Below are 57,671 nucleotides of genomic sequence, written 5' to 3'. Positions count from 1 at the left end.
GAATAGCCGCCGCGATACCCGACAACCCCTGCTGGATGCGACGGAAATAAATGGATTCCAAAAACAGCATCCAGTTCATCCAAAGCCCCTGATTCCATCATGCTTTTTGCTCCGCCTGGGGGTGTCTCTTCTGCATGTTGATGGATTATTTTAATCGTACCTGATAGGGAATCTTTCAGCTCATTGATGCAGTCTGCCAGTACCAATAAATAAGCGGTATGCCCATCGTGTCCGCAGGCATGCATGACACCTTCATTTTTTGAACGGAACGGGACCTCCGCTTCTTCTGTAATCGGCAATGCATCGAAATCGGCACGGAGACCTATCGTTTTCCCAGGTTTTCCGCCTTCGATCGTTACGATGATCCCTAAACCATTTCCTACATTCGTTTGTATCGACACATCTTTCCCCTTATAAAAATCAATGATATATTGTGCCGTTTTCTCTTCTTTGAAGGATAGTTCCGGATTTTCGTGTAAATGACGGCGGATTTGAACGATTTCCCCTTTACGGGCTTCCAGCATGTTCATTAATTTGCTTTTCACGTTCACGATTATTCTTCCCCTTGGTCAGGTTTGCCTTTCGTGGACATTTATACATCATGCCCCGTTGAATAACAGCGTAATTCCTTACTCTATATTGGACGATAAAACGGACAAAGGGTTTAGCTCCAAAGGATATTTTTGGAACTCGCTCTCCTTGGCGCCTCAATCTTGTTCTATTTTTTATCCATATTTTCAAAATATTACAATTATATTATCACCGATTAAAAAATAAATATCAACTACAAGAGAGTTATAAACTCTATCAAACTTAAAAGGACCGCTGCCAAATGCTGACACGGTCCTTTTGTGATTCTCTATATTATTGTTCACGCTTTTTGTTTTTACCCATAATGAAGATGGGCTCCAACTCATTTTCTTCGTAAAGGAATGATAGAGCCGTAATCGGAACATGACCGCTGGCAAAGAAGCTCATCGCCATTTGCGCCAGGATATCATAGCCCGTATCATTCTTTACATCGGCAATGATGATGACATCCTGATGGGGAATGGCCACAGCCATGGTTCCCTCGATCTTGTCCTTCATTTCCCGAAGCCATGATTCATTCAGGATCCTGCTGGCATCATATCCATCATTCGTGTTCAAAAAATAAAATGCATTACCTGCAACGATATCCGACTTCATTTCAGTGGAGAGGGAACGGGCATTAAAAAGGGCTATTTCACGGATCCTGTCACCCTGCCAATTTTCCCGTTGAATCATCTTTTCATCTATAAGACGGTAGGTTTTACCTAAATCAAGGGCATAAAAAATCCGGGTTTCAGCTGTATGCTCATCGAATAAAAACGGATTTCCGTCTTCCGATTCCATTGGAAAGGAGGTCGAGCGGATGACTGGGAAAATGAATTTCTCCTTGCCTTCCATGCTGTGTTCTTCCCCCATTACATTCAGGGCCTCTTCCACGTAATAAATAATTTCATCGATGGCCTTTTCCTGTACGTTTTCATAGTTAGCAAGTACAGGAGGCAACTCGATGGTGATCCCTTTCCCGGTCTTCACATTTTCCACCCGTAACGTATCTTGCTTGCTATCGAATTTGAATGTCCGGCCCTCATCCTTTAAACGTTCCTTCAAAATATTTTTCAGCTTCGTGCTGTCCATTTTCATGACTGACCCTCCTCTTCATTGAAAAATCCCCAGCGAGAAGGGGATTTTGATTATAGTGATTGAATGAATTCCTCAATTTGTTCTTGCGTTTTGCGATCCTTGCTTACGAATCTGCCTAGCTCTTTACCATTATCATAGGCGATGAAACTTGGTATACCGAATACATCATTAGCCGCACACACATCGATGAATTCATCACGGTCCACATAAATGAATGTAAAGTCAGGAAATTTCGTTTCTATCTCCGGCATTATCGGTTCGATTACACGGCAATCTCCACACCATGTAGCGGAAAAAAGAAAGATATGTTTGCCTTCATTTTTCAATGCATCATATTGCTCGACGGTTTGTAATTTTTCCATTTGAATATTCCTCCTGCTCTAAATGACACCTTAGTTTTTATAATCCCATCATACCAGACTCTCCGCGAATCAACCATTAATACGGATCGGTCGAAAGGCAGGGGTCAGCTTATTTCTGGGGCACGGATGAAACGATTTCCATCATTTGTTTTGCATCGGTTTTTAATTGGTCTTTATCCGTTTCCGTTGTCAGCTTCACCCCGCCGATCCCCACTGCAAGCTCATACTTTTCTTTCGGTATTTCTTTAATTGAAATAAAGCCGAATTTATCATCAGTTTGAAAAGAATGCAGCACTTCAAATTGATCCTCTTGTTCCTTAATCGCTAAATATAACACGGAGCTGTCTTCTTTTTCATTTGGATTGACAAATAATATATAAATCTGATCACCTTTTTGTAAAATCAAGTTATTATCATGTTCTTCCACTACTTTAAAATCCTTGGGCAGATGGACCTGAATTAGCCCTGCCTCTTGATTGGGCTGTTTTTCATCGTCACGAAAAGCCACTTCAGCAGCCTTCATTGCCTTTTCGGTTTGTCTCTCGATCCCTGAGCAGCCTGCGATCAAACTGCTTATCAACAGGATAACAAGGAAATTCTTATTCGATAAAGCCATCGTCATTCCTCCAGCCGTCTCTTTTATTATCTTATGGATAATATTATCCTTATTTATGGAATTCATCCATTTTCTAAAAAACATGGTACAATGAAAGCAATTTTAATATCGAGGAGGAAAACAATGAAGTTAACCGTTTATCTTGCTGGGGAAATCCATTCAAATTGGAGAAGTGAGTTGAGAGATAAGGCCGCTGCACTGAAGCTTCCATTAGAATTCGTCGGCCCGATGGAAAATCATGAACGCTCCGATAATATTGGTGAAGATGTCCTCGGGGAACAGCCGAATCCTATCCTGAAGGATGCAGCCGCTTCCCAAATCAATAATTTGCGGACAGGTCTTTTGATGAAAAAAGCCGATCTTGTCGTCGCTCTGTTTGGCGAGAAATATAAGCAGTGGAATACTGCCATGGACGCAAGCACCGCCATTTCCCTGGGAAAACCGCTTATTTTGATTCGCCCGGAATCCCATCACCATGCCTTAAAGGAATTATCGGAAAAGGCGAGTGTCACGGTCGAATCCGTGAACCAAGCCATGAAGGTGCTTTCCTATATTTTTGAAGACGGGCTGTAAATCTCCCTGCCCTTAACCAGCACAAAAATGAAGGGCTGATCATTTCATATTTACAAATAAATAAGCTTGCAGGGGCAAATTAGATGCCTAACCCCCTGCAAGCGAATAACGAATGATTTTGATGGTTGAATACTATCCCTTTTTAATCGGAATCCAAATTTCGGAGTAATAGTCAGGGTTTGAAGCATCCGCATTGTCGTATACTTCCAATTCAGGAGTTCCGGCATGTTCATGACCGCTCGTAGGGAACCATTCGGAAAAAATCCGCTTCCAAGCTTGTTGCATGCTATCAGGCATAGGTCCGTGAACTTCGAATACAACCCACTTGGAAGCCGGTATCGTAAGGGACGAAAACTCTTCAGGCACTTTCCCGGCATACTCTGCACCTATCCAATAATCCATCGTTTCAGTGTTTTCCACAGCCCGCTTATCGACACATACACCAAGCAAGCCATCTATTTGGCCATTGTTCAACTTCGCTAACCTATCTCCTGTTCCATTCGAATTGACTTTCTCCCACAACTTTGGAATCCCAATCAAATTCTCTTCATTAACCAAGGAAAACTCTTGCTTGATTCCAATCAATTGAAAGGAATCCCTTTCAAGGATATTGTATTTCATCGGTTTTGCCCCTTTCAGAATGACCTGTATCATCAGGCGTTCATAGAATTTCAGCTTCCCCATATACTTTCGCGCTTCGCTTGGAGAAACCCCATGCTGCCTTCGAAAAGCTTTTGAGAATGCCTCGGGGGTGTCATAGCCGTACTTGTAGGCTAAATCAATGACCTTGCCATTTGCGGATGATATCTCCTGGGCCGCTAAAGTCAGTCTTCGACGCCGGATATATTCACCAATGGAAATATCCGTTAAAATGGTGAAGGTCCGTTGAAAATGAAAAGCCGAAGCATTCGCCTGCCTGGAAATGCTCTCGATCGTAAGGTCCTCCAATAAGTGCTCTTCGATATAATCGATGGCCTTTTGGATTGACTCTACCCACCCCATATCCGCTCACCCCCTGTCACTATAGTACCAAGACCGCTCAATAAAACCCTGTCTTATTCTGCTCAGTTTTGGCAGTGTTCGTTTCCATTCGAAGAACGCCTTACCATGACAGTGATTCATAAATCGTGCTTTCTCATTTTCAGCTTATATTCGTGTTGACCGGCTAGCATCCTCATGATATGAAGGAACATTTCTCCCCTCGTGATTCGCTCATTTGTAAATACGCCGATCGCCCCTTCCTTTTTGCTAATATTCTCTTGCTTTGTGAAGGCGTCCATCACCGGGCCCAACTCTTCACCCTCCAGCAGCTTCCCGGCAACGATTCCCGGAACCGGGATTCTCGCTCCGGCAGCTACAAAGACCTCACCGTCCCTCGTGGCCATTGCGCCCCAATTACACAGAAACAGGGCTTGTCCCATTTTCACGACACCGCCTTCAAGTCCGATGCCCATATCGGCATCACTGTGAATCAAGCAATTCCGGGCACGTGTCATGGCCCCCTCCATCGTTTCCTCGTCTGAAAAAGGCTGTTCCGGAACCCCGCTCCCCACTTGAAGCGAAATGATTTCAGCATCTTCATATACACCAAGCACGGCACTTACTTTCGCCGGATTCTTACTTCCTACTGCTATTTTCAATATAATTACCTTCCTTCTATGTAAAAAAAAGCTGATGGAAAAGGATTATGACAGCATCCCTTTCCATTTCAGCTTCCTCCATCAACCGTTTTTTATCAAGGTCTCGAATGTCGTTTTATCACAGGAACGAACCAATTTCCCTATCAGTTCACGGGCAGCGGCATAATCATCAATATGAATCATGGATGCATGTGTATGAATATAGCGGGAACAAATGCCAATCACCCCGCTTGGAATGCCTTCGTTTGCAATATGGACTTGCCCTGCATCCGTGCCGCCCTGGGAAACGAAATATTGATACGGAATCTCATTCGACTCGGCCGTATCAAGGATGAATTCCCTCATGCCGCGATGGGTAACCATCGAACGATCAAAAATGCGGAGCAGTGCCCCTTTTCCCAACTGGCCAAATTCACTTTTACTGCCGGACATATCGTTCGCCGGACTTGCATCCAAAGCAAAGAAAAGATCCGGTTTGATCATATGAGCTGCAGTTTGCGCACCCCGTAATCCCACTTCCTCCTGGACGGTTGCCCCGGAATATAAGACATTCGGCAGCGTTTCACCTTTTAAATCCTTTAACAATTCAATCGCAAGTCCGCAGCCATAACGATTATCCCACGCTTTTGCGAGGATTTTCTTCTCATTGGCCATCGGCGTGAATGGACAAATCGGTACAATCTGCTGACCGGGCTTAATACCGATTCTCTTCACATCTTCTTTATCATCCGCCCCAATATCAATCAGCATATTTTTGATATCCATTGGTTTTGAGCGTTGCGATTCATCAAGCAAATGGGGCGGAATCGAACCGATGACACCAATGACCGGACCGTTATCGGTTATGATCTCGACTCTTTGGGCCAAAAGCACTTGGCTCCACCAGCCTCCTAGGGTCTGAAAGCGAATCATTCCATTTTCAGTTACGGATGTGACCATGAATCCCACTTCATCCATGTGCCCGGCAACCAGGACGGTAGGCCCATCCTCATTGCCTCTTTTTACGCCAAATATTCCGCCAAGGCGATCTTGGACGATTTCATCCGAATACTTTTCCAACTCACTCTTCATGAAACTCCGAACTGCATGTTCATTTCCCGAGGCTCCCGGTAATTCCGTCAATGTTTTAAAAAGCTCCAAAGTCTCATGATTCATTTTTCTACCCCTAACTATGTATTGTTTCTTTCTATTTTACAAAACTTAGCATCATGTTACACTAGAAAGTTCTAATTTATCAGTTTATGGGTAAAATTTCAAATTATTAGTCAAATAAAGTGTTCTTCTGTATACTAGAAGAAGTGATTTTATAAAATGCAATGGAGGAGAAATCAATGAATTGGAAAACGTTTTTACTAGGTACTGCAGCCGGGTTTGCTGCTGGCTATGCAACAAAACAATTATTGGATCAATCAAGTAAACCTTCTCCCGATAAAGTCTTGGCCCAAGTGAAGGAAACAGTCAAAAAGGACGGAAATATATATGGCTCATGGATCTTGATGAAGCCGGAGAACTATACAAAAAACGATTTGGACTATGAAGTGTACAAAGGCGGGATCACCAGAAATACAGAGGGTAAACGCGAGCAATTCGAATTTGTTGCAGATGCCTCGACAGGAACGATATTGGAGCTTAATGCACAAAATGATTGAAACAAAAAAAGGAGGGCCGTCAAGATGACGTCCTCCTTTTGCTTTCCTTCTTAACGCTTCCGTTTCAATTCGGCTAGTATCTCCTTACCCGTTGCATCCCATTTGATGGCACAGTATTGGGCATCATGGTAAAAGCTATACCAGGACCCATTTTCCAGTCCGGATTTCATCCACTTTTCCTTCGCCTCGATGGAAGTCATGGGATAATCATCATAAGCGAGGACCCAGAGGACATTCGCATGCGCGTGCGTCGGCATGATATCTGCCATGTGGATCAATCTATCCCCGCCATCTTCCATGATGATGATCGCATGTCCATCACTATGCCCCCCGGTATGGATCATTTTAATGCCAGCCGTAATTTCCTGTTCCCCTTCAAAAGGACGTACAAGAGAAGCGACAGCCTCCCAGTTTTCTGCCCAATATGTACTTTTTGAACGAATATTCGGGTTTTTCATTTCCGCCCATTCCGTTTTGGTCGTGATGATTTCTGCACGCTCGAAAACAGGCACCCAAGTTTCACCTTCACGTTTCGTCAACCCGCAGGCATGATCGAAATGTAGATGGGTCATTAAAATGTAATCGATATCATTTGGCTGAATCCCAAGTCTGCCCAGATCTTCGACAAGATTGGATTCCTCCGTCACCCCAAAATTCCGTTTCTGCTTGTCATTCATCTTTCCATTGCCAATACCGGAATCTATAAGCATATTCAATCCATTGGCCTGCACCAAAATCGGATCCGTACGTAACTCGATTTGGTTATTTTCGTTAACGGGATACTTCTTGGACCAAAGCGGTTTCGGTACAACACCGAACATCGCACCGCCATCCAAGTGTGTCACACCGCCATTCAACCATGTTAATTTTATTTCCCCTATTTGCATCGTTTCCATTTTACCCCTCCTCTGCCTTTAGTTTAACACCCGCTTCCATATATTGAAATTGATAACAATCAAGTCATCCCGTAAATCATAAACAAAAAAACCAGATGCTGTGCACCTGGTTTCTGATCGTTGATTATTGGAACATTGCTTCCAATCGGTATATCCGATTGCCTTTACTCGAGAACTTTTCTTCATATTCAGTCATGATGTTGCCTTCAAAACTGCTGTTATGCAAATCAAGGCTTACAAATTTCAAGAGCATGCCGTATTCGGAAATACTTTTCAAGGAAGATTCGAATAACCCTTGATTATCCGTCTTGAAGTGAATCTCGCCTTTGTCCGGCAGGATGCCTTCATATACTTCGAGGAATGTCTTATATGTTAATCGACGTTTTGCATGACGTGATTTCGGCCATGGATCAGAGAAATTCAAGTAGACGCGATCCACGTCACCTTTTGCAAAATAGTCCCCTAAGTTCGCTGCGTCAACATTCAACAGCTTTAAATTTGGAACATCCGCTTCAATCAGCAAGTCCAATGCTGCGACAATGACGCTTCCATATACTTCAATTCCAATGAAATTCACATCAGGATGGGCCTTTGCCATTTCTGTGATGAAACGGCCTTTTCCCGTACCCACTTCAATATATAACGGATTATCGTTTCCGAAAACTTCATGCCATTTACCTTTATGGCTCACTGGCTGCTGAATTACATATTGTGGAAAATCATTCAAACGGTCTTCAGCCCAAGGTTTATTTCTTAAACGCATGATGACACCCCTATTTATAATATAATCGTTCAAACCATAACACGAGTGTATGGATTCCTGCAAGTTGATTTTTTCAGGAAACACCCACTGATCAAATAAAAAAACTGCCGGCCATCCAGGCGACAGTCACTGTAGTTTTCATGTATAAAACTTTCAGCAAAACACACCATAAATAAGTGAAGGGCAGGCGGGTACCACCTGGGAATCCCTTGAATCCATGTTTAAGAAAGGAGAGGTATTATATGCCGCTTTCCCATGAACACCAAATGTCACTATTGAAAGATATATTGACCAACCATCAAACAGACTGCTGCGGATCCGTTTCTGAATGTGAACAGGTTGAAAGGCTCGTCAAATCCTTAATGATCAATATGGAAATTGACAGCAATGTGAAAACGATACTGACGGAGATTTACGAATACAGTCAGACGGGCATCGGTACCGCCGATTTAGATGCACATATTTCAACCCACCAGAACGACCTGTCCCAGTGGGTGGATGATATAGATCAATTCTGATCAGCTGAACATCAATAACGCTTCCAGTTTTTGCAGTAATTCATTTCTTTCCTCGTACCGCTTCCTGCGATGATGCCATTGGATGGAAAGCACAAGTTGTGAAACCGTGTGCCATTTCATCCTCATCTCCAGGCCTGCGTCAAGCTTCTTGCCGTAACGGGCAAGCCATTGATTCCATTCTTCCCTTGGGACATATGAATACAGGAGTATGCCGAGGTCAATGGCCGGATCGCCTATGACCGCTCCGTCCCAATCAATCAGGAACAAACCGTCCGTTTCTGTCATGAGCCAATTATTGTGGTTCACATCACAATGACAGACGACTTTTTCGTCGCATTCAATCAACAGGAGATTGTTCTGTAAAAAATGGATGGCCTGTTTGATAATCGGAATGTCCGTAACATCCGAAGATAACCCGGTTTCTATGTCTGTAAGTATACTTTCAGGTCGTAAAGGGGATTTCCCAAGCCTTTTGAGCATGCTTAACAAAGGATCGGATTGATGAATTTTTTGAAGCAGCTTTGCGACTCTTATATTGTTCATTTCCTGCTGAGATAGCTCCCTGCCTTCCATCCAATGCTGGGCCGTAATTACATCCCCATTTTCCAGGCGTTTTGTCCACATTAACTTTGGAACAATGCCCTCAGCTGAAAGAACAGCTAAAAATGGCGATGAATTTCGTTTAAGGAAAAGCTTCTGCCCCTCTTTCTCGGCAATAAAGGCTTCTCCCGTAGCTCCTCCAGCAGGGGATATATCCCACTCCTGACCTAATAAATGTTCCAACTGGTTCACCTTCGATTTCCTCGCTTAATCATACAAATGTGGGTACGTTCACCTAGTGTATGTATTACCACTACTTTGAGTCCATGTTTTATAAAAAATCCGCCTGCTGGCGAAGCTGCATATATACTTGCATCGGGATGATACCCGCAATTAAAAACATCCTCATTTTAGAGAAATAAAAAAATAGCTATTGAGCAATTAAACAATAGCCATAAATTAAATTTTAGTTGAAAAACGGTTTCTTCGTCAAGTACTATAAAACGATTATACGCATAAAACAAAAACAAATAAATCATTTCATATTTTTGTGTCGGTTATCAGCCTGTAACATGACGCGCAATTTCTCTTTCAGAACCACTGCAGCTACTTCGTTCCTACCAACAATTTCCCCATCAGACTGGATTTTCACTGACCCTTCATTCTTCATTTTTATCATTTTACCGGAAAAAGAATCAACATTTTTAATGTTCAGGTGACCGCCCCATAAAACGGTGATGAAGACGGTCAATAATTTCAACAAAGGAATATCATGGACCGCAATCACGTTCAACCTGCCATCATCCAGCTTCGACATCGGTGAAATTTTCATCCCACCGCCAAAATAGGACTGGTTCGCAATAACGATGAACCAAACCTTTTTCAAAAGATGCCGGTCTCCATCAATGATCAATTCCATGCAGCCGGGCTTGTAAGTCACTATCTTTTTTATAAAAATGAACAGATAAATTAATTTACCCGCTCTGACAAAATTAAACCATTTTTTCAGAGGGGAACGCTCCGCTTCATCGGAAATTTCAGCATCAATGCCCATTCCCAGGCTGTTCACGAAATACCCCATCTTGCCATTCGTCTCGAACTGTCCGATATCAATGGCACTAAAGGCATTATCCTGAAATAAAGAAAGAGCTTCTTCCACACTCTCGGTTTTTTGAATGCCCCTTACATAATCATTACCGGATCCAGCCGCAAGGGAGCCGATGATAGCGTGGGGGAAACCTATGGCGCCATTTATCATTTCATTGATCGTGCCATCTCCCCCGACAGCGATCATCCGGGTATCCTGCTTAGTCCCTGATAGGATCTCCTTCGTCAATCTTAGCGCATGCCCCTTTTCCCGTGTAAAAAACACCTCATGGGGAACAGCTTTTGATTGCAGTATTTTCTCGGCTTTTTTCCAAACCTTCAAACTCTCTCCATTTCCTGCCATTGGATTGACAATGAAATACACCGTTTCTTTAAGGTGCGGCATGCTGATTTCCATCCGTTTGGTTATACTCCGCTTCCCATTCAGGTCGCAGGCTGGATGTAGTTTGGCAATATTCAAGCAGAGCCTGTGCCCCTTTTAACTGCTGTGCCTTGAGCGGAGACGATATGGCCCGCATCCTTTCGAACCATTCTGGGAAGGTCCGTTTATCCAATATCGTAATATCATAAGGGGCTTCGGGATAATCGACATATCCATTCCGGGATAAAATCACCTTTTTAATCGGCATGTTCACTCCATATAGCTCAAATAACTGGGAGACGATGTTCGTCATCCGATTTGCACCAAGCAAAGGATTGAGCACTTTTTTGTCAGGATGCTTATGATGCCTGCGGACCCAGAATCGTTCACTTGACCCGATGAAAGCAGCGTCTTCTTCCGCTTCCAGAAACGTGATGCACCAAGCATCAACCGGGGTCAATAAAATGACTTCGACTTCAACAGGCGCATTTTTCAAAAGAAAGATAGGTTTATATAATACAAGAAACGTATCCGGAAAACGCTGCAGAAAAAAGCGGAGCCTCTCATCCAAAAAGAATGATTGGTCCACAAATGACTTTTCACGAAGCGTCGAACTCCCCCATTTCATTTGAAAACGAAGCAATTGATTTAAAAAATTTTGCTTTAATTCATCGAGACTGGCTGGCCGGAACGGAAATCTTAATGAAAAAACATTAGGATCTTCAATCTGTTTCGGCATTGGCAGTTCTTCCGCCTCTGACTCCTGTTTACCTGTCCGGCGGAATATGTCTTTCACCTTTTTAAACAGGCGCTTCGAATCTTCCTGAGGCGGATCAAGTTTGACCTGTGTTTTACTTTCAGTATGTTCGCTATACAACCGATCTAGCTCACCCGCATTATAAGCAGCCTTCAATCTATCCCATTGCTGTTTTTTCAACCGTGCAAATTGTGTAGGATAACGATAAATATCCTGCTCATACCGGGAAATATAATCTTGCATCTTTATGAGCTGTGCCATTCGACCACCACCCATCTCTCTATTTTTGGAGGTTTATCGTGAAAATCTTCTCGTATGAAGGGGAAGCTCCAAGATGTGTTTGATATAACGCAACTTGATCTGCTTCAAAATGCATATCCTGCACATTCGCCATCTGGCGAACGCCCTCCAGCGAAAAGGGATTATCCCCCTCGAATTTTCTTGCCAGTGTAATATGAGGCTTAAACGGCTTCTTATCAAGTTCAAAACCCGCTTCGATACAGGAATTATAGACTTTCCTTTGAATGGCAAAAAGCCTTTCTTGCTGCTTGACGCCTGCCCATAGAATCCTTGGACTGTCACTCTTGCCGAAACCGCCAATATCGCCGAGTTCCAAGCCGAATGAAGCCTCATTGGCAAGCACGCTTCCCACACGCCCCACAGCATCCTCTTTCAATGTATCGGGAGCATTCCCCAAAAATGCCATCGTAATATGATAATCGGCTGGATGCAGCCATTTCTTAAATGGAAAGCCTGGCTTTAGTTGTTCCGTAACAGCATTTAAATAGGCCTTAATATCATCAGGCAATACTAAAGCAAAGAAAAAATGAGTATTCATGTTCATTTCCATTCCTTCCTGTTTTCCCTTTAATTTTACCATAATTCCCATTGCCTATACCCTTTCTTGGGCCTCCTAATCCCCACAGGAATATTCCCCAATCTACCATACTATGAAAAAAGCCCATGACGGATCATACGCAGTTCCTGGATGTATTTTTTTCAGCTGTGGGTCGATTATAGAAAAATACAGCAAAAAAGGACCAAAAATCGGTCCTCCCCTGCCATTTCCATGTTAGCTGAACAGTGTTTCGTAAAGCAGGAACAAGTTCAGTCCAATGATAAGTACAGCTATAAGCCAAGCGGCGCCCGAGGTGATTTTATGGTTGACCAGGCTGCCCATGATTTTTTTATTACTTGTAAACATGATCAATGGCACTAAGGCAAACGCGATGCCAAACGAGAGGACAACTTGGCTCATCACAAGCGCTTTGGATGGATTCACTCCCCATAATATTATGAGCAGGGGCGGGACGGTAGTAATGACCCTTCTTAAATAAATCGGAATATGTCTTTTAATGAATCCTTGCATGACAACATCACCTGTCATTACACCAACGGATGAGCTCGATAAACCGGCAAATAATAATCCTATTCCAAAGAACATCGCGACTGATGGTCCAAGCATGGCCCCGAATTGTTGATAGGCAACATCCAAGTCCTCCACTAGTGCTCCATTCTTATGAAATAGGGCAGCTGAAACGATGACCATGGCGGCATTGATCGCACCTGCAATCAGCATGGCGATGACAATGTCAATTAGCTCAAAACGATAAATCCTTTTTCTTTCCAAATCATTTACTCCGACTATCCTTCTTTGAGTCAAAGAGGAATGAAGGTATATCGCATGTGGCATAACGGTGGCTCCAAGCATACCGGCCGATAGTAAAATGCTGTCCACTCCGTCGAATTTCGGAGTGAAGAGTCCTAAAACAACGGCTGAAGTGTCAGGTTTTGCATAAAAAACTTGAGCGCCAAAAGCTATCACAACGACAAATATCATGACCGTGATCAGGGCTTCGAATGTCCGGTAACCCCTGCGCTGGATTTCCAGAATGGCAAAGGAACCAATCGCTGCAATGATTGCCGATGTGATTAACGGTAAGTCAAATAGTAAATAAATCCCTAGTGCGGCTCCTATGAATTCAGCTAGGTCGGTTGCCATTATAACGGCTTCAGCCTGAATCCATAATAAGAAAGATGTTTTTTTCGAAAATTTTTCCCTGCATAGCTCCGGAAGGTTCTTTCCAGTGGCAATCCCCAATTTAGCTGATAGTGATTGGATTAGCACAGCCATTAAATTGGATGCGAAGATAACCCATAATAGCGTATAGCCATATTTTGATCCGGCTGTAATATTGGTCGCATAATTCCCTGGATCAATATAGGCCACAGCTGCTATGAAGGCAGGCCCTAGATAGGGAAGCAGTTTTTTTATTCCTCTCGAAGAAGATTGATGCAACACGTCGGACATATCTATTTCTACTCCTTTTTACACGCAACTCAAATTGTTGCAATAGGTAAACTTTTTAGGTTATTAGCAAGTATATTCCTGGTTTTTTAAAATGTCAAAAGAGAGGATTGCATATCGATGTAATTAACGTGATCGGGAATTCGGGGAAGGCCATCTCGCTTCCGGCTACACAGATAAAAAAACCCCCTTGCCATTAGTGGCAAAGGGGCATTCCTCTATTTAACGGAACCGCATTGCTTCTCGATTTCCTCGGAAAACAGTTTCTGCAGTCTTTGAGTTATCGGACCGGGTTCCCCGGCTGCAATCGATTGGCCATCGATATTAATGATGGGTGTCACTTCGACGCTAGTGCTTGTATAAAGAACTTCATCGGCTGCCATCATGTCCTCGACCGTGAAGGCTTCTTCGACATAGGGAATCCCATGATCAGCGCAAAGCTTCAGCATCACCTGACGGGTAATTCCATTCAGGATCAAGTTTGTGGCCGGATGCGTTTTAAGTTGACCATCCACCACGATTGAGACATTTGATGAACTTCCCTCCGTCACCGTACCATCACGATGCTGGATCGCTTCATCACAGCCGGCTTCCACAGCTTGCTGTTTAGCCATTATATTTCCCAGTAGATTTAAACTCTTGATATTACAGCGCAGCCAGCGTATATCGTCGGTGGTAACAGCATTGACCCCTGGCTTCATTTTGCCTGTATAAGGCATTTCCTTTGTATAGGCGACAAAGACCGGTTCCACCTCTGCAGTTGGAAAAGAGTGTGTACGCGCAGATACTCCTCTTGTCAGCTGCATATAGACGATACCGTCCTTCAGTTGATTTTCAGCGATCAGCTCTTTCATGCGGGTTTTGATTTCCGCTATGGTAAAGGGAACTTTCATCTGAATCAACTTCGCACTGTCGATCAGCCGGTTCAGATGCATATCCTCCGTAAATAATTCGCCATTATAAACCCGAATGACTTCATAGACGCCATCACCGAATTGATATCCCCGGTCTTCAATATCTACCTTTACTTCGGACCTGCTTTTAAGGTCGCCGTTAAAAATGATTTTTCCCATGTCTTTCTCCCTCTTTGCCTCTTATTTAGCCAATTCATGAATGGCACGTGCATAAATGGACGTAGCCTTAAGCATATCCTCAATATCAATATATTCATCTTTCTGATGCGCAATGTCTTCGCTGCCTGGGAAAAGCGGTCCAAATGCAACGCCTTCTTTCAATGAACGGGCATATGTGCCGCCGCCAATCGAAAGAAGCTCGGCTTTATCACCTGTCTCCGCTTCATACACTTCCTGCAACGTCTTGATCAAGAAGCTTTCACTGTCCACATAATGCGGAGTTGAATGCGAATTGGTCTTCACTTTCAAATTATATGCCGCAAGCCTTTCTTCCAGCGCCGCCTTTTGCTGTTCCCACTCAAACGTGACCGGATAACGCATGCTGAAACCGATCGAGCTGTCGCCTTGTTTAGAATAATTGAAAACGCCGGCATTGATCGTCAATTCTCCTGTTTGCTCATCCGAATACGCCACACCTAAATTATTTCCGCGGGAATCTTCGAACAAACGATCCTTGATGAAAGTGAAGTAGGCTTTCGCATGCGGATCAAGAGTGAGATCAGCTAAAAATACGGCTAAATGCAGACCTGCATTTCTTCCGTTGTTCGGCTCCATCGCGTGTGCCGAAACACCATTCATTTCAAGCAGCACTTGATTTTTTTGCGGAACGGCTTGCCCCTCCAATGAGTACTTTTGCAAATAATCCTGATAGTTTGCAGCCACTTCAGCAGTGTTGTCCGTTTCCACAATAGCCGTCGCAAAATCCGGTACCATATTCGTCCTTCGACCTGAAGAAAACTCGATGACATTCACGTCTGAGTTCGTGCCATTTCCTGCATCGGCAGGATGGATAACCGAGAAATCCCAGATTCCTTTTTCCGCACTGATGATCGGGAAGTCAGCATCTGGTGCGAAGCCGATCGAAGGCATTTCCTCCACTTCAAAGTACCGGTCAACGCAGCGCCAATTCGATTCTTCATCGGTTCCAATGATCATCCTTACACGTTTGTTCAAAGGTTCTCCTAGCTCCCGGACCAGCTTCATCGCATGATAGGCAGCCATAGTCGGCCCTTTATCATCGATTGCCCCACGGGCATATATGCGGCCATTGCGGATTTCAGCTCCAAACGGATCCGAACTCCAGCCATCTCCCTCTGGTACCACGTCGACATGGCATAAAATCCCGATTAACTCCTCGCCTTCCCCCATTTCGATATGACCAGCGACATTATCGACATTTTTCACAGTAAAACCGTCTTTTTCGCCTAATTGAAGCATGAAATCAAGCGCTTCCTTCACCCCTTTACCGAGTGGGGCCTCCTCTGTCGGGTGTTCTTCATCAAGTACACTTTTTATTTTCAATAAGTTTTGTGTGTCCAGTAATAAGTCCATTTTCCGTTTTTCAACTTCTTCTCGCCAATTCAATTCACTCAAAATATGACAACTCCTCTTTTATATATATTTTTCATTTTATCACTTTTACTACCACATTCGCCAAGCCTTGCTACCTATTCTTCGTATTCCCGAATTATTACTAACATCAAACTACCGATAAAATTCCTTACAAAAATAAAAAAACACCCTCTTTTATTAAAAAGAGGATGATTTCATTAGACTATCGTCATTCATTAACACTGTTACTTTTCTGTTCAGTCTTGGAATATATAATGCTAAAAACAAAGAACGTCCTAAACTGAAAGCCAGGAATGCAAGCCATAAACCATGATTGCCATGATTGCTGACTGCTGCGTATTGGACTATTAAAAAAGCCATCAGAGCCAGAAGCATAGAGTTCCTTACTGGAACGGCTTCAGTCGCACCGGTAAACACTCCATAAAAAATGAGTCCGATAAAGGCACTGAATGGGAATAGGACTATCCAAAGTCCATATTCATGGGCCAATTCGATGACGCCGGGAATATCCGTGAATAAGAGAATGACCTCATCGCTGAAAAGATAGTAAGATGCGGCAAGTATGAACGAGGCATACAAGCCCCACCGCGCCGATAGTGAGAGTGTTTTTTTATAAAGGTTTATATCTCTCGAACCAATCGCCTTCCCGACCAGAAGACTTGACGCGTTCGCGAAGCCATCAAAGCAATAGGCCATCAGGTAATGGATTTGAATGAGTACGGCATTGGCCGCCAGGGTCTCTGTCCCGAAAGTCGCTCCCTTGGCCGTAAAAAGATTGAAAACCGTGATCAGGCAAATGGTCCTGATGAATAAATCCCTGTTGACCACCATCATTTTTTTCAGGGAAGCCCGATCGAACCCCTCCCGGATTGAAAAAGAATCCGGTACGTTAACCGCTTTCCGGATGACCCACAAGCCCAGTAAAAAAGCGGAAATCTCTGATATCAGTGTAGCGGCAGCAACCCCTGATACAGACCATGAAAAGCCATTAACGAAAACGAGGCATAAGATTATATTCATCACGTTCATGAAAACTTGAATGAACAAAGACGTTTTTATCCTCGATTTCCCCATTAACCAGCCTAAGATGACATAATTCAATAGAGCAAATGGTGCGCCCCATATCCTGATGCCGAAATAATCTGCGGCAAAGGCGGAAACATCCGATTCCGGACCGATTGCGCCTAACGATACATTCAAAATGGGCTTTTGGATCACGATAAAAAGCAGACCGATGATCGCTGCAATGAAAAAAGGCCGAATCAAGGCCATCAGGGTTTGCTTTTCATCCCTTGCCCCTTCCGCTTGTGCAGCGAAAGCAGATGTACTGACCCGAAGAAAACCAAAAAGCCAATACATCGTATTAAAAATTATGGTTCCGACAGCCACACCGCCAATATAAGCGGGATCACTCAACTTTCCAACCACAGCCGTATCGACCGCACCGAGCAAGGGCGTACTCATCGTCGAAATCGTAAGCGGGATGGCCAAGGAAAGATATACTCTGTTATTCATAAAATGATGACCTCCTATGTACATAAAAGTTCTGAAAAGTTAGAATTGGAATGTCGTTATAAAAATTTGTATTCAAAGTACAAAAATATTGCAGTATTTAATTTTAATCACTAGAATTGTACATATGGTGCTCCCCAACATGCAAGAGATGCCTCTACCAGATTACTTGTGGAACGTTTCAAATAGAACGGGTAAAAGCCATTTTAAATCTGGATCATTTACGTATCAAAATTTGAAGATTGAAAGATTGGTATCGCTTTCAACCCGCGGGGGTTATGGGAAGTACATTTTTATCCAGCAAGAAAAAGGCATTTCCCAAGCCGGAAAATAAAATGCTTGACGGATTCCTGAAGGAGTTATAGTATTGCTCGTTGATAATATACCTTTTGAACTATGCTTGAATATATATTCATCGTTATAACAAATAATTAGGAGTGATCATGATGGGAAGATTGACTGATAAAGTAGCCATTATCACTGGCGGAGCATCTGGTATGGGCAGGGAAATGGTAGACCTATTCACAAAAGAAGGAGCACAAGTCATTGCTGCCGATATCAATGAAAAAGCTGTAGCTGCCGTGAATGAACTCGATAACGTCCATGGTACTGTACTTGATGTATCTTCAGACGAAAGCTGGAAAATGGTGACGGATGAAGTTATCGCTAAATTTGGCAAAATCGACATTTTGGTAAACAATGCCGGTATCTTAACGGAAAAAGGCATTAACGATACGACATTGGCCGATTGGCAGCTAATGTTAGGCATCAATGGATTTGGACCATTCCTTGGAATGAAACACGTTGTTCCTCACATGGCTAAAGAAGGGAAAGGCGCAGTTGTAAACATTTCTTCCTTTACAGCTCAAATCGGAATGGGCTTAAACTCTTATTCAGCTTCAAAAGGTGCCGTCCGTGCTATTTCCAAGGCTGCCGCAACGCAATATGGCCGCATGGGCGTCCGTGTCAATGCCGTATTCCCTGGTATCATCGAAACACCGATGACTCAAAAATTAGAAGAATCAAAAGAGTTAGTGAACCAAATGATCAAGGCCACTCCATTACAACGTTTGGGTCAGCCGGCGGATATTGCAAATGCCGTGCTTTATCTAGCATCCGATGAAGCATCATATGTAACTGGTGCCGAGCTTGTCATCGACGGCGGATACTCCGCTCAATAATTAAAGCAGAAATGGAAAATCCCGTTTCTAATACTCAGAAACGGGATTTTCTGATTCAATAAAGAAATTTTGTAAGTTGTAATGAGTTAAGTTAACACACCGATGAAATAGCCAAAAGTCGTAAATACCAAACACCAGCTGAATGCCCCTGCTCCTGCAAAGATAAAGTACTTTCGTTTCCCCATTCCATTCATACCGGAAATGTAACTTGCGAAGTGACGGACTCCTGGAATGAAATAGGCGATGATAATCGTCCATGGACCGTATTTATTGAACCATTTCTCCAATTTTTCCAACCTCGCGGGGGTCATTTTGATCCACTTACCATGCTTCCTCAAAAAAGGCTTCCCCACCTTTTTCCCGATGAAATAACTGACAAGCATCCCGGATATCGAGCCCAGGAAACTGACAAGGAATGCTCCCTGGACATTCAAAACGGAAATGGATGACAAATAGCCGACAAAAGTCATCATGAACTCATCAGGTACCGGCAAGCCAATAATCCCAATCGCCAACAATCCATATATCGCAAAATAACCATAGTTTGATATTAAATCTTTTACTATATCCATCTAAAGTACTCCATCTCAGCACCCTTTATTAAAGTAATCCATTTTCTTTTCTTATGCGGGCCTGGGTAACGTGATTACTTCTTTTTAATAGGATAACCTAATTTAACCCAAATGAGTTGATTTTCAAAAAAAAAAATAGAAAAAAAAGAAGAATGAACACGTTTTTTGTTGAAATACCTGTATGGCAGTTTCCTCATTAAGGATGAAAATCGGCAACAATAAAAGCGGACTCGATACCCGAGTCCGCTTCTTCTTATTTCACAATCTTTATTTCATTGATCGGCCAATACACTAGATTCGCCTTGCCCACGATTTCATCGACGGATATCGTGCCAATTTCACGGCTATCCAAACTATTTTGGCGATTGTCCCCCATAAGGAACAACTGGCCTTCCGGCACTGTCATGCTGCCTGTAATATCTTCGAGCTTGAAGGATTCAGTCAGCGGCACTCCTGATGCCATCTGATTCTTATATTTGTCCAAGTATGGTTCTTCATAAGCTTTCCCATTAATATAAAGCGTATCATCTTTATATTCAATATGGTCACCTGGCAGACCGATAACCCTTTTTATATAATCTTTATCTACCGTTGCATGAAAAACGACAATATCAAACCGGTCTATATTATCGATATTCGTTCCAAACTTGGTAAGAACAATTCTTTCGTGGTCTTGCAGAGTCGGCATCATTGACTCACCGTCCACGACAATCGGTGCAAAAATATACGTTCGAATTAAAAAAGCTAGAATGACTGCAATCAATATCGCTTTTATCCATGAAAAAACTTCTTTTCTTTTTTCCACTCGAAGTCCCTCTCTCTGTTTTTTATTCATGCCATTATAACATAATCCTTTCATGATCACTTCATACAAATACCCACATTTTACACATTATCATTTACTTCCATTTTTCATACTGGATTTCGATGCTTTCCAACTCTATTTCCCTACGCTGCATTTGGGTTGGACAAATCGCATTATATGTACGGACTTTCTCATTAATTTCATCCATTCGTTTCATTAATTCAGATTCAGTTCCATTCATTTTTTTCAATCGAACCAATTCGGCTAGCTCTTCCCGAATTTCTTTTTGCCATTTTATCCAAAGCGGAAGGAAGCCGGCATCCTTGGCCTTCGTCAAGAAGTTGTCATATATATTTCCCGACAGCGCCGACTCCGGAAGCGGTTTACCAAAGCCAGGATTATTCTTCAGCCCGCCTTCTCTTTCATATTCCTTAAAAATTTGATCCATCCAGTTCACATGCCCGTGTTCTTTGCCCATAAACAATCCCCCTTCAGATCACTTGTCATTACATGTTTTTACAATTATAACATTTTTATCAATACCTGCTCCACCCTTGAGGACACTTTCTACTATTATATATGCCTATCTTGCAGCCAAACACATTCAGACATCAAAAAAGGATTCCCCTATTCAGGGAATCCTTGCAGACTGTAGACAAACTCGATGAAAATCGATTTTGTCTACATTTTTTTATGGCTTGTACAATTTGGTCGTTAATTTCCACTCCAGGCACTCGCTTTCCGCGGGCGGTCCGGGAGCCTCCTCGGCTTTCGCCTGCGGGGTCTACCTCGACTCGCTTTTCCCGCAGGAGTCTCGTACCTTCCGTTCCAATCAACTTTGTTTTAATTTTAGATAGAACACTTTTGCCTAGAGCCATTTTTGTTTTAAAATAGAAGTATTCAAACTTGAGGTGATGAGGATGCTTTCTAAACATGTTTCTATTCAGAGAATCCTTTTTGGCCTTCTATTTAACGGTGATTTTCCTTTTTACTTCCGCCTTGTTCTTCGATTTATCCGTAACTGTGTAAGTCAATGTATAGGTTCCTTTTTTCTTCGTATTCACAGTCCCTGTTATTTTGATCTTACTTGTTAAGCTTCCATCAAGATTATCTTTTGCGGATACACCTGATTTAGGATTGAATGTCGAGTTATAGGCAATGGTTTTGCTCTTGGCACCGGAAATGACCGGCTTTGTGCTGTCTACCGTGATCTTTCTTGTGACTGTCGCCGTATTTTTCGATGAATCAGTGATTGTATACTTTAATGTATACGTACCTTTTTTCTTTGTATTCACCGTACCTGTCACCTTTATTTTACTTGTCATGTTGCCATCCAGGTTATCTTTCGCAGATACGCCCGATTTAGGGATGAATGTCGAATAATAGCCAATGGTTTTACTATTGGCTCCCGAGATGACTGGCTTGGTGCCATCTATCGTGATCTTTCTTGTGACCGTCGCCGCATTTTTCGATGAATCTGTGACCGTATACTTCAATGTATAGGTCCCCTTTTTCTTCGTATTGACTGTACCCGTCACTTTGATTTTACTAGTCAAATTTCCATCGGCATTATCCTTGGCACTCACTTTTGTTTTTGGATTGAATGAAGAATTAAGTTTGATGGTTTTGTTCCCGGCACCTGAAATCACAGGCTTGACTTGATCATAAACGGTTATTTTCCTTATGACCTTGGAAACATTCCCAGCTTTGTCAGCTACCGTATAAGTCAAATTATAGGTGCCCACTTTCTTGGTATCGACCTTCCCTTCAACTCGGATGACATTCGTTAAGTCACCATCTTTATCATCCTTCGCCTTTACGCCGGTTTTAGGATTGAAAGTTGAGTTGAATGGAATTGATTTACCGGCAGTCCCTGAAATCACAGGCTTATTCGTATCCTTGACAATCGATGGCCGATTGGAGATGTAAGCTGATGAAACATACCCCTTAATACTCTTGTCTTCCGTTTGTACAGGGTAAAAGACAAATTTATTTCCCTTAGATTCGTGATAGTCAAAATTCCCTGTGATGATCAAGCTTGTATTTGGCGGAACAGTTACTGCACCTGCCGTAGTGCTTATTTCTTTCCTGATATTCGCGCTCGATGTCGTCACCACTCTGTCTCCTGCCCTGAACCAATAAACAGAGTCATGCGTTTGATCTGTCAGGGTGTATTCAAGATTTTTAAAGACGATATTTTCCGTGCTTTCCCGATCATATTGAAAGTCCGAAGTTTTGAATGGATATTTTGCCAGTTTCATATCATTCAAATAACTTTGGTTTTCTATCTCAGCAAAAACTTCCTCTTGGTACGCATTCACATTTATTTTCCCTTTTCCTGGTAAAGGGGACTGTTCACCGGTTTTGTCCCATTGTAAGCCATGACAGGGAAATACCAATTTTCGATGACCCTGCGTCCTGCACCTTTGATCTTGGGCAAATCCCTTCTTGAATACATGCCACTCAGGACCTCGACGCCTGCCCCGATATTGTAGACTATATCATTTTCCAGATTTTTCTGGTCATACCCACTTTTATTGGTAAGCTGCATTAGACCGATGCCGCCATCGTCGGATATAATCGGTTTACCATCCTCATTAAATTGCCTCCAATCCCCGTTTTCCTGCGTAGCCACCGCTTTTACCACTTCAGGGGGGATTTCAGCCTCTATTGCCGCATTCGTCAGTAAGCAGTTGATCTGCTTATGGGAAGGATTTTCATTGGGTTGAATCTCACCGAATGATGAACACGCATTGGTTATTCCAGACTCCGCAAAAGCCTGTCCATTGAACAAACCGAGTGTTAAACAGGTCAGTGCCCCAATCTTCATTAAAGGTATCTTCATCGATCGAACTCCAGTCTATTTATATTTAAATCTATAATAATAGTAACATGATAGACTGGTGATTTCAGGTATAATAAGGTATTTTCTCCTTAAATATCCTTACAGCATAAAAGGAGCTTACCCGCATTACGGAAAGCTCCTTTGTTTTCAAATCACAAAACTATGTATGATGCCGGATCATTCAATCACTTCCACCGTTTCCCTCGGCTTCCTTACAAGGCACATGATACCCGGTATGATGAAGAAGATAAGCGGCCAAACATGAAAAATCGTCAGAATGCCCGTAATGATCAATAAGATTCCGGCTCCCTTCGCCTTGCCGCCCTTTAATAGAAAGATAGCGATCAAACCGCCTGCCAAGGCAATGAACAGCGATATGATCCCCACCCAAAGCATGCCCATGAATAACTTGATTGACATATCTACCTCAGACGAGGAAAACTCAGAATCTGACATTAATGAGTAGTCCATCATTTCTTTCAAATCGATACTGTTGAGATAGACGGCCGCTATGATCGTCACGATTAAAAAAATCGCAGCGATACTCACACCTATGATACTTAATACGTATTCCCATGTCCGTTTCATTTACTTCGCCTCCCTGGAAAAGTCACGTATATATAATACCCAATCTGTGAAGGAATAAAAGACTTTTATTCCTTACTCCTCAAAGTTGAGTGTCCATTTGGTGAAATCGTCCAAATCCGTTTAACGCTCCCCCTGCCTCGCCTTCATTCATCCTTCTTTTTCAATCGTTCATGTAATTCATCTCTTTTATTTTCCAGGTTATTCATTTTTGTCATATGCTTTATAAAGAAACGGACCGCCTTCACAACCATAAAGAATAACAGAACAAGTAGGGCAAGGTAGAATAATTGCCATAAAATATCACCAATATTAAACATGAAGTCACCTCCTGTCCTTTTCCGGCCAATAAAAGCAGTAAGTGAGGGCTTTTCGTACTCCGTGATGTCCCGTAATTAAATGATAACACGATTGGCCCTAACACTGAACGCCAACAATATTAATAGAAGGTGAATAACGACGCCCTCCAAAGGAAATAGACTCTGTTTTTATCAGAGCCTAACAAACATTCCTATTCACGATCAAATCCACCAATTGTTCGACAGACGGTTCTTTCGGCATCATATCAGATGTAAATCCATAGTCTTGAAGTCTATTGCCGGTACTTTCCCCGATCACCCCGATGGAGGCTTGTTTTAGCAGCGCTTCAACATCCATGTCTGCCTTATTCCCATATTGCATCAGCATATCGACTGAATGCCGATTCGAAAATAATACCGTTCCTACAGCTTTCCCATCCAGCATTCTCGGAAAGATTTCAAGGAATCTTTCATCGACAAATTTAGTGATTGATTGAATATAGTCTCCGTCCCCATGTGCCGGATCTCTAAGATCTCTGTTTCGATCCCCAACAACTAACAGTGTTCCGGCATCCGGCATCCCGGATTTGAGCTCGGCCGTCAGACCCCGTTGCTGTAAAGCCTTTTTCGATTTCCTTGATAACACATATAGTTTAGAAGAAATCCGGCGGAAATCAATAGCATGTTCAGTGAGTGAATCCAAGAATCCATGGACACTTTCAGGCGAGGTGAAGAGAATTCGATCATACGAAAGAAAAGTGAGCAGCTGACTTTCTTCTATTTTCACTTTTGCCGCATTCCATTTAGGAAACTCGATGACTTCGCCGCCAAGTTCATACAGCGCTTCCGCCAAGGCACTTTTTGCCGTCCCCGTCCGGGCCACTAAAAACCGTTGTCCATAAAGCGGCTTCTTTTCGAACCATTGCAGTTTTCCCCTTAGTGAAATGATATCCCCGACCAAGGTGATTGCAGGATTGCCAAGCGACCTTCCACTTACCCGTTCGACGATATCATCCAAGGTCCCCTCGACACTTTCCTGTCTTCCATAAGTGCCCCATTGAATGACCAGTGCCGGTGTATTCCCCGGCTTTCCATGATTGATCAAATTTTCGCGGATAGACGGAAGGTTGGCCACACCCATATAAAAGGCAACCGTATCTATACTCACAAGCCCATTCCATATATCCTTCTTCGTTTGATCATGGCCCGTCACCATCGCAAAGGAACGTCCGTAATCCCGATGTGTGACGGGTACTCCTGCGTACATGGATGCAGCAATGCTGGACGTAACCCCCGGAATGACTTCGAATGGGATTCCCTCTTCTTTCAACGATTCCGCTTCCTCCCCGACTCTTCCAAAAACGGCAGGATCACCGCCTTTCAAACGGACGACCCGATGCCCTGCCAGTGCTTTGGAAACAAGCAGCTCATTGATTTCCCCTTGGCTGATGCCAGTAGTATAAGGTGTCTTGCCACAATATATCAATTCACACTCGAAGGCGGCTGCCTCCAACAGTTTGGGATTTAGCAATCTATCATATAAAATGACGTCCGCTTTTTCAATCGCTTTTTGGCCTTTTACGGTAATCAGGCCCACATCACCCGGACCTGCACCAACAAAATAAACCTTGCCCTTGGTCATGCCGCACTCACCCCTATCTGTTTGCCATTCCCTGATAATATTTCACCAGCTCCACCATTGCACTGCCCATCCGTTGATCTTCAGGATAAATGACCCGCTCTATTCCTTCATCGATCACCACCTGCGCCGTTACCTTTCCGACCGCAAGAGCAATTACATCTGATGCAAACAGGCCGATTATCTTATCCTCCACACCTTGTTCACGGACAAATCTCATTAAATTTCGCGGCTGTGGTGCACTCGTGAACACAACCGAATCGATTTTGCCTTCAAGGATTTCCTGGATCAGCTGCTGCATCGTTTCTTTTTCAGGCGCTATATGTTCATATGGCAGGATTTCTTTATGTTCCACTTTTTGTTCATCCAGCCAATTCATCAAAAGAGGCGCCGGATCGCCGTGCAGCTGCAAAGCGACCTTTACACCTCCAGGCAGATGGCCTTCCAGATTGCGAACAAGCCCTGCCGTACTGCCATCATCATCACGGATTAATGGCTGCAGGCCAAGCTTTTTCAGCATATTCACCGTTTTATAGCCCCTAGCTGCAATTTTCATAGACTGCAAAGCCTCTATGAAACGATCTCCCGCTTCCATCTTCACTGCCGTTTTATATAATAATTCCGTCCCCACTCCCGTCGTGAGAATGATCCAATCGAACTCCCCTGCCATCAACCGGGTGACATCCTCTTCCAAATGGGAATCATCAAGGAAAACCGTCCCCTGTGCCGGGCGAACAAGCGGGACTCCCCCAAGATTTTGAACGATTTTACTAAGTTCTTCCGTCTTCCGCGCCCCCAATAAAGCAACGGTCCTGCCATCTAGCTTACTCATCCATGCCCCTCCTATATGTACATTCAATTAAATCCATCTCACCCATTATACAAATTTTCAGTCTTTGAAACTATAAAAAACGGATTCCATATCAAAAACAACGCTTTTTCTTTCTTTTATCTTATATAAATTCAGTGGAAAGATGGATTAGCAGCATTTTGCTTTTCATAAGTCCCGCCCTCATGAGTTTGGAGCAAATACTCGTGAATTTTGGGCTTTTACTCGTGAGTTTGGAGCAAATACTCGTGAGTTTCGGGCTTTTACTCGTGAGTTTCGGGTAAATACTCGTGAGTTTCCAAAAAAGCAAAACATGGACTGCTTCAATTCCCTATCTTATCTTTTCAGTCAATACAAAAAAGCTGCCATCAGGACAGCAATTTTCAATGATTTTCCCTTTGTTAATTCTTATTTATCGCCCTTTGGGCAATATGCTCCTGTTCTTTTTTTACAAAAACATCATATTGAGTGGTTTCATGGCGATTCTGAAAGTTTTCAGTGCCTAAATTCATAGGCGTTTTCGTTTTGAATGGTATCCCTTCCCTTTCCAATTTCGCAACTGCCTTATAATAATTTTCATTCCCGAATGCTGTATAAATACATGTCCAATATTTATAGGAAATTAGTTTGGCAATTACTGCACATGCAATCACGAAGACTAGTATTCCAATCATTATATACATCTTTTAACTCCCTTTCATTTCGGACTTTTTTTGGAAAAGCCATCCTGTACACTATATTCTTTGCCATACATGACATTTCCTTTTTAAGTAAAAAAGGAGACCCCAGTTTCGGATCTCCTTCTTCATCTTCTATTTTTCCTTTACGTTACAAGAACCGTCCGTACAAGCGTCGCCTGTTGCTGGATCATTCACGATCGTAAGCGGATTTTCCTCAGCCCATACTTTTTTTAGCGTATCGAGGAATGCTTCCGTTGGCTGGGCGCCGGAGATTCCATATTTGCGATTAATGACGAAGAATGGGACACCTGTAATTCCTAGCAGGCTTCCTTCTTGCTCATTTCCCCTAACCTCTGCCGTGAATGCCGTTCCTGCCAGCATGGACTCCGTCTCGGACTTTTCAAGGCCAACCTCTTCAGCCAAACTTGCCAATGTAGCGTGATCGCCAATATGTTTGCCTTCCGTAAAGTAAGCTTTAAATAGTCGCTCATTCATTTCTTTCTCTTTACCTTTTGATTCAGCAAAGTGCATCAAGCGGTGGGCATCGAACGAATTCGTTAAGACCACTTTGTCCAAATGATAATCGAGTCCCAATTCTTTGGCCTGTTGAGTCAGGTTTTGGCTGTTCGCTTCCACCTGCGCTTGAGACATGCCGTATTTCTTGGCCAGCATTTCATTTTGAGTCATATTGATATCCCGCTCAGCCTCTGGGTTCAACTCAAAACTGCGAAATGAGACCTCTACCTGATCTTTATTTTCAAACTGCTTTAAAGCCTCTTCGAATCGACGCTTACCTATATAACAGAACGGACATTGATAATCCGACCAAATTTCCACCTTCATGTAAATACCTCCTCATTTTAAATGCAATTGCATTAAGCACATTATATAATCCTGGGTATCCTCTTGCAAGGATATTAGCCCAGACACTCATTTTCAAAATTGGTGAAGTCGACTTTTTTCATGAATTCTTCCAATGTATAGCCCTTTAGCAGGCGCAATGTTTCCTTTTCGGCTTCGTTCATGATTTCCTCCAAAGCCGTATCTAGCTGCTTCCCGACTTCACCGCATTCGCTCGTTTCCATACAAACAAGACATTCCGGCCGTACCGCTTGATACACATCCGCCAAAGTAAGCTGAGAGGCAGGCACCTTCAGACTATAACCGCCTTCCCTTCCTTCCTTTGTTTCGACGATCCCCTCAGCTGCAAGCTGTGCCATCACCCTTCTTAAAAAAGTGGCGTGTGACTTCACCTTTAAGGCGATTGCCGAACTTGTCAGGAGCTTTTCGCTTTGTGCGAGCCAAACCAAAGAGTGAACGGCAATGGCAAAGCGCGGCGGACCAATTTGATTGTTTCGATTACTTGAAGACAAGATTATCCCCCCTTACACTCTTATCCATGGTAAGGCCATTATACTATGTTACGTGCTCCCGAACAAATGGCGCCATTTCTCGATTTTCCGCCCGCAGCGCACGATTTTACGTCCGTTTCCGGGTTCCGCTAAATAATGTCCCCCTTTCGGCACCGAAACCCGGCAAAATATCCTTTTGCCGGGTTTTCCAATCCTACTGAATGATTTGTACATTTTCATATAAATAAGCTTCTTCCGGTGCCTTTATTTTCTTCGAATCTTTTAAATCGATCACCGGTACGGGTTCCCCTTTATAGCTTCCTTTTTTTAATGTCCCTGTAATCGTATACCAATCATTCGTCTTCATTCCTTCCACATTCCCGTTGACCATATATCCGTATAACGTCGCATCGACCACACAGCAGGACATGGAGAGGCGGGAGATGGCCATTTGTTTTTTCGTAAATGTATCCTCACGGTATATGAATCCGGAAATCTCTATTTCCTTCCCCTCGATCGTATCGAGGTTGTTCAGTAAATAATCCAGTACTTCAAAATAATTATCATCGGTTACGGAGATTTTCTCCCCATTCGCATGTTTCCCTGAATCATATGAACTTACCATCTGTGCCTGCTGCTTCGCCATCCCCCTTTTCGCCAGCACTTCCCCGCTTAATGTAAAGTCGGTCAGGATGAAGCCCAGAAGAATCGGAAGGAAGAACAAACTATATTTCAGGACCAGTGCGGAGGAGGAAGACTCACCATTCGATCCGCAATCACAATGTTGTTCACCCTGTTTTTGTTTTTTCATTCGGAGCAGGCTGATCACTAAAAAAGCAAAAAGTGCCGCCAATGCATATGGGACCATCTTGGGTGCAATCAATTTCGTTAAATATCCTGAAACATACAATTTAAAGATCATGAGGCCCAATCCCAGCAGCAGCAACCCTTCAAGTCTTTGGATAAAAAAACGTTTCATCAGAAGCCCCCCTTACTGATCAATATGCCTGCAATCAGGCATAGGCTGAAGACGACTGCGAAAATAAGCAGGACATACGTGACGACGAAGCTCCGTTTAAAACAGGACATCATGATCAAAACATTTTTCAGATCCAGCATGGGGCCAAATACAAGGAATCCCAGTATGGAGCCTGGCAGAAAACTATGGGAAAAGGAGGCCGCTACGAATGCATCAGCTGATGAACAGAGTGAAAGCACAAACGCAATTCCCATCATCAACGCCGTGCCTTTTATTGGCGCCTGACCAATATCGGCCATTACGGACCGATCCATGAACACCTGAAATAGACTGGCAAACAAGGCCCCGATGATAAAGTATCTGCCGACCATAAAAAACTCCTGCGAAGTATGATCAATGAAGCTTGTCCATTTACTCGACTGAATATCATGTTCATGCCCTTGTACCAGTTCCACCTTGTCCTCTTTCACCACATCTTTTGTGCTGAATATATGAATGAATAAACCTGCGATTATGGCCGTCAGGACACAAAGGATGATTCTTCCATATAGAATGGACGGATTATTTTGGAACGCATAATAAGTTGAGCCAAACACGATGACATTCAATATTGGGGCTGTTACGAGCAAGACCACACCTGCATGGACCGGGACACCCTTTTGAATCAATCTCCGGACGACCGGGATGATTGCACATTCGCAAACCGGAATGATCAGCGCCGCCGCTATCGCGGCAAAAATGGCCGTCAGGGGGCTTTTGGGTATCATCCGCTGAATGATTTCTTCACTGATGAACAACTGGATGAATGATGAAGCAATGGCCCCGAGGAACAGGAAAGGAATCGATTCTAAAAACAATCCCAAAAACACGACGAACACAGAGTGAAGCATCGGGTAGTCGGAGAAATCAATCGCTTTGGGAATGAACACATCGCCTAGAAAAAAGAATGCCAGCAGCAAAAACAGCAGAATCAATAACAGCAAATTTCCCGTGTAGCGTTTCAAAAGCATATTTAACCACCTCACAAATCATAATTATTACGATTTAAGTTTGGATTCGGTCTAGTATATGCTTTTGATAGGGTGAACAGAACAGAAAAAAAGAGAATGGAAGACATTCCCCACCCTCATTTATTCCTTCGATATAGATCCCTGCTCTTATAACCTTCTCCTAAAATCGTTTTCATTTCCTGGCGCCGTTTCACTTGTGTCGCCTCTTGTTTTGCACTATACACGTAACGGGCCCAATCCTTGCGATACCCTGGCGTAAGTGATTGATAGAACGCAAGCAAATCAGGGGAGTCCTGCAAATCTTTCTCAATTTCAGAAATCATGCCGATATAATCATCTACTGATTGGCTTGCTTTGGTAGATGGACGGTTTCTATTTTTTGAGTCTACTTTCAGTCCGACTACCGTAAAGACATCATCCAACCCAACCATACGCGCAAACTTCAGGTCACTCGAGCCGACATACCCTTCATCATCCGCACCAAGGCCCTGCATCAGATCATCACGATGAATATATGTAGCATATTCTTTATTCCCCTTCTTGGGGTACGCCAAAAAAATATAGCCGTTTTTACTTAAATGATTTTTCTCAATCACCTTATCCACGATTCTCTTTAAAGAATCCATATCCAATACAAAGGCAAATATAAGATCATAGGCACTTTCATTAAGCTTTGTATCGTAATCCGGCAGCTCTGCTAAATAATCCGCCCCGGCTGGCTGATTCAGGACTGCCACCCGTTCATATTTATGTAAATTCAGTTTTTCAACTATTGTTTTAGCCATTGCATTCACCACCTAGTTGATTTTTTCTACCTTCAGTTTATAAGCTTCCCATTGCGTTAGCAACTTTTCTCTGGATAGTATAAAAAGTCAAAATTCGATGTGGAAACCTTCCGTCTCTTTTCATATAAACATTTCTAGGAAAATATTAACTGTGCTATAATTCAGATATAATAATTTCCAATTTCCAGCTTCATTTTTCGGTTCATTAGCGGAGGCCCTAGGCGCAACATTCTAAGTAGGCATAAACTCAACTTTTTTGCATAGGCATGATAGGGTATCAAAGCTCCAGAAAAAAATGTAGCCCCTGGAAATACAGACCTGACTCCAGCTCTGTATTTCTCCCTCAAAATTATGAATACCAATGAAACATTAGAAACCATGCTTCAAAACATAGTGTCGCACTCCTTCAATCATGAATCCACTTTAAATCAGGTGTTTTTCCCGTAGTTTTTATGCATTCTTTATGCAATCAGATATCCCTTTTTTTCCTATTTCAAAAAATTCAGTGATGCTTTCATATGTGGGTGTCACAAAAGGGGAGTTCTCATGAATTATATCGAGTATGATTTGCTATTTGAATCAAGAAAACAGTTAATTGAGGAAATTACGGAGTTGGATGAAAAAACGCTCCACCATAAGCCTGTGCCTGAAGTATGGAACATCGCCCAAATTTGCCATCATTTATATCTTACGGAGCAGGTTTTTACCGAAGTTATAGCAAATGGCATTCGGGAGAGGGATTTTAATAATATCATTCAAAAAAACATTTACTTCGTTACTGATAGAACAAGGAAATTCTCATCCCCTGAGGCCATTTCACCCTCTTCAGCCCCATTTCAATTATCGAGCCTCATGGATTTGCTGGCAGAATCAAGGGATCGATTATTACAGGTTCTTTATGATATGGATTCAGATATCCTGTTAAATAGAAAGAAAGCCAAACATCCCCTGTTCGGGGACCTCTCATTGGATCAATGGATTGAGTTATTATCCTTACATGAACAAAGGCATATCAAACAGATTCAAGAAATAAAGACCGCCCTTATATAAGCCTTTCATGACAAATTAGATAATCAACCGGAGACTTTTCAAACAAAACAAAGAGACCACGTCATTTTGTGGTCTTTTTTCATGCATGCTATGAAACGATCGTGACTGTCGGGGCTGCACCAAGTTGATAGATTGGCAGAGCCCCTATTTCCCTAACCAGCATTCTAGTATCAAGATGATACTTTTAGTTTCCTTTTGATTTGTGTTGCGAAGATTTCAAGACAGATTGCGATGATCAGGATAAAATAAGTGATTGCTCCAATTTCACTCAAGTCAAAGTAAAATCCACTTGCCATGAACATATCGAAGCCGATTCCTCCTGCTCCTGCCGCTGCGCCCATTGCGACCGCCACTGCAAAATTGATTTCAAAGCGCATGAAGGTCCACGAAATGATATAAGTGATCGAAGATGGAATGATGACTTGGAACACGATCTGCCACCAATTCGCTCCGCTTGCTTGCAGGGCCTCTATAGCTCCTTTATCAATTTCCTCGAAGGATTCCGAGTAGGCCTTCACAAGGTAACTTATGGAGTGAAACGTCATCCCTATAACGGCCGCTACACTGCCCAGCCCTGCTGCGACTGCAAAAATGAGGACCCATAACACGGTAGGAACGGCTCTAATCAGGGCAACCGATCCCTTTATGATAATCGATAATGGCTTGGACGAGATATTTCCAGCCGCTAAAAGCCCCAACATCAGGGCAATGATCGCACCAAATATTGTTGTCAAGAAGGCTAAACCTAATGTAATCGACACCTGATAAAGCGCTTGTGAAAAGGTAAAGTGCTTCAGATGCGGTTCAAAAAACATGGTCTTCAAATTGTCGGCGGTCAATGACAGCGCGTCCCACAGTTTAACATCCTTATAATCAAAACTGGCAAAAGCGTATATGGTCAAAACTGCCAGTACCAGCATACTCAACCTAATCGCGATTGAAGATTTCGAGAAGGGCTTTTTCGATAATCGTTCAAGTAGCAATTTATCTAAATCCTGGCCAGTAGGAGCAGGAAATGGTTTGATTGGACCTTCTGCCTGCATTATAAAATCACCCTCCTCACATAATTTGAGATCAATTCAATAGATAATATCGAAATGATGATCGTAATGACGACAAGGCTGGCAATGTCATAACTCAAGTTTTTATAGTACAGATTAAACGTAAAACCAATGCCCGATCCTGTAAGCAGCCCGACCAATGTTGCATTCCTGATATTCGTTTCAATCATAAAAAGTACCCAGCTGATCATTTGCGGAATTGTCGAAGGAATAACAGACTGCGAAATGACGGTTAGATAACTTGCGCCGGTTGTCTGCAAAGCTTCTACAGAGCTTGAACTCACTTCATCAATCGTTTCAATAAAAGCTCTTGTTAAAAAACCGAAAGATCCGAAAAACAAGGCAAAATAACCAGTCAAGGAACTTTGTCCAAATGAGAATAGCAGAACTAATGCCCATATTGAGACATCAATATTTCTAAATAAAACGGCTATCCCACGGCTAAAACCTCCGAAAAATGCATTCACCCTTGTCGTATTTGAACCCAATATCGCAAATACAAAGGCCAATATTCCCGCTAATGTGGTTGCAGCAACGGATATTAAAAGTGTTTCTTTCAGCTTTACCAAAATGTCTGGGAGTTTGGCAAGGGAATCCTTTGTTGGATAGAAATTCGATAACGACCATTGTATGGCCTTAGGAACCGAAGTAACCCCTTTTGCGATGCTGAATTCTGTAATGATGATGGAAATAACCGTCGCAGCCCCAATAAGCAAAAACAATAGTAGTGAATTTCTTCTCTTTTTAGCAAAAACATCAGCCGGCATGGGAACCTCCCAAATCAAAAATCAACTTTCCTTCATCTGATCCATAGATCTGATGGATATCATTTGAGGTTATATTTTGAGTTGTGTCATTGAAAACAACCTTGCCGCTATTTACACCGATGATTCGATCCGAATACTTAAGGGCAACATCGACTTGATGCAGGTTGACTATTACTGTGATTCCCATGGAAGTGCAGATATTCCTTAAATGGTCCATGATCACTTTGGAAGAATTCGGATCAAGAGAGGCAATCGGTTCATCGCATAATAGCAATTTGGGATTTTGGATAAGCGCCCGCGCAATCCCAACCCGTTGCTTCTGTCCTCCGCTCAACTGATCGGACCTTTTATAGATTAGATCTTCAAGACCGAGAATTTGGAGCAATTTAGCAGCCTGAAGTTTCTCCTCTTCACTATAAAGCCCAAGGATTCCAGCCAATGTAGATTTATAGCCTAATCGTCCATGCAGGGTATTTTCAATCACACTTAATCTATTTACAAGATTGTAATGTTGAAAAACCATCCCTATTTTCCTGCGTACTTTCTTTAACTCCCTTTTATTCACCTTGTATACATGATCATTATCAAAAATGATTTCTCCGCTAGAAGCATCGATCATCCTGTTGATGCATCGAAGGAGAGTTGATTTCCCTGCTCCGGATGGCCCTATGATCGAAACGAACTCTCCTTCTTTCACAGTGAAGTCAATATTGGATAACGCCTTTGTACCATTTCCAAAATGTTTTGAGACATTTTTCACTTCCAATAATGTTTTCATGTATGATCCTCCTACAAATTACTGCCTTTATTTAGATAATTCCCGAATTGGATTGAACCAGTCATCCTCGACTTCTACCAATCTTTCTTTTCCGCTCACCCGTTTAAATAGACCTGATAACTTAGAATCTTCCGGTACAAAAACTTTTTCGTTATTGGCTATTTCATCAGACATCAACGTTTCAAGAATTTTTTCACGTGTTTCCTCACTGACTAATTCGGTGTTAACAACGAAAGGTGCATTCAAAACTGGAGTCACTGAAATGAGTGAGAATGTCTTACCCACAACTATGTTGAAGGGTTCAGCTGCATCCTTCTTCACCTTATACACAGCACCTGCTTTATTCTCTTCCCCATCAGCCAGCTCCACATAATTATTGACACATGTATCACAAAAAGCTGCCACTTCCGCTTTCCCTGTCAAAAGATTTACAGCCGAACCTTGGTGTGAACCGCCATAAAGCACTTCACTGAAGAATTTATCTTTCCCGCCTTCCAATAAATCCTCGGCCTTTAATTCCTTGAATTTATCTTGCTGTGAAAAATAATCAACGATTCCCGTGGAAGGAACTTTGAAGCCGGATGTAGAGCTATTTGATACGAAAGAGAACTTTTTCCCTTGGATACCGTCTATTTTGTATTCGCCGTTCATTTTATAGTCATCTGCATTTTGGACAGCCAGCCAGCTATTATAGACTGCATCATCCAACGTACCTGATTCACCGCTTGGAACAACCAGGGGTTGAACACTATCGTTTTTGTTGTTTGCTTCAATATATCCTTGTGCACCCAGGAATGCTAAATCTGCGTTTCCATTAGCAATGGCCTCGATTGCAATGTTATAATCCGTAGTTGTCTTATGTTCGACTTTCTTTCCTGTGGCATCTTCCAAGATCTTCCCGATTTCATCGCGGGCTTCCCCTAAATCTTCCCCGGATTCATTTGGCAGCCATGCTACGGTCAATGTATCATCTTCATTTGCACCTGTTGAACTACTAGAAGAACAGCCTGTGAACACCAGTAAAATAACTAACATCAATATGGACATCATCGATTTTTTCACGTTAAATCTCCCCTCCAATTAAAAGATCATTTCTCATTACAGCCACTTCACATATAACCATACCGGTACAATACTAACCTGCCGTTAAGGGGGCTGAATATTCAGTAAAGTTTATGTGAATTCATCGTTAAATTTTTTGAATAGCTTGAGTAAAACAGCCATTCTGCATGCTATATTCTCTAGTTACTAACCGATTCATGAACTCCAAGTCATGAAATATGCCCAGCATTGTCGTTCCTTCATTCATTAGCTGTTCCAGCAGGGTTTTCACCTTCACTTTAGAATCGTGATCCAAACTTGCTGTCGGTTCATCCAACAGGAGGAGCCGCGGCCTTTTCACCATTGCTCTTGCAATATTTAACCTTAGCTTCTCTCCTCCTGAAAAAGTAGCAGGGTAACTGTCCCATAGCTCTTTTCCTATTTCAAAGTGGCCGAGGATTTTTTCTGTTTCGATATTGGCCATTTCCCTTGTTTGTCCCATTTCAAGGATGGCCCCAGTAACGAGCTGCCTTGCTGTCGTTCTTGGCATGACATTTAAAAATTGGGATACATAGCCTATCTCATGCTTACGCAGGTAAATCATTTCCCTTTCTGTTGCTTTTGCTAGATTAATCGCACCAAAGCGTGAAGAATCATACCAGATGTCTCCTTCTTGAACCCGATAAGTACCATAAATCGATTTTAGGATCGTTGATTTTCCGCTGCCGCTCTTGCCTGTAATGCCAATGAATTCGCCTTTTTTCACTGTGATCGTAATATTGCTGACCGCATGGATATTCTTGCGTTGATTATGTAAAATAAAAGACTTGGATAAATCATTGATCTCCAATATGTTCTCCACTTTGCCACCCGCTTTCTAGAATTTATATCCTGTAATTCGTTTTTTGAATCAATTTCCCATCTACAATCACAGTTGTTATTACAGGGAAATCACCAGAAATTTTTTCAATAATAAGTATGTCAGCCTTTTTCCCTTCGCGAATCGATCCAATTTCGTCCTCCATCTTGACTGCCTTTGCGGGATTAATCGTAACCAGCTTGAACATATCGACAAGATCCATCCCATGGTTTTCGACTAATTCAAACATTGAATGGAGAAGGGCTGAAGGGTAATAATCACTGCATAATATGTCTATGCTTCCATCCTGAATGGCTTCAGAGGCACTTAAGTTCCCGCTGTGAGAACCTCCCAAAAGCACATTTGGTGCACCGGCTATAGTATACATCCCCATATCATGGGCCTTACGGGCAATCTCAAGTGTGATTGGAAATTCACTTATACTCGTTCCAAAGCTGTGAACCAATTCAAGCTTCTCTATTGAATCATCATCATGTGAGGCAACGGCAATATTGTTTTCTCTTGCCAGCAGTGCGATCTCCTTCATTCTTTCAATCGTCAGCTTTTCTTTCACTTGATGAGTCCGGATCATGACATCAATGGCTTCATCACTATAATCGTTATACCCTCTTAAAGTGTTTCGATAAATCTCTAGATGCCGATACTGTCCTTGTCCTGGAGTGTGGTCCATGAATGAGACCAGATGCACTTTCTTTTCCAAAACATATTCTCTTAGACTATCAATATCATCCAAATTATCGATTTCATAACGTGCATGAAACCGGTGACGCACTAGGTGCTTCATCCTATGTGTTTGATCGATCAAATCAATAAGCTTTCTTACATTCTCCGGCTCCCGAATGGGCTTATATGCGTATTCAGTGGATTTATAGAGCGATAGAGAGTGAAACATGGTCGTAATCCCATGCGTAATCAATTCCTTTTCCGTTTCTCTTAAGCTCAAATTAAAATTCATTAAAGAAGTCGGGCGCGGCGCAGTCATATGTTCAATATAATCTGAATGGAGATCAATGAAACCTGGTGAAACATATCCGCCCATAGCGTCCAGCACTTCCATCCCAGGACTTCTCTCGATTTCTCCCACAGGTGCAATCCGGCAAATTCTATCATCCTTAATTAAGAGATCATGGTCCATCAGGATCGAGTCTTCCGTTATTATTTTTCCATTTTTAATCAGCAACAATGTCTCTTCCCCCATTTTCGGTTTAGTTTCTTTTACAGCAGCGAGTGTACTAATTGCTGGGTATAAGGATGCTGTGGATCTTCGAGTATTTGATCTGTTAAACCTCGCTCGATTATTTTACCCTCCAGCATAACGAGAGTACGGTCTGCAAGCATTCGGATTACACCCAGATCATGGGATACCAATACCATGCTAATATTCAAATCTCTTTGGAGGCCTTTAATTAAATCCAATACACTTGCTTGAACTGATAAATCTAAACCCGTGGTGACTTCATCCAAAAGCAGTATGGGAGGATTGTTGGACAATGCTTTGGCTATCTGGACCCTTTGCTGCATTCCCCCTGAGAAATTCCTTGGTTCTTCTGTCATTCGATGAATCGGAATATTGACTGCTTCAAGGAGTTCGGCGCCTCTTGATTCCATGCTGCCAACATGTCTGTTCCCGGCTGAAATCAACTTTTCGGCAATATTGCCGATCGAGGAAAAATCCATTTTCAACCCTAGAATCGGGTTTTGATAAACCTTCCCCATCAGGTGGTTTCGAACGTATCTTTTCTTCTGGGCAGACTCCATGAAAACATTCTTTTTTCCTTCCTCAAAGCCAGCTACATACAGTTCTCCATCGGTCACTTCTTCATCAAAATACAAACTTTTCATTAAAGTGGATTTGCCGCTGCCGCTTTCCCCTACAATTCCAAGAACTTCACCGTGATACAAATCGAATGTCAGATCTCTGCAGGCATAAACCGTCCCGCATTCGTTACAATAGTTTTTCGTCACTTTTCCTGATTTCATATGTTTGCATGCCGAACATCCGTTACCATACTGTTTGCTCATTTGTTTAACTGATAATACGGGAACCTCAAGCACAGACATTTAATTCACTCCCAATGATTGTTTTTGATTGACCATTTCAAGGCAATTGCTTGTATCATTGCATTGGAAATACGTTTCCCCTGATTCCTCATCAACAAGTTCATCCAAAAACACATCATTGGAACCGCAGAGAATGCAAGAATGATTTGCAAAGGACTCGATTTCAAATTCATAATCATCAAATGCCAAAGATGATACATTTGTATATGGGGGTACTGCATATACCTTTTTCTCCCTGCCTGCACCTAACAAAATGAGTGCTTCATTACCGTCCAGTTTGGCATTATCGAATCTTGGTATCGGGCTTGGTGCCATGACATACCTGTCGTGAACCATCACCGGATGGTCTGCATCCGTCGCCATTATTCCGTACTTCATAATTTGTTCAAATAACATAAGCCATGCTCCGCTATACTCTCTCTCAGCATGCAGCTTTTTCGTTTCATGTTCGCTCGGCTCGAAATTCCTTAAAGGTTCCGGTAACGGAACTTGAAGAACTAATATCTGGTCCCGATGCAGCGGCACTTCCGGCACCCTGTGTCTTGACTGGATTAAAGAGGCTTCTTTTGTACGATCCGTTGTCCTCACCCCAGTGGTATCAGATACGAGTTTTTTTATGTTAACGGCATTAACGGATTCATCCGAGCCTTGGTCGATCACCTTAAGGACGTCATCCTTTCCGATCAATGACAATGTCAACTGCAGTCCGCCTGTGCCCCAACCTCGTCCAATCGGCATTTCCCTTGAAGCGAATGGGACTTGATAACCGGGAATGGCAATCGCCTTCAGTGTTGCCCTTCTAATTTCCCGTTTCGACCCTTCATCAAAGAATGCAAAATTATAAGTCTTATTCATGCAATCCAACCTCCTGCTCTGTGGTCTTATCTTTTGACTTCCGAATGCTATCAAGCTTGGATTGGAACGTAACGTAATGAGGCATCTTCAAATGGGAGATGAAACCCGTCGACTCCACTGAATCTATATGATAAAGAACGAATTCCTCGTTGTGACTTGGAAACTCCTTGTTTGGTTTTTCCAAGCAATTATCCAAGATGCCCATAGCGATTGCTTTCGTTTCATTTTGTCCCATGCACATGCCATAGCCAACTTCAAACTCTATTTCTTTTTTGCCTTGTTCTTTTTCTACCGTAAGCGGAATGAGCATCTCTGCCTCAGTTGCTGTGAAGTCCCCAATATAATAGCTATCTTCCTCTTGCCCTTCGTCCAGCAGCGGGTGATCGAGATGGACGGGCAACTGGCCTACACGCAGCTCCCCTACTGTCGGGTGCAGTGCACCATATCCACGGATGACTGCATAAGCAAGCGATGTAACTGCGCCGGTTTGGCCCCTTGTTAAAATTTGCAGGCGTTCACTCCGCATTGAAGGAAACTCCAGACTTTTCCTTGTCACATCCCCAGGCTGCAAATCATTGTTCTCACAGCTTGCTAATAAGCCTTCACTTCTTAAGTAGTCCAAAACTTTAGGCAGGGAGTTTAAATCAGCACTATCATTTTGATTTTCTGTTGAATGATCTTCCTCTTGAAAAGCCCGTAACCAATCTTGTATGCTTATATCCGATTCTTTTTCCAGCTCCGAATCTAGTAACCGATGTGTATAATCGGTCGTGGCACCTAAAATCTGTCCGCCAGGCACATCCTTAAAACTAGCTGAAATCCGCCGTTCCACTTTCATATTTTCAGAACTGATCACCCGTGAAACATGTTTTCGCGGCAAAGTGGATCGATAGGCTCTCAAGAGGAAAACAGCTTCTTCCGGATTGCCTTCAGCCTGTTTAATGGCAAGTGCAGCCAGTGATTGATCATACAAACTGCTTTCTGACATAACCTGATCGATCAATCCTCTCATCCCGGCTTCTATCTTATGCAGTTCTATGGCCGTCCCTTTTTTGACCCGTTCATACTTTAAGCGTTTGATGGATTCCTCAATCGCCTTTGTTCCGCCCTTTACTGCAACATATCCCATAAAATCTCACCCCCATTTTCTCTAATTTGAGTCGTTCTCGGCAAAGCTATTAAACGATCTTGTTGATCAACAAAATACATATCGATTCCTAACGGGAATTCCATGTTTTTTTCGTTCCTTGCAGCCAGCCAGGCGGAGACATTCGGGAGACTTAAGAATGATTCGTCTTGAATTCCCGGTCCTGAAAGAATCATTGAGTCCCCTTTCGTAACATCCGGTACTTCTAGAATGAGCATCGCCGATTCATGAGGGTTCAAAAGATTTCCTACCTTTGCTTTATTCAAGGCTTCCTTCATTTGCTCCTCGGAGGCATCATGTAAAATAAAGATAAAATCCGCTTCCGGCAAATCAACAGGCTTTGAATAAGTAAGCTGATTGATCATTCTTGACACGGCCTCCTCCGCCTTTGAAATGACCTTAAATGACACTTCAGGGTCGAGTACCGTTCGTGCAAGCAGGATGGTCGAAGATAAGCATTCCATTTGAACATCCAACGTCCTGGCCTCCCTATCCAAAACCACTAAAGTTCCAGGTCTTGAAGTCGCCGTTACAAGCTTTCTATAAACAGTTTGTATATCATGAACTACATCCAAATTCATTGCTTTCCCCCCTCTTATTGAACATCCATTGTTTCGAAGTTAACCTTGGTTCTTAAGATCGATCGATTTTGCTCTTGAAGATTTTTTTGTATATTCTTCTTCTCATTTTCTAAAACATGTGACCATGACCTTGTTTCGCCAAGATCAGCCTCATAAGCGGCATCAATGATCGCTAAACTATGTGCCAGTTCTTCCCGCTGTCCCTTAACGATACCAATCCCGATTGAATCCTTGATTTGGACCGTGCATTCTGTCACCAGCATTTCCCCTAGATAAAACAAGCTCTTTTTTGCCGTTTCCCTTGTCTTTAGCAACACAAGGGCACTCTCTGGCTTTTGAATGACGGTAACTTTATATTTCATGGCTATTTCCTTGGCAAATTCCTTCGCAATGTCCTCAGAGCCTTGAATCAAAATCTCGGTTCTTTCCCTTCTTCTCATTCCATTGGCCTCCAATGTTTTAGTTTCAAGCTAACATCTTCAATGTATCTTGTTGCCAAGTGAACGTACGTTAAGAAAGAGTAAATCTTTGTATGAAATTTGTTAAAGCCGGGCCTGCACTATTCAAATTTCGTGCTTTACTCGTGAATTCGGAGCATTTACTCGTGAGTTCCGTACCTTTACTCGTGAATTCGGGGCATTTACTCGTGAGTTTCGTACTTTTACTCGTGAATTCAAGGCATTTACTAGTGAATTCGATCGATATCTGGAATGGAAGTTTTTATATAACATATGTGAAACAATCGCTCCGATAGATTATGACCGTGTGCTCAAGGACTTGATTACTCCGCTTATCCCGGCATAATGATTCCACTTGCAAAAGTGGAATCAAACTTGAACACTGCAAAATATCCCGTTCGAAAAGAGTGGGAAAAATCACATTCAGCGTGCTCCTGCTGGATCCGAACTCTACAAAGCCACGCTGCCGATAATATTGAAACATGGAGGTTATATCCGGACCGTCCTTTTCTATTTCAGGAAATGTTGATTTTGCTACAAAAGATGTATGGAGAGCAATCGGGAAATCGTCCATTAACCTAAGCCTGCCAATTTTAAAGACCTTATCATCACTTTCCACCTCAAGGCTTCGAAAAATCTTCCGATCATAAGAAATTTCTTCGCAAAAAATAGTACTCGTTTGAAAGGAAAACTGGAATTCCTTCATTTTCTCGGTGAAACTGACATCTCCGGATAGAATTAACGGAATTTGTTTCTTGGTTTCCTGGACATAACTTCCTTTACCTTGCTTCGAATAGATAAAGCCTAAATCTTGAAGCTGCTCATATGCTTTCCTGACAACCATTCTTGGTACATTAAATTGATCGGCGAGTATATGCTCTGAAGGTAACTTTTTATCCAATTGAAAGGTCCCACTCTTAATTTCAGATATCAAATGATCCACTAAAAAGTTTTTTTCCGCCAACAAAAATCCCCCTTTACATATAATTTCCTTGTTACTGTCAGTGTAATGAGAAAATATGAAGCTATCATGATTTTCTTGTAAAAAAAAAGTCCTGGTCAATTACCAGAACGAAAGGAAGCACTTATTTTATCGATCTTTTTCCATACAATCCCCTGCATGTTCATTCTTTCAAATTCCTAATCCAGCATGTAAGCATGCCGCTCTCACAGCAAAATTCCTGGTTTCATAGATCGATATTTTTCAATACCACATCATTAATGGCCATGCTTTTTTTCCTTAATTTCAAAGCATTCACACATTCCGTTCCAGGGCTCATACTGCCAAGCCGAATCGGCTTCTCCCCATAATCCCCATGAAAATCCGAACCTCCTGTTTTAATGAGATTATATTGATCTGCATATGAAATCGCTCTTTCCTCTTCTGCATGACCATGATGCGGGTGAAGAACTTCAATCCCTTCAAGCCCTGCTTTTACAAGATCAGGGATAATTTCGAAGCTCCCGTATTGTCCAGGATGAGCAAGGACCGGGACGCCTCCTGCAGCACGAATCGCCTTCACAGCCAGTATGGCATCCACATACTCCATAGGAATAAAGGCAATGCCCGGCTCTTCCCCATTTTGGCCGCGGCTGAAGATTTTCTTATACAAATCTCCATAGATAGAATCCGTATACCCCGATTCCCGAAGCGCCAGCATAATATGCTGTTTATAAACACCGGTTCCTCCCCTGAATTTAGATACCTGATCCCAAGTTATTCGATATCCTGCATGAATCAGCCGTTCCACCATTTTTTCAGAAGCTGCATTCCTCTTTTCAATCAGTGGATTACATAAATCCTCAAGGGCCTTATGACCAGGCTCAACAAAATAGCCCAAAATATGTACACGCCTTCCTCTTGCAAAGTCATAACCGGAAACTTCGATACCAGGGATGATTTCAATTCCTATTTCCTTACCCCGTTCCACCATCTCTTGCAATCTCATTGTTGTATCGTGATTCGTAATCGCTAAATGGCCAATGCTCTCCCTTTTTGCAACCTCCAATAATTCTTCAAAAGAACTGGAACCATCTGAAACGTTCGTATGACAATGTAATTCAACCTTCATGCCAATCCCCCCATTCTTATTCGTTACCCATTTTCATTTTAACTTAGTGCCATGTCGGTCAACGTTAAGATGATGTAAAAAAACGTAAAGGTGTAAAAGTCGTCCTGATTGGTGAAAATACTTAAGTATTTCAGACTGTAGACAAAAAAATACCAGTTGATTTCAGAACCCGCTCCCTTTCCTCCGACTGCCTGCCAAGCGTCCTCGACTTAAACGTCTCCGGGGTCTCGGCCAGCCAGTTATTCGGCAGGAGTGTCGCACATTTCTTCCATCCATTAAGGATTACAGGGAAAAATAGAAAGATAAACTAGTCTTAAACATGGTTCGGAATAAGACGAACCTGCAGTTTTTTCTTTTAAAACACAAAGGTGATTGGAACGGAAGGGACGAGACTCCTGCGGGAAAAGCGTGGCTTGGGAGACCCCGCAGGCGCGCCGAGGAGGCTCCCGCCCGCCCGCGGAAAGCGAGTGCCTGAAGTGGAAATCAACGTTCCAAAGTAACATGTTCATTCGTCCTTTTCAGCTCCCTACCCTGTAACGGATTTCCCATCAAGTTGAAATAAAACCAGAATAAAACCAATAAAAATTTTGACTTACTGTCAAAAATGATGTACATTACCTAATGGGCGAACAATTTTTATTAAAAAAGACAAAAATATTCGTATATAGAGGTGCATAACATGGAAAACGTGTTTGATTATGAAGATATTCAATTAATTCCTGCAAAATGTGTAGTAAATAGCCGTTCTGAGTGTGATACATCCGTTACTTTAGGTAAACATACATTCAAGTTACCTGTAGTACCTGCCAATATGCAAACGATCATTGATGAAAAGATTGCCATTTACTTGGCTGAAAACGGTTACTTTTATGTCATGCATCGTTTTGAGCCAGAAAAACGACTGACTTTCATTAAAGACATGCATGCAAGAGAATTGATCGCTTCAATCAGTGTCGGCGTTAAAGATGAAGAATACGGTTTCATCGAACAATTATCGAATGACAACATTGTACCTGAATACATTACTATAGATATTGCACACGGACATTCCAATGCCGTGATAAAGATGATACAGCATATTAAAAAACATTTACCTGAAAGTTTTGTCATTGCAGGAAATGTGGGAACTCCTGAAGCGGTACGTGAATTGGAACATGCCGGTGCAGATGCTACAAAGGTGGGCATTGGACCAGGGAAAGTATGCATCACTAAAATCAAGACTGGATTTGGAACGGGCGGCTGGCAATTAGCTGCACTTCGCTGGTGTGCTAAAGCGGCAAGCAAGCCAATCATCGCCGACGGCGGCATTCGTACGAACGGTGATATTGCCAAATCGGTTAGATTTGGAGCTTCAATGGTCATGATCGGTTCACTATTTGCCGGACATGAAGAATCTCCTGGTCAAACGATCGAGAAAGATGGAAAGGCCTTTAAAGAATACTTTGGTTCAGCTTCTGAATTCCAAAAAGGTGAAAAGAAAAACGTTGAAGGCAAAAAGATGTTTGTCGAGCACAAAGGATCTTTGGAAGATACGTTGAAGGAAATGGAACAAGATCTTCAGTCATCCATTTCATATGCAGGCGGTACCAAGTTGGAAGCCATCCGGAATGTGGATTATGTGGTCGTTAAGAATTCAATCTTTAACGGTGACAAAGTTTATTAAGAAGGAACGTAATAAAGAACGGCCTAATCAATGGATTAGGCCGTTTTTTATCATTATACCTTTTTAACAAATTGGGATTTTAATTTCATTGCACCAAAACCATCAATCTTGCAATCAATATCATGATCTCCATCAACTAGACGGATGCTTTTGACTTTAGTGCCCATTTTTAAGACGGATGAGCTCCCTTTCACTTTAAGGTCCTTGATTACCGTAACGGTATCACCATCATTCAAGGCGTTTCCATTAGCATCTTTGATAACCTTCTTTTGATCACCATTTTCGTTTTCCGCTTCCATCGTCCACTCATGGGCGCATTCCGGGCAAACAAAAAGACTTCCGTCTTCGTATGTATATTCTGAATCACATGCAGGGCAATTAGGAAAATCAGGCATAAATTCACTTCCTCCATTCATTATGCCAATTTTAATATAATAATGGTTTACACACAACCAGTAGTCTATTACCTCCCCTGTCCCCCCTTCCTCTAGAACCTATAAAGGTTTTACTATATACTTTTAAGAAAAAGCTGGAAAGTGCGGTGAACCCATTGTTTAAACTTCTATTGATAGAAGATGATACGACGTTATTCAATGAAATTAAAGATAGATTGGCGCAATGGTCTTATGATATTTACGGAATCGGCGATTTTAGTAAGGTGGTTCAGGAATTCACGGACATAAAACCTGATTTGGTCATCATTGATATACAGTTGCCGAAGTTTGATGGATTTCATTGGTGCAGAATGATCCGGTCCCATTCCAATGTTCCCATCATCTTTTTATCATCACGTGATCATCCTACGGACATGGTGATGTCCATGCAGCTTGGAGCTGATGATTTTATTCAGAAGCCTTTTCATTTCGATGTACTCATCGCGAAGATACAGGCCATCCTTCGCCGTGTCTATAATTACAATACGGAAAAGATCGAATTGAAAACCTGGTGCGGCGCCACCGTGGATTACGAGAAGAACACGGTTTCGGCCGAGACGGGCACAATCGAATTGACGAAAAATGAAATTTTCATCTTGAAAAAGCTCATTGAACAGAAAAACAAGATCGTAAGCCGCGAAGAATTGATCAACAGCCTATGGGATGACAAACGTTTTATAAGCGATAACACCCTTACTGTTAATGTGAACCGTTTACGAAAGAGGTTGGATGAACTGGGTTTAGGTCATTATATTGAAACGAAAGTCGGACAGGGCTATATCGCCGTAGAAGAGGCAAATGCATGATCAGAAAATATCTCGTGGAAAGGTTCAGCTGGATCACCTTTTACATCCTTCTTCATCTATTCATTATCTTTGTCGCCTATCTTGATTCGGCCATTCCGTTAAAGCCCATACTGTATATTGTTTTTTTATCCTTGCTCATATTCAGTATGTTTCTGATATTCCGCTATAAAAAAGAAACGTATTTTTATAAAAGTTTAGAAGTGAGGGAAGACAACCTGGATATAACGAATATAGCCGAACCAGAGAGCCCTTTCGAAAAAATCATAGAAAACAGCATCATTAACCAAACTGAATTATTGAAGCAGTCCGCTGCAATCGGTCAAATGACTTTAGAGCAGGAGAAGGATGAATTATTATCTTGGATTCATGAAGTAAAGACACCATTGACGGCGATGCATTTAATGATTGACCGCTTGGATGATGAATTGCTGAAATCACACTTGACTTATGAGTGGCTGCGCATTCATCTTCTTCTTGATCAGCAGCTCCATCAAAGGCGCATGCCTTTCATCGAAAATGATTTGTATATAGAGAAAACCGATTTGGAAACAATAATCTTTGATGAGATTAAAACGCTGCGATCATGGTGCATTCAAAAAGGAATCGGCTTCGACATACAATTGGACGTAACCGAAGTGCTTAGTGATGCCAAATGGCTGGCCTTCATCATGAGGCAGCTCTTGACCAACTCCATTAAATACAGTGAAAATTCAGATATCACCATTTATAGCCATGAGCGAGCCGGACAAACGGTTCTTGAAGTGCAGGATTCCGGACGGGGAATTGACCCAAAGGATTTAACCCGCATATTTGATAAAGGATTTACATCCACGACAAACCATCGTGACAATGCGGCAACCGGCATGGGGTTATATTTAACCAAGAATGCGGCCGAGTCCCTATTCATCTCCATTGATGTGAAATCAGTGCCTGGAACCGGGACGACCGTTACCTTGACCTTCCCAAAAAGAAATGATTTCGTGAATATCACAAGCATGTGACAAAAGTGTCACATGCTTTTATTCTTTGTTCGTCCAAACGAAGGAAAAGAAATACATGGCCTTTTATAATGAGGATATAGAAAAAAAGGAGTGTATCCAAATGAATATATTAGAAGCGAAAAAAATCCATAAAAGCTATGGTAATAAATTCAATAAACAAGAAGTATTAAAGGGTCTTGATATAAGCATACAAGAAGGCGAATTCGTAAGTATCATGGGTGCTTCCGGTTCAGGAAAAACGACTTTGCTGAATGTCCTTTCCTCGATCGATAAAATCAGCAACGGCACCATTACAATCGATGGTAAAGAGATTTCAGGGATGAAAGAAAAGAATTTGGCCGAATTCCGTAAGAACCACTTGGGCTTCATTTTCCAGGAATATAACCTATTGGACACATTGACTGTCAAAGAAAATATCCTTCTGCCCTTATCCATTACAAAAACGCCAAATAATGAAGCGGCACAAAAGTTTGATAGCGTGGCAAAGGAACTGGGCATATATGAAGTGAAGGATAAATACCCAAATGAAATTTCCGGTGGTCAAAAACAGCGTACGTCTGCAGCGCGGGCTTTCATCCATGATCCAAGCATCATTTTTGCGGATGAACCGACTGGGGCGCTTGATTCCAAATCAGCTTCCGATTTACTGAACAAACTGAGCAAAATGAATAAAAAGCACAAAGCGACCATCATCATGGTAACCCATGATCCCGTGGCCGCCAGTTATTGCAGCCGAGTCATTTTCATTAAAGATGGACAAATATATACACAATTGAATAAAGGTGAAGAATCCAGACAAATCTTCTTCAAGGACATCATGAAAACACAAGGTGTATTGGGAGGGGTTCAAAATGAGCATTAATCAACTCATCTTGCGAAATCTGAAAAAGAATCTGAAGAACTATTATCTGTATGTGTTTGCCCTGATCTTCAGCGCTTCCCTGTACTTTGCCTTTGTCACCTTGCAATATGACCCTGCGCTGGATGAAGCGGAGGGTACGGTGAAAGGGGCCGCCTCCATCAAGGCAGCATCAATCCTGCTTGTTGCGATAGTTTCCATATTCCTTTTATATGCCAATAGCATTTTCATTAAAAGACGCAGTAAAGAAATTGGCTTATTCCAATTGATAGGCATGACGAAGAACAGGATATTCCGTATCCTGAGTGTGGAAAACCTGATCCTGTATTTCTGTTCCGTATTTCTGGGAATCTTTGTAGGGTTTGCCGCTTCAAAATTGATCATCATGATCCTATTTAAAATAATGGGTGTCCAGGCAATCGCGACTCTTACATTTTCTTTTCAGCCGCTAGTGCAAACCTTGCTCGTTTTTAGCGCCATCTATCTTTTAATCATGTTGATGAATTATGCCTTCATTAAAAGGCAAACCATTCTATCATTATTTAGAGTGACTTCCATGACGGAAGGAAAAGTGAAGAAGGTTTCGATGGTCGAAATGATCATCGGGATATTCGGGATCATGCTGATCATTACTGGCTATGTCGTTTCATCCAAATTATTCGATGGAGCATTTACACAGATGACCGAGCTTTTCATGGCCATGATCGTCATTCTGGCAACCGTCATCATCGGGACCTACCTATTCTATAAAGGATCCGTAAGCTTCATCTTTAATATCGTCCGTAAAAAGAAAAATGGCTATTTGAACATCAATGAAGTATTGTCCCTTTCATCCATCATGTTCCGGATGAAATCGAATGCGATATTGTTGACGATCATCACGACCGTTTCCGCTTTGGCAATCGGTTTATTATCATTAAGCTATATCTCCTACTACTCAGCGGAGAGAATGGCACAAAGCAGTATCCCTACCGATTTTTCGATGACGGATAAGGGAGATGCAGATGCATTCAAAGAAGCTTTATCAGACAGTAAAATTGATTATGACGCAAAGGTGATTGACGTCATTCAAGTGGATGTCAATGTAAAGGAAATAATGGAAACGAGCCTCGAAGGAGTGAACTTCGATTCGGGCATCATGACCGTTCCCGTCATCAGTGATGAATCCGTTAAAGGAATCAACCTTGCTGAAGATGAGACCCTTTTCAGCGGATACAGTAATATGATGGAGAATGTCATATCCTTAAAGGATTCCGGAAAGATTGAACTGAAGGGCAAAAATGAAGTGATTCCGCAAACATATATGGGATTGAATGATGATACCTTCCTGTCCTATTACTTCACGAGTGGCGGATTGCCCGTTGCCATTGTAGACCAAACGATATTCGACCGTTTGAAAAAGGATGTCGACCCGAAAATCCAAAAAGTATCATCCGTTAATATCGGCATTGATGTGAAGGATGAAGCTGAACTTGAAAAAGCGAATGATCTATTCAAAAAAATGAGTTTTAAAGAAGAACATGTGAATGATTCCCAATTAGAAATGTTCAACACCCAGAAGAAGAATATGGGTCTTATCATGTTCATCGTCGGCTTCTTGGGATTAACCTTCCTCATCACATCCGGCTGTATCCTGTATTTCAAACAAATGGATGAAAGTGAAGGTGAAAAACCCAATTATACAATCTTAAGAAAACTGGGATTCACGCGTGGTGACCTACTAAGAGGAATCCAAGCAAAACAGGTTTTTAATTTCGGAATTCCTTTAATCGTCGGGCTGCTTCACAGTTATTTCGCAGTCCAATCAGGATGGTTCTTATTCGGAACCGAAGTTTGGACACCGATGATCATCGTCATGGCATTATACACGGCACTGTATTCGATCTTCGGAATCCTATCCGTATTTCATTACAAGAAGGTCATCAAAGAATCTCTATAATTTCGAAGATACTAAAAGCTCCAGGGCCAATGAGGCACTGGAGCTTTTAAACTGTAGAAAAATCCGAAGAAAAGCCAGTTCCCCTAAAATTTTTCTAAAAAAACATTCCAGTTGATTGGAATGGGTGTTCGAGACTCCTGCTGGAAAAGCGTGTCCAAGGGAGACCCCGCAGGCGCAAAGAGCTCCGAGAAGGCTCCCGGACCGCCCGCGGAAAGCGAGTGCCTGGAGTGGAAATCAACGATCAGATTATACAAACCCTCAATGAAGTTCCAGCTGCTTTCAGAAATCCGCTCCCATTAAAGTACCCCAGCCGGTTTCATCATTTCCTTGATCAATTCCCTATTGCGCTTTTTAAAGATTTCATTATGGGAAGAAACCATCCCCACTCCGTGAGCGTCAGGCTGGATATATTGCTTTGCCTTGTTTACGGCATTTGCAGCATCTTGAAAAGTGCCTGCTATCAGGTTCAATTTACCTTCATGCTTAAGGATATCACCGGCTGCGTATATTCCATCCATCGATGATTCACTCGAAGGAGTACCTTCAATATAATAGTTGTCGGCAATGGCAATGTCCACTTTACTATTTCGAAGCAGCGATGTATCACGCTCATAACCATGATTGATGATGACTTCATCGATCGGTAAGTAAGATACCTCTCCCGTTGCGTGATTCGTCAGTTCAACATGTTCAATTGATTCATGATCATCGCAGGCGATCAATTTTGTAATCGTCGTATTCAAGAAACAAACAGCAGAGCTTTCCATCAATTGCCTTGCTTGTGATTCATGTCCTGCTAAACTATCTTTCCTGTATGTCAGGTACACCTTTTTGGCGATGGGCTCTAATTCATTTGCCCAGTCTATAGCAGAATTCCCGCCGCCTGAAATGATCACCGTCTTATCCTTGAAGCGATTGAAAGACTTGACAGTATAGTTTAAATTGGAGACTTCAAACCTTTCTGCCCCGTCTATTTCCAACTTTTGCGGATTCAGGATTCCGCCGCCAACCGCGACAATGATCGTCTTGGAAAAGTGCACTTGACCTGAAGCCGTATGTAAAACGAAGATGCCTTCTTCATTACGTGTGATTGATTCCACTTTCTCATTCAAGACGACTGTTGGATTGAATGTTAAACCTTGCTCCACTAGCTGCTCAATTAATTTTTCCCCAGTAGTCGGTGTCAGCCCTCCTACATCCCAAATCATTTTCTCTGGATAGACATGAATTTTCCCGCCCAGCCGTGGCTGGTATTCAATCAGTTTAACTTTCATTTCTCTAAGTCCGCTATAAAAAGTGGAGTAAAGGCCTGCTGGCCCTCCCCCAATAACCGTTACATCAAATAAATCCTGCCGTTCCATCTACGTCCACTCCCCGGTAATCAAGTGTGATTGATTATCATTCTCATTTAATCGTACACTCTTTTCTCACTTTTTACAATAAGCAGTCGAGTTAAATTTCAAAAAAAAAAATCCTGCACGCGTATGTATAAGATTGAAAAAAAGTGCAGTCATCCTTCATCCCTACTCAAGGATGAAAGATGCTGCACTTTTTTTGTGATGAATGTTAGTTTGAACGAGGTCTTTTCCCGTCCGCTATAAGAAGGTTGATATGATCTATGAGTTCAGGTAGTTCCTCCATCGTTTTGATGGTGAAGTCTGCCCCGTTTTTCAAAAAGATATCTGCCGTTTTAGAGATGAGATCTTGTTTATCTCTTTCTGGCAAACTCGTATACTCATCCAAACTCAATCCCATCTCAGAGCTTCCGACAATGACTCCGACCGACCATACCCCAGCATTCACTCCCTCTTGCATATCGGAAATGGTATCGCCTACCTTCACTACCTTCCATGATGCCGCTAATTTCAATTTTTCCATATTCCGATAGATCATGTAAGGATATGGCCTTCCAATCGAATGGGTTGCATCCGGGGTTACATGGAAATCGGGCCCATACCCTTTTTTCAAAGCATTTGCTGTGACGACCTCCATCATTGTATCGGTATATCCCGTTGTCGACCCAATCTTCAGGCCGCGATTCCTTAATGCTTCCACCGTCTCGATAACCCCTGGAATGGGATCTGTATAATCCGCCAATGACATCATCAGCGCCGGTTCGAATTCAGCATATAGATTTTCAATGTCTGCCTCATTGAATGGCCTTCCGTATTGCTCCTCCCATAACGAGGATATCCTTGGCATGGTCAGCATCGCACGAATATGGTCGATTTTCAGCATGCCCATCGGAGCTCTGGCTTCCTCCATCGTCACGTCCAGTCCAGCATTCTTAAAAATATCCACAAAAACATTCACTGGTGCAAAACATCCAAAATCCACCGCTGTTCCAGCCCAATCCAAAATGATTCCTTCTACCTTATTCATACTGTCACCACTTTCATATATTTTTCTACGATCCTGCCTAGTTCCTCGATATCTTCTTCATGGATTTCGCCAATATTGCCGATCCGGAATGTATCTATGTCAGTCAGCTTTCCGGGGTAAATTACATAGCCCCTCTCTTTGATGAAAGTGTAGAAGTCCCCAAAATCAAAGGTTTCAGTTGGAAAAAGGAAAGTTGTAATGATAGGCGATTGTTTATCAGGTGAGATGTATGCATAGATGCCCAATTTCCCCATCAGCTCCCTCAGCCTATCATTATTATTTTTATAACGGGTGAATCTGGCTGGGATGCCGCCTTCTTCCGTTAATTCTTCCAGCGCTTTAGCAAACGCGGCCACTACATGTGTTGGAGATGTGAAACGCCATTTCCCATCCTTGTCCATCTCTTTCCACTGGTCATATAAATCCAGGGACAAACTGCGGGCATTGCCTTCACAAGCCAACAATTTCTCAAGCTTTGCAATGACGAAACCAAAACCAGGGATTCCTTGAATGCATTTATTCGCACTGCTGATCAAATAATCAATTCCGAGTTCAGGCACATTCATCTCCACTCCGCCAAAGCTGCTCATCGCATCAATGATCAAGGATTTCCCTTGTTCGTTTGATATCTTCGAAACCATCTCTATCGGATTTAAAATCCCTGTCGTCGTTTCACAATGAACCATCGCTATATGTGTGATGTCGCGATCATCCAGTAAAATGTTCCGGATTTCAGCTTCCTTTGGATATTCATTGTACTCTACGTCATATTCAACATGATTCAGGCCGATGCACTCCGCCATTTTCACAATCCGTTTTCCATATGCTCCATTCGTAATGATCAGCACTTTATCGGATTTTGAAAGTGCAGTCGTCAGCACAGACTCTACAACAAACGAGCCGCTTCCCTGCATAAGTACAGCCGTATATTCTCCGTTTGCAGCATATGCCAATTCAAGAAGCTGGGATCTGATTTTTTGTGTGATTTCTTTATAATCATTTTCCCACGTGCAGCGGTCAACAAGCATTTCCTGTTTCACCGTACTTGTAGTGGTCAGCGGTCCAGGCGTCAATAGTTTATAGGTATTCATTTTCCTTCACTCCTCACTGTATTTATCATTGTGCTGATTTAAAGAACTCTTGGTGCTGTTTCAATAATTCGACCGTTAGGGGCTGCTTGAATTTCATAGGGTGGGCCGGTTTATTCTTTTCCGTTACCTTTTCACCTTCATAAAGTGCGACCGGGTAATGTTTCAATAGTTCTTTTCTAGCATCTTTACTGATCGTTTCTGCCATTTTCATCGCTAAATTTGTTTTAGCTTCATTATCTTTATTCACGACAGCCACGGATTCCGTGTAGGAGAAATTCCCCTCAGCCGGATCGACGAATTTGATCGGTAAGCCCGACTCTTTAGCCATCACGGCTTGATAACGTAAACCAAAACCGGCAGCCACTTCCCCTGCTTGAACTTTATTGATCGGGCCTGAACCTGAGCTCTCAAGGTGCGGACCGCTATTCGCTATTAAATCATGGAGAACCTTTTTGCCCTCTGCGTCACCGTATTGACTGATTATTGCTTGAACTAACAGCCACCCTGTTGAAGAGTCCAGGATATTAGGAATTGAAACGAGCCCTTTATATTCCGGCTTTGTTAAATCCTTAATCGAGGTAGGCATCGGCAGGTCTTTTTGTTTAAGCACTTCCGTATTCACAAAAATGGAACCGGTATTGGCCAAAATCGGTGTATAATAGGCTGGTTTTTTTTCCAATGCTTTTGTACTGAATGACAGGTCCTTAAACATGGAGTGCTGTTCCTGTGCGCTTTCAATGAAATAGGAACTCATCGTCACGACATCAGCCTCGATTTCATCTCCTTCTGCGAGCAGTTTCCCTCCTAATTCAGATGAGCCTAATGATTGAAGGACATATTTCCCTTCGTATCCGGCATCTTTCAGCGAAGTCTCCATTGCGGCAGTGGCTTCTTCATCGCCATTCGTATAAATGACCACCTTTTCCTCATCCGCTTTGCCGCTGTTACGGCCCACCAATACAAATACCAAACTTAGAGCAACTAAAGAAAGTAAGGCTATCTTGATCGTTTTAGACATAATATCCCCCTCATTAATGTTTGAATTGTCTTTTTTGATAATGATCACAAAGCAGCTTCACGACTAGATTTGTAAAAAAGATAAGTAGAGACAGGATGAATATTTCATTGAATTTGGCAAAATGCTGAAGCTCTTTAATTTTACTGGCCACTAATGTGGTTTGGGCCGTGACCAAAAAGATGATTCCGCTGATCGTCACCATACTATTGATGAAATAATAGCTGAACATCTCGATAACCGTAGATGCCGAGTTAGGCAGAATGACACGATAGATTGTCCCGAACCAGCTATCCCCCAATAAATTCCCGGTGGTTTCCCAAGCAGGGTTCATTTTGGATAAAGAGTTCTTCGCCATTAAATAGGGTGTCGTAAAGAAGTGGACCATGTTACATAGAATGATGATGGCAAAGGTCCCCTTCCAGCTGCTGCCGTTGAACAGCAGCAAATACGATAAACCCAACACCATTCCCGGTACTGTATTCGTCAGCATCGAAATGACATCCATTGATGATTTCCCTTTAAGGGGCGTCCTGACATTCAAGACCGCCGAGCTAAAGGCGATGAACGTTCCCAGTACGGCCGTCATCAAGGCAACGAATAAGGAGTTTTTATAGACTGCCGTTAAATCGCTCGATTGGAATGTGTCGATAAAATGCTTTAAGGTGAAGGTGAGATCGTAAGGGAAACTAGTTAAAAATGGTGCAATGAACATGACTGCAAATACAGAAAACATTCCTATTAAGACCAGCAGCGAAATACCGCCAAAACAGATATCCCTCCCTTTGTGCTGCGTCAATTCAATATCGCTGAACTTGTCATAATGAAAATTAAGTTTTTCCAGATAGTTTAATAGGAAAACACTGAATACTACCGGAATGAGCATGAGAATGGCAATCACTGCGCCATTATTGAAATCAGGGATGGAACCCAGCATGACTTGATACAATTGCGTCGCAACGACGGAGTAGGTCCCGCCGACCGAAGCCGGTATCCCAAAATCGGTGAAGCTCAAGATGAAGGAAAGTACAAAAGCTCCACCTAAAGTTCCTGACAATGGCCGTATGATCGTATTCAAGAAACTTCTTATCGTTCCGTCACCCATTAATTTTGAGACGATGATGAACTTTTTATCCATGTACTTGAAGGAATTATTAATGAGAAGAAAAGCTGATGGCAATGTATAGATCACATAACCTATCAATAATCCATTAAATCCATATATATCGAAGAGATTCCTTCCAAAAATCTTCGTTATGATTCCTTGATTGCCGAAAGAGTAGATGATCGCAAACCCGAATGTGATTGTCGGAAGCAGCATCGGAATAAGGATCCCGGTTTTAATTACACTTTTTAATGGCCTATATAATCGGGTGCAATGGATGGAATAGGCCAGGAAAAAGGCTAAAACGGTCGTAATGACGGCTGTGAGTCCCGAGATTTTCACACTGTTTCCAAATGACTTCATCAGCTCAGCATTTGAAAGGACCGTTAGATAATTCGAGAGATTGATTCCATCTGCCGTTTCAAAAGAACGGACGAACAACATGCCAAGCGGCAAGAAAAGAAAAGCGGCAAATAGCAGTAAGATAGGTATATAAATGATTCTCATTGCCGGTTTTACATCAGGCATACTTTTCACCGAATAAGTTATAAATATTTTCTCTCTTGATCTCCAGCTGTTTAAGAATGAATTCCTTAACAAAATCATTGGCTGGCTGATTGATGATTTCTTGCGGCGATCCAAATTGAGAAATATTCCCTTGATTAATGATCAAAATCTTATCCGACATCGTCAAAGCCTCTTCCGGGTCATGAGTCACTATGATGGTCGTCAGCTTAAATTCGCGGGCAATGGATTTGATGCGTTCCTTTATCGATTCCTTGATCACACCATCCAAAGCACTCAGCGGCTCATCAAGTAAGAGGATTTTCGGCTTCATTACAAGAGTCCTTGCGATCGAAACCCTTTGTTTCTGACCCCCTGATAATTCGCTGATCCTTTTTTTCAAATGCGGCGTTAATTCCAGGAAATCGATGTATTCCTGAAGCTCTTCCTTGGAAACGGACCCCTTCCTGTTCCTCAATCCATAAACGATATTTTCATAGGCATTCAAATGCGGGAAAAGAGCGTAATCCTGGAAAACGATATTAAATCCCCGGTCTTTCATGGGCACGTTACTCAAATCGGTATCATTGAAAATGATTTTTCCATGATTGATACCCGTCAAGCCCAAAATTATATGTAATAAAGTAGTTTTGCCGCTTCCACTTGGTCCTAATAGTGAAACGATTTCCCCCGTTTTAATTTCAAGATTTATATGATCCAAAACTGATTTTCCATCGAATTGCTTGCTAATATTTTGTAGTTTTAGCAAACCGTTCACCTCCTTTAATACACCCTTAGTAT

General features: G+C 42.3%; 62 protein-coding genes (1 of these 62 cut by a window edge). 10 read left to right on the top strand and 52 right to left on the bottom strand.

The window, feature by feature from the left end; translation table 11 throughout:
- From AC1DIV_RS03890 to AC1DIV_RS03875, 4 genes are all read right to left on the bottom strand, one after another.
- Positions 1–545 carry the 5' portion of an amidohydrolase gene (locus tag AC1DIV_RS03890; RefSeq protein WP_048682306.1) on the bottom strand. The gene continues 643 nt to the left of window position 1, outside the view, so the window shows 545 of its 1,188 coding nt (coding positions 1–545); the start codon lies at positions 543–545; the stop codon falls past the left edge of the window.
- Between the two features lie 319 nt (positions 546–864).
- Entirely contained in the window at positions 865–1,671 is an 807-nt protein-coding gene (locus AC1DIV_RS03885) for a DUF1444 domain-containing protein (protein WP_048682251.1), read from the bottom strand.
- Positions 1,672–1,721: 50 nt separating this feature from the next.
- A complete protein-coding gene (locus AC1DIV_RS03880; protein WP_034309264.1) occupies positions 1,722–2,033 on the bottom strand; it encodes a thioredoxin family protein in 312 nt (103 codons plus the stop codon).
- 109 nt (positions 2,034–2,142) lie between these two features.
- The gene (locus AC1DIV_RS03875) at positions 2,143–2,649 is read right to left on the bottom strand and encodes a hypothetical protein (protein ID WP_251539806.1); all 507 of its coding nucleotides are present in this window, start codon (positions 2,647–2,649) and stop codon (positions 2,143–2,145) included.
- Positions 2,650–2,772: 123 nt separating this feature from the next.
- On the opposite strand from AC1DIV_RS03875, the gene AC1DIV_RS03870 reads away from it, so the two are divergent.
- On the top strand, positions 2,773–3,222 hold the full coding sequence (locus AC1DIV_RS03870) for a YtoQ family protein (protein WP_340877200.1): 450 nt from the start codon (positions 2,773–2,775) through the stop codon (positions 3,220–3,222).
- A gap of 132 nt (positions 3,223–3,354) precedes the next feature.
- Here AC1DIV_RS03870 and AC1DIV_RS03865 read toward each other — a convergent pair whose 3' ends face one another.
- From AC1DIV_RS03865 to AC1DIV_RS03855, 3 genes are all read right to left on the bottom strand, one after another.
- Positions 3,355–4,224, bottom strand: a complete 870-nt coding sequence (locus AC1DIV_RS03865; RefSeq protein WP_477575796.1) for an AraC family transcriptional regulator — start codon at positions 4,222–4,224, stop codon at positions 3,355–3,357.
- A 116-nt stretch (positions 4,225–4,340) separates the two neighbouring features.
- On the bottom strand, positions 4,341–4,862 hold the full coding sequence (locus AC1DIV_RS03860; RefSeq protein WP_477575794.1) for a DUF84 family protein: 522 nt from the start codon (positions 4,860–4,862) through the stop codon (positions 4,341–4,343).
- 81 nt (positions 4,863–4,943) lie between these two features.
- Positions 4,944–6,017, bottom strand: a complete 1,074-nt coding sequence (locus AC1DIV_RS03855; RefSeq protein ID WP_053535952.1) for a M42 family metallopeptidase — start codon at positions 6,015–6,017, stop codon at positions 4,944–4,946.
- Positions 6,018–6,193: 176 nt separating this feature from the next.
- On the opposite strand from AC1DIV_RS03855, the gene AC1DIV_RS03850 reads away from it, so the two are divergent.
- Positions 6,194–6,511 carry a PepSY domain-containing protein gene (locus AC1DIV_RS03850; RefSeq protein WP_076364628.1) on the top strand — a complete coding sequence of 106 codons (318 nt, stop codon included), beginning with the start codon at positions 6,194–6,196 and terminating at the stop codon, positions 6,509–6,511.
- 50 nt (positions 6,512–6,561) lie between these two features.
- On the opposite strand, the gene AC1DIV_RS03845 is transcribed toward AC1DIV_RS03850, so the two are convergent.
- Together AC1DIV_RS03845 and trmB are read right to left on the bottom strand one after the other, a co-directional pair.
- Positions 6,562–7,407, bottom strand: a complete 846-nt coding sequence (locus AC1DIV_RS03845) for a YtnP family quorum-quenching lactonase (RefSeq protein WP_340877205.1) — start codon at positions 7,405–7,407, stop codon at positions 6,562–6,564.
- A 124-nt stretch (positions 7,408–7,531) separates the two neighbouring features.
- A complete protein-coding gene (gene trmB, locus AC1DIV_RS03840; RefSeq protein WP_034309290.1) occupies positions 7,532–8,170 on the bottom strand; it encodes a tRNA (guanosine(46)-N7)-methyltransferase TrmB in 639 nt (212 codons plus the stop codon).
- Between the two features lie 242 nt (positions 8,171–8,412).
- Between trmB and AC1DIV_RS03835 the strand changes: the two genes are divergently transcribed.
- Positions 8,413–8,688, top strand: coding sequence for a YtzH-like family protein (locus AC1DIV_RS03835; protein ID WP_034309293.1), 276 nt, complete (start codon positions 8,413–8,415; stop codon positions 8,686–8,688).
- On the opposite strand, the gene AC1DIV_RS03830 is transcribed toward AC1DIV_RS03835, so the two are convergent.
- The 8 genes from AC1DIV_RS03830 to AC1DIV_RS03795 all read right to left on the bottom strand — a co-directional run bounded on the left by AC1DIV_RS03830 (position 8,689) and on the right by AC1DIV_RS03795 (position 17,762).
- Positions 8,689–9,471, bottom strand: a complete 783-nt coding sequence (locus AC1DIV_RS03830) for a phosphotransferase family protein (RefSeq protein WP_048682303.1) — start codon at positions 9,469–9,471, stop codon at positions 8,689–8,691.
- A gap of 292 nt (positions 9,472–9,763) precedes the next feature.
- Positions 9,764–10,795, bottom strand: a complete 1,032-nt coding sequence (locus tag AC1DIV_RS03825) for a diacylglycerol/lipid kinase family protein (RefSeq protein WP_340877206.1) — start codon at positions 10,793–10,795, stop codon at positions 9,764–9,766.
- Positions 10,707–11,714: an NERD domain-containing protein gene (locus AC1DIV_RS03820; RefSeq protein WP_340877207.1), complete on the bottom strand. Its 1,008-nt coding sequence runs from the start codon at positions 11,712–11,714 to the stop codon at positions 10,707–10,709. The genes AC1DIV_RS03825 and AC1DIV_RS03820 overlap by 89 nt, the downstream gene beginning before the upstream one ends.
- 19 nt (positions 11,715–11,733) lie before the next feature.
- Positions 11,734–12,342: an RNA 2',3'-cyclic phosphodiesterase gene (thpR, locus tag AC1DIV_RS03815; protein WP_340877208.1), complete on the bottom strand. Its 609-nt coding sequence runs from the start codon at positions 12,340–12,342 to the stop codon at positions 11,734–11,736.
- 183 nt (positions 12,343–12,525) lie between these two features.
- Positions 12,526–13,764 carry an Nramp family divalent metal transporter gene (locus AC1DIV_RS03810; protein ID WP_340877209.1) on the bottom strand — a complete coding sequence of 413 codons (1,239 nt, stop codon included), beginning with the start codon at positions 13,762–13,764 and terminating at the stop codon, positions 12,526–12,528.
- A gap of 215 nt (positions 13,765–13,979) precedes the next feature.
- Positions 13,980–14,834, bottom strand: coding sequence for a D-amino-acid transaminase (gene dat / locus AC1DIV_RS03805; RefSeq protein WP_340877210.1), 855 nt, complete (start codon positions 14,832–14,834; stop codon positions 13,980–13,982).
- A 21-nt stretch (positions 14,835–14,855) separates the two neighbouring features.
- On the bottom strand, positions 14,856–16,268 hold the full coding sequence (gene pepV, locus AC1DIV_RS03800) for a dipeptidase PepV (RefSeq protein ID WP_034309301.1): 1,413 nt from the start codon (positions 16,266–16,268) through the stop codon (positions 14,856–14,858).
- 156 nt (positions 16,269–16,424) lie between these two features.
- Entirely contained in the window at positions 16,425–17,762 is a 1,338-nt protein-coding gene (locus AC1DIV_RS03795) for an MATE family efflux transporter (RefSeq protein WP_340877211.1), read from the bottom strand.
- Between the two features lie 443 nt (positions 17,763–18,205).
- Here AC1DIV_RS03795 and AC1DIV_RS03790 point away from each other — a divergent pair, with 443 nt between their 5' ends.
- Complete coding sequence (locus AC1DIV_RS03790; RefSeq protein WP_340877212.1) at positions 18,206–18,940, top strand: SDR family NAD(P)-dependent oxidoreductase; 735 nt, start codon at positions 18,206–18,208, stop codon at positions 18,938–18,940.
- Between the two features lie 86 nt (positions 18,941–19,026).
- On the opposite strand, the gene AC1DIV_RS03785 is transcribed toward AC1DIV_RS03790, so the two are convergent.
- The 15 genes from AC1DIV_RS03785 to AC1DIV_RS03715 form a co-directional block, all read right to left on the bottom strand.
- A complete protein-coding gene (locus AC1DIV_RS03785; protein WP_034309313.1) occupies positions 19,027–19,512 on the bottom strand; it encodes a DedA family protein in 486 nt (161 codons plus the stop codon).
- A gap of 253 nt (positions 19,513–19,765) precedes the next feature.
- Positions 19,766–20,347 carry a signal peptidase I gene (gene lepB, locus AC1DIV_RS03780; protein ID WP_477575889.1) on the bottom strand — a complete coding sequence of 194 codons (582 nt, stop codon included), beginning with the start codon at positions 20,345–20,347 and terminating at the stop codon, positions 19,766–19,768.
- A 64-nt stretch (positions 20,348–20,411) separates the two neighbouring features.
- On the bottom strand, positions 20,412–20,795 hold the full coding sequence (locus tag AC1DIV_RS03775) for a DnaJ family domain-containing protein (protein WP_081088687.1): 384 nt from the start codon (positions 20,793–20,795) through the stop codon (positions 20,412–20,414).
- A 487-nt stretch (positions 20,796–21,282) separates the two neighbouring features.
- Complete coding sequence (locus tag AC1DIV_RS03770) at positions 21,283–22,638, bottom strand: immunoglobulin-like domain-containing protein (protein ID WP_477575792.1); 1,356 nt, start codon at positions 22,636–22,638, stop codon at positions 21,283–21,285.
- Between the two features lie 2 nt (positions 22,639–22,640).
- Complete coding sequence (locus tag AC1DIV_RS03765) at positions 22,641–23,162, bottom strand: transglycosylase SLT domain-containing protein (RefSeq protein ID WP_340877214.1); 522 nt, start codon at positions 23,160–23,162, stop codon at positions 22,641–22,643.
- Positions 23,163–23,339: 177 nt separating this feature from the next.
- Positions 23,340–23,750 (bottom strand): DUF4064 domain-containing protein, encoded by a 411-nt coding sequence (locus AC1DIV_RS03760; protein WP_251539823.1) that lies wholly within the window; start codon positions 23,748–23,750, stop codon positions 23,340–23,342.
- Positions 23,751–23,893: 143 nt separating this feature from the next.
- The gene (locus AC1DIV_RS03755) at positions 23,894–24,067 is read right to left on the bottom strand and encodes a hypothetical protein (RefSeq protein WP_153246136.1); all 174 of its coding nucleotides are present in this window, start codon (positions 24,065–24,067) and stop codon (positions 23,894–23,896) included.
- Positions 24,068–24,245: 178 nt separating this feature from the next.
- Positions 24,246–25,688, bottom strand: coding sequence for a uroporphyrinogen-III C-methyltransferase (gene cobA / locus AC1DIV_RS03750; protein WP_477575790.1), 1,443 nt, complete (start codon positions 25,686–25,688; stop codon positions 24,246–24,248).
- Positions 25,689–25,701: 13 nt separating this feature from the next.
- A complete protein-coding gene (locus AC1DIV_RS03745) occupies positions 25,702–26,517 on the bottom strand; it encodes a uroporphyrinogen-III synthase (protein WP_340877217.1) in 816 nt (271 codons plus the stop codon).
- 398 nt (positions 26,518–26,915) lie between these two features.
- Positions 26,916–27,197 (bottom strand): hypothetical protein, encoded by a 282-nt coding sequence (locus AC1DIV_RS03740; protein WP_134783620.1) that lies wholly within the window; start codon positions 27,195–27,197, stop codon positions 26,916–26,918.
- A 129-nt stretch (positions 27,198–27,326) separates the two neighbouring features.
- Positions 27,327–28,037, bottom strand: a complete 711-nt coding sequence (locus AC1DIV_RS03735) for a DsbA family oxidoreductase (protein WP_095394304.1) — start codon at positions 28,035–28,037, stop codon at positions 27,327–27,329.
- A 74-nt stretch (positions 28,038–28,111) separates the two neighbouring features.
- Positions 28,112–28,567, bottom strand: a complete 456-nt coding sequence (locus AC1DIV_RS03730) for an RrF2 family transcriptional regulator (RefSeq protein WP_340877220.1) — start codon at positions 28,565–28,567, stop codon at positions 28,112–28,114.
- Positions 28,568–28,760: 193 nt separating this feature from the next.
- Positions 28,761–29,525: a TIGR03943 family putative permease subunit gene (locus AC1DIV_RS03725; RefSeq protein ID WP_340877221.1), complete on the bottom strand. Its 765-nt coding sequence runs from the start codon at positions 29,523–29,525 to the stop codon at positions 28,761–28,763.
- On the bottom strand, positions 29,525–30,535 hold the full coding sequence (locus AC1DIV_RS03720) for a permease (protein ID WP_340877222.1): 1,011 nt from the start codon (positions 30,533–30,535) through the stop codon (positions 29,525–29,527). Before AC1DIV_RS03720 ends, AC1DIV_RS03725 begins: the two co-directional genes overlap by 1 nt.
- Positions 30,536–30,651: 116 nt before the next feature.
- Positions 30,652–31,320 (bottom strand): YdeI/OmpD-associated family protein, encoded by a 669-nt coding sequence (locus tag AC1DIV_RS03715; protein ID WP_477575788.1) that lies wholly within the window; start codon positions 31,318–31,320, stop codon positions 30,652–30,654.
- A gap of 546 nt (positions 31,321–31,866) precedes the next feature.
- Between AC1DIV_RS03715 and AC1DIV_RS03710 the strand changes: the two genes are divergently transcribed.
- The gene (locus tag AC1DIV_RS03710) at positions 31,867–32,370 is read left to right on the top strand and encodes a DinB family protein (RefSeq protein ID WP_057276759.1); all 504 of its coding nucleotides are present in this window, start codon (positions 31,867–31,869) and stop codon (positions 32,368–32,370) included.
- Positions 32,371–32,540: 170 nt separating this feature from the next.
- On the opposite strand, the gene AC1DIV_RS03705 is transcribed toward AC1DIV_RS03710, so the two are convergent.
- The 13 genes from AC1DIV_RS03705 to AC1DIV_RS03645 form a co-directional block, all read right to left on the bottom strand.
- Complete coding sequence (locus AC1DIV_RS03705; protein ID WP_477575786.1) at positions 32,541–33,413, bottom strand: PhnE/PtxC family ABC transporter permease; 873 nt, start codon at positions 33,411–33,413, stop codon at positions 32,541–32,543.
- On the bottom strand, positions 33,413–34,198 hold the full coding sequence (locus tag AC1DIV_RS03700) for a PhnE/PtxC family ABC transporter permease (protein WP_477575784.1): 786 nt from the start codon (positions 34,196–34,198) through the stop codon (positions 33,413–33,415). Before AC1DIV_RS03700 ends, AC1DIV_RS03705 begins: the two co-directional genes overlap by 1 nt.
- The gene (gene phnC / locus AC1DIV_RS03695; RefSeq protein WP_477575782.1) at positions 34,188–34,976 is read right to left on the bottom strand and encodes a phosphonate ABC transporter ATP-binding protein; all 789 of its coding nucleotides are present in this window, start codon (positions 34,974–34,976) and stop codon (positions 34,188–34,190) included. Before phnC ends, AC1DIV_RS03700 begins: the two co-directional genes overlap by 11 nt.
- Positions 34,977–35,003: 27 nt before the next feature.
- Complete coding sequence (phnD, locus tag AC1DIV_RS03690) at positions 35,004–36,038, bottom strand: phosphate/phosphite/phosphonate ABC transporter substrate-binding protein (RefSeq protein WP_477575780.1); 1,035 nt, start codon at positions 36,036–36,038, stop codon at positions 35,004–35,006.
- 127 nt (positions 36,039–36,165) lie between these two features.
- Complete coding sequence (locus AC1DIV_RS03685; protein WP_134783612.1) at positions 36,166–36,879, bottom strand: phosphonate C-P lyase system protein PhnL; 714 nt, start codon at positions 36,877–36,879, stop codon at positions 36,166–36,168.
- 22 nt (positions 36,880–36,901) lie between these two features.
- Positions 36,902–38,080, bottom strand: a complete 1,179-nt coding sequence (phnM, locus tag AC1DIV_RS03680; RefSeq protein ID WP_253349785.1) for a phosphonate metabolism protein PhnM — start codon at positions 38,078–38,080, stop codon at positions 36,902–36,904.
- A 32-nt stretch (positions 38,081–38,112) separates the two neighbouring features.
- On the bottom strand, positions 38,113–38,958 hold the full coding sequence (locus tag AC1DIV_RS03675; RefSeq protein ID WP_477575778.1) for an ATP-binding cassette domain-containing protein: 846 nt from the start codon (positions 38,956–38,958) through the stop codon (positions 38,113–38,115).
- On the bottom strand, positions 38,959–39,813 hold the full coding sequence (locus AC1DIV_RS03670) for an alpha-D-ribose 1-methylphosphonate 5-phosphate C-P-lyase PhnJ (protein ID WP_251544332.1): 855 nt from the start codon (positions 39,811–39,813) through the stop codon (positions 38,959–38,961).
- Entirely contained in the window at positions 39,806–40,942 is a 1,137-nt protein-coding gene (locus AC1DIV_RS03665; protein ID WP_340877230.1) for a carbon-phosphorus lyase complex subunit PhnI, read from the bottom strand. Before AC1DIV_RS03665 ends, AC1DIV_RS03670 begins: the two co-directional genes overlap by 8 nt.
- Positions 40,924–41,541, bottom strand: coding sequence for a phosphonate C-P lyase system protein PhnH (gene phnH, locus AC1DIV_RS03660; RefSeq protein ID WP_318290417.1), 618 nt, complete (start codon positions 41,539–41,541; stop codon positions 40,924–40,926). The genes AC1DIV_RS03665 and phnH overlap by 19 nt, the downstream gene beginning before the upstream one ends.
- 14 nt (positions 41,542–41,555) lie before the next feature.
- A complete protein-coding gene (gene phnG / locus AC1DIV_RS03655) occupies positions 41,556–41,981 on the bottom strand; it encodes a phosphonate C-P lyase system protein PhnG (RefSeq protein WP_477575776.1) in 426 nt (141 codons plus the stop codon).
- Between the two features lie 280 nt (positions 41,982–42,261).
- Positions 42,262–42,963 (bottom strand): GntR family transcriptional regulator, encoded by a 702-nt coding sequence (locus AC1DIV_RS03650; RefSeq protein ID WP_340877233.1) that lies wholly within the window; start codon positions 42,961–42,963, stop codon positions 42,262–42,264.
- A gap of 223 nt (positions 42,964–43,186) precedes the next feature.
- Complete coding sequence (locus AC1DIV_RS03645) at positions 43,187–44,071, bottom strand: PHP domain-containing protein (protein WP_283905866.1); 885 nt, start codon at positions 44,069–44,071, stop codon at positions 43,187–43,189.
- Between the two features lie 679 nt (positions 44,072–44,750).
- Between AC1DIV_RS03645 and guaC the strand changes: the two genes are divergently transcribed.
- Positions 44,751–45,734: a GMP reductase gene (gene guaC / locus AC1DIV_RS03640; RefSeq protein WP_063594447.1), complete on the top strand. Its 984-nt coding sequence runs from the start codon at positions 44,751–44,753 to the stop codon at positions 45,732–45,734.
- Positions 45,735–45,787: 53 nt separating this feature from the next.
- On the opposite strand, the gene AC1DIV_RS03635 is transcribed toward guaC, so the two are convergent.
- A complete protein-coding gene (locus AC1DIV_RS03635; protein WP_251541810.1) occupies positions 45,788–46,129 on the bottom strand; it encodes a zinc ribbon domain-containing protein YjdM in 342 nt (113 codons plus the stop codon).
- A gap of 155 nt (positions 46,130–46,284) precedes the next feature.
- Here AC1DIV_RS03635 and AC1DIV_RS03630 point away from each other — a divergent pair, with 155 nt between their 5' ends.
- The 4 genes from AC1DIV_RS03630 to AC1DIV_RS03615 all read left to right on the top strand — a co-directional run bounded on the left by AC1DIV_RS03630 (position 46,285) and on the right by AC1DIV_RS03615 (position 50,773).
- Positions 46,285–46,974: a response regulator transcription factor gene (locus AC1DIV_RS03630; RefSeq protein WP_048689368.1), complete on the top strand. Its 690-nt coding sequence runs from the start codon at positions 46,285–46,287 to the stop codon at positions 46,972–46,974.
- The gene (locus tag AC1DIV_RS03625; RefSeq protein WP_477575775.1) at positions 46,971–47,975 is read left to right on the top strand and encodes a sensor histidine kinase; all 1,005 of its coding nucleotides are present in this window, start codon (positions 46,971–46,973) and stop codon (positions 47,973–47,975) included. The genes AC1DIV_RS03630 and AC1DIV_RS03625 overlap by 4 nt, the downstream gene beginning before the upstream one ends.
- Before the next feature lie 100 nt (positions 47,976–48,075).
- On the top strand, positions 48,076–48,837 hold the full coding sequence (locus AC1DIV_RS03620) for an ABC transporter ATP-binding protein (protein ID WP_477575773.1): 762 nt from the start codon (positions 48,076–48,078) through the stop codon (positions 48,835–48,837).
- Entirely contained in the window at positions 48,827–50,773 is a 1,947-nt protein-coding gene (locus AC1DIV_RS03615) for an FtsX-like permease family protein (RefSeq protein WP_340877238.1), read from the top strand. The genes AC1DIV_RS03620 and AC1DIV_RS03615 overlap by 11 nt, the downstream gene beginning before the upstream one ends.
- 296 nt (positions 50,774–51,069) lie before the next feature.
- On the opposite strand, the gene AC1DIV_RS03610 is transcribed toward AC1DIV_RS03615, so the two are convergent.
- The 6 genes from AC1DIV_RS03610 to AC1DIV_RS03585 form a co-directional block, all read right to left on the bottom strand.
- Entirely contained in the window at positions 51,070–52,134 is a 1,065-nt protein-coding gene (locus AC1DIV_RS03610; RefSeq protein WP_421162850.1) for an NAD(P)/FAD-dependent oxidoreductase, read from the bottom strand.
- A 205-nt stretch (positions 52,135–52,339) separates the two neighbouring features.
- Positions 52,340–53,155, bottom strand: coding sequence for a phosphonoacetaldehyde hydrolase (gene phnX / locus AC1DIV_RS03605; RefSeq protein ID WP_477575771.1), 816 nt, complete (start codon positions 53,153–53,155; stop codon positions 52,340–52,342).
- The gene (phnW, locus tag AC1DIV_RS03600; protein ID WP_477575769.1) at positions 53,152–54,246 is read right to left on the bottom strand and encodes a 2-aminoethylphosphonate--pyruvate transaminase; all 1,095 of its coding nucleotides are present in this window, start codon (positions 54,244–54,246) and stop codon (positions 53,152–53,154) included. The genes phnX and phnW overlap by 4 nt, the downstream gene beginning before the upstream one ends.
- A 25-nt stretch (positions 54,247–54,271) precedes the next feature.
- On the bottom strand, positions 54,272–55,264 hold the full coding sequence (locus AC1DIV_RS03595; RefSeq protein WP_340877242.1) for an extracellular solute-binding protein: 993 nt from the start codon (positions 55,262–55,264) through the stop codon (positions 54,272–54,274).
- Positions 55,265–55,277: 13 nt separating this feature from the next.
- Positions 55,278–56,894 (bottom strand): ABC transporter permease subunit, encoded by a 1,617-nt coding sequence (locus AC1DIV_RS03590; RefSeq protein ID WP_477575767.1) that lies wholly within the window; start codon positions 56,892–56,894, stop codon positions 55,278–55,280.
- Complete coding sequence (locus tag AC1DIV_RS03585) at positions 56,887–57,639, bottom strand: ABC transporter ATP-binding protein (RefSeq protein WP_048689392.1); 753 nt, start codon at positions 57,637–57,639, stop codon at positions 56,887–56,889. The genes AC1DIV_RS03590 and AC1DIV_RS03585 overlap by 8 nt, the downstream gene beginning before the upstream one ends.
- Between the last annotated feature and the right edge of the window lie 32 nt (positions 57,640–57,671).

The organism is Peribacillus sp. 05N428 (assembly GCF_056397085.1).
Note: the sequence above shows the minus strand (reverse complement) of the source record. Positions and strands in the feature narration are given on the sequence as shown.

What these genes read in the sequence shown, in the direction of transcription:
- AC1DIV_RS03885 (WP_048682251.1), bottom strand. Translation starts at nt 1,671, where the DNA reads ATGAAAATGGACAGCACGAAGCTGAAAAATATTTTGAAGGAACGTTTA.
- AC1DIV_RS03880 (WP_034309264.1), bottom strand. Translation starts at nt 2,033, where the DNA reads ATGGAAAAATTACAAACCGTCGAGCAATATGATGCATTGAAAAATGAA.
- AC1DIV_RS03875 (WP_251539806.1), bottom strand. Translation starts at nt 2,649, where the DNA reads ATGGCTTTATCGAATAAGAATTTCCTTGTTATCCTGTTGATAAGCAGT.
- AC1DIV_RS03870 (WP_340877200.1), top strand. Translation starts at nt 2,773, where the DNA reads ATGAAGTTAACCGTTTATCTTGCTGGGGAAATCCATTCAAATTGGAGA.
- AC1DIV_RS03865 (WP_477575796.1), bottom strand. Translation starts at nt 4,224, where the DNA reads ATGGGGTGGGTAGAGTCAATCCAAAAGGCCATCGATTATATCGAAGAG.
- AC1DIV_RS03855 (WP_053535952.1), bottom strand. Translation starts at nt 6,017, where the DNA reads ATGAATCATGAGACTTTGGAGCTTTTTAAAACATTGACGGAATTACCG.
- AC1DIV_RS03850 (WP_076364628.1), top strand. Translation starts at nt 6,194, where the DNA reads ATGAATTGGAAAACGTTTTTACTAGGTACTGCAGCCGGGTTTGCTGCT.
- AC1DIV_RS03845 (WP_340877205.1), bottom strand. Translation starts at nt 7,407, where the DNA reads ATGGAAACGATGCAAATAGGGGAAATAAAATTAACATGGTTGAATGGC.
- trmB (WP_034309290.1), bottom strand. Translation starts at nt 8,170, where the DNA reads ATGCGTTTAAGAAATAAACCTTGGGCTGAAGACCGTTTGAATGATTTT.
- AC1DIV_RS03835 (WP_034309293.1), top strand. Translation starts at nt 8,413, where the DNA reads ATGCCGCTTTCCCATGAACACCAAATGTCACTATTGAAAGATATATTG.
- AC1DIV_RS03820 (WP_340877207.1), bottom strand. Translation starts at nt 11,714, where the DNA reads ATGGCACAGCTCATAAAGATGCAAGATTATATTTCCCGGTATGAGCAG.
- thpR (WP_340877208.1), bottom strand. Translation starts at nt 12,342, where the DNA reads ATGGGAATTATGGTAAAATTAAAGGGAAAACAGGAAGGAATGGAAATG.
- AC1DIV_RS03810 (WP_340877209.1), bottom strand. Translation starts at nt 13,764, where the DNA reads ATGTCCGACGTGTTGCATCAATCTTCTTCGAGAGGAATAAAAAAACTG.
- dat (WP_340877210.1), bottom strand. Translation starts at nt 14,834, where the DNA reads ATGGGAAAAATCATTTTTAACGGCGACCTTAAAAGCAGGTCCGAAGTA.
- AC1DIV_RS03795 (WP_340877211.1), bottom strand. Translation starts at nt 17,762, where the DNA reads ATGAATAACAGAGTATATCTTTCCTTGGCCATCCCGCTTACGATTTCG.
- AC1DIV_RS03790 (WP_340877212.1), top strand. Translation starts at nt 18,206, where the DNA reads ATGGGAAGATTGACTGATAAAGTAGCCATTATCACTGGCGGAGCATCT.
- AC1DIV_RS03785 (WP_034309313.1), bottom strand. Translation starts at nt 19,512, where the DNA reads ATGGATATAGTAAAAGATTTAATATCAAACTATGGTTATTTTGCGATA.
- lepB (WP_477575889.1), bottom strand. Translation starts at nt 20,347, where the DNA reads ATGAATAAAAAACAGAGAGAGGGACTTCGAGTGGAAAAAAGAAAAGAA.
- AC1DIV_RS03775 (WP_081088687.1), bottom strand. Translation starts at nt 20,795, where the DNA reads ATGGGCAAAGAACACGGGCATGTGAACTGGATGGATCAAATTTTTAAG.
- AC1DIV_RS03765 (WP_340877214.1), bottom strand. Translation starts at nt 23,162, where the DNA reads ATGAAGATACCTTTAATGAAGATTGGGGCACTGACCTGTTTAACACTC.
- AC1DIV_RS03760 (WP_251539823.1), bottom strand. Translation starts at nt 23,750, where the DNA reads ATGAAACGGACATGGGAATACGTATTAAGTATCATAGGTGTGAGTATC.
- AC1DIV_RS03755 (WP_153246136.1), bottom strand. Translation starts at nt 24,067, where the DNA reads ATGTTTAATATTGGTGATATTTTATGGCAATTATTCTACCTTGCCCTA.
- cobA (WP_477575790.1), bottom strand. Translation starts at nt 25,688, where the DNA reads ATGACCAAGGGCAAGGTTTATTTTGTTGGTGCAGGTCCGGGTGATGTG.
- AC1DIV_RS03745 (WP_340877217.1), bottom strand. Translation starts at nt 26,517, where the DNA reads ATGAGTAAGCTAGATGGCAGGACCGTTGCTTTATTGGGGGCGCGGAAG.
- AC1DIV_RS03740 (WP_134783620.1), bottom strand. Translation starts at nt 27,197, where the DNA reads ATGTATATAATGATTGGAATACTAGTCTTCGTGATTGCATGTGCAGTA.
- AC1DIV_RS03735 (WP_095394304.1), bottom strand. Translation starts at nt 28,037, where the DNA reads ATGAAGGTGGAAATTTGGTCGGATTATCAATGTCCGTTCTGTTATATA.
- AC1DIV_RS03725 (WP_340877221.1), bottom strand. Translation starts at nt 29,525, where the DNA reads ATGAAACGTTTTTTTATCCAAAGACTTGAAGGGTTGCTGCTGCTGGGA.
- AC1DIV_RS03720 (WP_340877222.1), bottom strand. Translation starts at nt 30,535, where the DNA reads ATGCTTTTGAAACGCTACACGGGAAATTTGCTGTTATTGATTCTGCTG.
- AC1DIV_RS03715 (WP_477575788.1), bottom strand. Translation starts at nt 31,320, where the DNA reads ATGGCTAAAACAATAGTTGAAAAACTGAATTTACATAAATATGAACGG.
- AC1DIV_RS03710 (WP_057276759.1), top strand. Translation starts at nt 31,867, where the DNA reads ATGAATTATATCGAGTATGATTTGCTATTTGAATCAAGAAAACAGTTA.
- AC1DIV_RS03705 (WP_477575786.1), bottom strand. Translation starts at nt 33,413, where the DNA reads ATGCAGGCAGAAGGTCCAATCAAACCATTTCCTGCTCCTACTGGCCAG.
- AC1DIV_RS03700 (WP_477575784.1), bottom strand. Translation starts at nt 34,198, where the DNA reads ATGCCGGCTGATGTTTTTGCTAAAAAGAGAAGAAATTCACTACTATTG.
- phnC (WP_477575782.1), bottom strand. Translation starts at nt 34,976, where the DNA reads ATGAAAACATTATTGGAAGTGAAAAATGTCTCAAAACATTTTGGAAAT.
- AC1DIV_RS03675 (WP_477575778.1), bottom strand. Translation starts at nt 38,958, where the DNA reads ATGTCTGTGCTTGAGGTTCCCGTATTATCAGTTAAACAAATGAGCAAA.
- AC1DIV_RS03670 (WP_251544332.1), bottom strand. Translation starts at nt 39,813, where the DNA reads ATGAATAAGACTTATAATTTTGCATTCTTTGATGAAGGGTCGAAACGG.
- AC1DIV_RS03665 (WP_340877230.1), bottom strand. Translation starts at nt 40,942, where the DNA reads ATGGGATATGTTGCAGTAAAGGGCGGAACAAAGGCGATTGAGGAATCC.
- phnH (WP_318290417.1), bottom strand. Translation starts at nt 41,541, where the DNA reads ATGAATTTGGATGTAGTTCATGATATACAAACTGTTTATAGAAAGCTT.
- phnG (WP_477575776.1), bottom strand. Translation starts at nt 41,981, where the DNA reads ATGAGAAGAAGGGAAAGAACCGAGATTTTGATTCAAGGCTCTGAGGAC.
- AC1DIV_RS03645 (WP_283905866.1), bottom strand. Translation starts at nt 44,071, where the DNA reads ATGAAGGTTGAATTACATTGTCATACGAACGTTTCAGATGGTTCCAGT.
- guaC (WP_063594447.1), top strand. Translation starts at nt 44,751, where the DNA reads ATGGAAAACGTGTTTGATTATGAAGATATTCAATTAATTCCTGCAAAA.
- AC1DIV_RS03635 (WP_251541810.1), bottom strand. Translation starts at nt 46,129, where the DNA reads ATGCCTGATTTTCCTAATTGCCCTGCATGTGATTCAGAATATACATAC.
- AC1DIV_RS03625 (WP_477575775.1), top strand. Translation starts at nt 46,971, where the DNA reads ATGATCAGAAAATATCTCGTGGAAAGGTTCAGCTGGATCACCTTTTAC.
- AC1DIV_RS03620 (WP_477575773.1), top strand. Translation starts at nt 48,076, where the DNA reads ATGAATATATTAGAAGCGAAAAAAATCCATAAAAGCTATGGTAATAAA.
- AC1DIV_RS03615 (WP_340877238.1), top strand. Translation starts at nt 48,827, where the DNA reads ATGAGCATTAATCAACTCATCTTGCGAAATCTGAAAAAGAATCTGAAG.
- AC1DIV_RS03610 (WP_421162850.1), bottom strand. Translation starts at nt 52,134, where the DNA reads ATGGAACGGCAGGATTTATTTGATGTAACGGTTATTGGGGGAGGGCCA.
- phnX (WP_477575771.1), bottom strand. Translation starts at nt 53,155, where the DNA reads ATGAATAAGGTAGAAGGAATCATTTTGGATTGGGCTGGAACAGCGGTG.
- phnW (WP_477575769.1), bottom strand. Translation starts at nt 54,246, where the DNA reads ATGAATACCTATAAACTATTGACGCCTGGACCGCTGACCACTACAAGT.
- AC1DIV_RS03595 (WP_340877242.1), bottom strand. Translation starts at nt 55,264, where the DNA reads ATGTCTAAAACGATCAAGATAGCCTTACTTTCTTTAGTTGCTCTAAGT.
- AC1DIV_RS03590 (WP_477575767.1), bottom strand. Translation starts at nt 56,894, where the DNA reads ATGCCTGATGTAAAACCGGCAATGAGAATCATTTATATACCTATCTTA.